This window comes from Nocardioides gilvus, from assembly GCF_003194605.1.
Lineage (GTDB): Bacteria > Actinomycetota > Actinomycetes > Propionibacteriales > Nocardioidaceae > Nocardioides > Nocardioides gilvus.
Map to the genome: position 1 here is coordinate 1 of NZ_QHKY01000003.1, position 57,362 is coordinate 57,362.

Sequence of the window (57,362 nt, forward strand, 5' to 3'; positions counted from 1 at the left end):
CACTCCGAAAAGCATGCCGACAGGGCAATTAAACTAATTCGTCGACTATGACACACTGTTGAGTTCTCAAGGATCAAACGCATAACCGTGCCAACTCTTCCGAGCCAGCTGCGGCGCCTGGTGAAACCTATCCGAAGACCAAACCGAAACCAAATCCGGTTCTTCTCTCCGTGGTGACCGCGCCAAGAACCGCGAGACCGCATGGAACTCACTTCGTTCTGAGTCCCGGCCCCGCCTTGATGGCGTGTCGACCTGACCAAAGTTACTTGGTCTCGGCCCCCTCGTCAACTTGACCGAGGGCACCTGGTGGCCGCCACGACTCTGACTCCCCCTGATCCGGACCTTCTGGCCCGGGAGGGCGTCCCTCGCGGCGACAAGAGGAACAGTAGCAGCACTGGTGGGTCGTGTGAAATCGGGGGGTCTCGCCGTGACAGCGAGAACGTTCGGAGACGAGCAGAGCCCCGGGCCCATACGGGTCCGGGGCTCTGACTGTGGTCGGGATCAGCGCTGCGAGATGGCGCTGACCGTCACGTCCAGGACGTCCTGCGGGTCGGTCGCCTTGTAGGCGCGACCGCCGGTCGCCAGGGCGATCTTCTCCAGTGCTTCATTGTCCGCGTCCTCGGAGATGCCGATGCCGATGATGCGCACCGGACGGTTCGGGTCCCTGAGCTTCTCCAGCTCGGACAACAGTTTCGACATGGAGATCGAGCCCGGGTCGTCGTTGGCGCCGTCACCGAAGATGACCACGGTGTTGTAGTAGTTGCGGTCGTACTCCTCCACCGCCTTGGCGTAGGCAGCCAGCGTGGTGTCGTACAGACCGGTTCCACCACCCACCAGGCCCACCATCACGTCGATCTGCTTCTCCATGAACTTCTTGTGGGTCATGCCCTTCGTGTTCTGGTTGAGGCGCTTCAGCGGGCCGAGCTCGACGTAGTCCTTGCCCTTGCCGCCCTGATCGATCGAGAAGGCCCAGACACCCAGGCGGGTGTTCTCGTTGAAGTTCTCGAGGGCGGTGCGTGCTGTCTCCTCGGCCAGGTCCATACGGGACTCCTTGGCGTTGACGGGGAAGTTCATGCTGCCGGAGACGTCGAACACGGCGAGCACGCTGGACGGCACGCTGAAGACGCCGAACGCGCCGAGCAGCTCGTTGAACTCCTGGCCCGGCACCTCGGTGAGGAGCTTGGCCGAGGACATGCCGCGACCTTCCAGGGCGGAACCGTCAGCGGGACGCATGCCCGTCTCCGCCAGGGCCACCCGGCCGGTCTGCGACGAGAACCAGTCGCGCAGAGCAGATGCCACCGTGTCCGTGTCCGGGGCTCCACCGTTGGCCTTCACCAGCGGGAAGTTCAGGGTGGGTGCTCCCGTGGTGGGGGTGAGGTCGGCGATGTTGTTGTTGCCGTTGCCCCGAGTCAGGAGCTCCTGCTCCGTGACGGGCACGAGGCGGCTGAAGGTGGCGCCGATCTGCTTCATGTCTGTCTTCTCGGCGTCGCCCTCGACGGCACGCTGGCCGTAGGACTGGGCGGCCGTCACGACGGATGCCTTGGCGCGGTCGGCGGGCGCCTTCGTTGTCTTGCTCTCCATGACCGGGGCGATCAGTGCCATGGCCGTGGCGCTGTCGCGCTCCGGGTCACCGAGGCTGATGGACTCGGCCTCCAGGGCATCCACCCAGGAAGCAGGCCGCTCCCCGGCCTTGCCGCCGATCAGGCCGATCGGGGTCACCGCCAGCGAGGGGGTGAGGGTCGTGGTGTTGATGCCGATCGAGGCGAGTCGGTCCACCCGGGCCGTCGTGTCGGCGACCCACAGGTCGGGACGCCCACCGTTGAAGAACGAGTCCTCGACGTCGGCCGGCGACTCCGTACGCATCTCTGCGGGGAAGCACTCGTCGTCGGCCTTCAGGTCCTCGAGGGCCTTCTCCATCGCCATCTGCATGGACGGGACCACGCTGACCATGACCTTGCGCTGTCCGTCGCAGTCGGCGCTGCCCGCACTGTCGGGGCGGAAGGCAACCCACCCGACACCTGCGACCGCAGCAACCAACGCCACCACCAGCACGGTCGATGTCAGACCACGCTTGTTCTCTTCTGTGCGGCGTCCTCGGCTCATGCCACGTCTCCCTCAAAATGGTCCAGCTTCGTTTCGGCGAGGATACGACGCCGACCCTGCGCGAAATGCGGGATTGACGAATTCCCGTTGGCACCCTAGTAGGTGAGCGCGCTCACGTCACCGGGCACCGTGAGGTGAGTCGCGGGTCGTGGGGAGGACTGGATCAGGTCCCGATGCGGGCATGAATGAGTGGCGTGTCGAGGTGATCGGCTCGCTCGCCCACGTGCCACCCCGCCGCGAGGGCCTCCATCGCGCGATCGAATCTCCACGGATCCTCGCTCAGCAGGGTGAAGAGAGGCTGCCCCTGGGTCACCCGGTCCCCCGGGCGTGCGTGCCACACCACCCCCGCACTGGACTGGACCGCTTGCCCCTGCCGTTCGCGACCGGCGCCCAGTCGCCACGCGGCCACCCCGACAGCGCGGGCGTCCAGACGCGCCAGCACCCCGGTCTCTCCTGCAGTGATGACGTACGACTCCTTCGCCGTGGGCAGGGAGGCCTCCGGGTCGCCCCCCTGCGCGCGAATCATCCGTCGCCACACGTCCATGGCGGAGCCGTCTGCCAACCTGTCGGCCGGGTCCACGCCGGTCATCCCGACCTGGGCGAGCATCTCCCGCGCCAGGGTGAGGGTCAGTTCGACCACGTCTGCGGGGCCTCCACCGGCCAGCACCTCGACCGCCTCGGCGACCTCGATCGCGTTGCCGGCCGTGAACCCCAGCGGGGTCGACATGTCCGTGATCAGTGCGACGGTCTCGACCCCTGCGTCGGTTCCGAGCTCGACCATCGTCCTGGCGAGTTCGTGGGCCTGGTCCGTCTCCCGCAGGAAGGCGCCGCTGCCCACCTTGACGTCCAGCACCAGGGCGCCGGCACCGCCAGCGATCTTCTTGCTCATGATGGAGGAGGCCAGGAGCGGTATGGCCTCCACGGTCGCGGTGACGTCGCGCAGGGCGTACAACTTCTTGTCGGCCGGGACGAGATCGTCACCGGCGGCGCACACCACGGCCCCGACCTGTTCCAGCTGACCTCGGATCTCGCGGGGTGACAGCGTGGCGCGCCATCCGGGGATCGACTCGAGCTTGTCGAGGGTGCCACCGGTGTGACCGAGCCCCCGGCCCGCCAGCTGCGGGACGGCCACCCCGCAGGCGGCCACGAGAGGCGCCAACGGGAGCGTGACCTTGTCACCCACGCCGCCGGTCGAGTGCTTGTCGGCCGTCGGACGGCCCACCCCGGAGAGGTCGAGTCGCTCCCCCGAAGCGATCATCGCGGCCGTCCAGTGAGCGATCTCGTCCCGCTCCATCCCGTTGAGCAGGATCGCCATCGTCAGGGCGGACATCTGCTCGTGCGCTACTTCTCCCCGGGTGTAGCCGTCGATGACCCAGTCGATCTGGCTCCTGGAGAGTGCATGGCCGTCACGCTTGGTGGTGATGACCTCCACCGCGTCATGACGGGTCACATCCGGCCCAGGCCATCAGGAGTGAACGCCTGCGGCAGAACGTCGGTCATGGGGAGCACACCCGTCACGGTCCACACCATCAGATCGGCCCCACCCGCCTCCCACAGGAGTTGGCGACAACGCCCACACGGCATGATCACCTCGCCGCCGGCGTCCACGCACACGAAGTGCGTCAACCGGCCCCCGCCCGTGGCATGCAGGTGGGAGACGAGTCCGCACTCCGCGCAGAGGGTCAGTCCGAAGCTGGCGTTCTCCACGTTGCACCCGACGACCGTCCGTCCGTCATCGACCAGCGCCGCTGCTCCGACGGCGTAGCCCGAGTACGGACTGTGGGCCCGTCGGGAGATGTCGACGGCGCGGGCGCGCAGGGTGGGCCACGGTTCCTCGCGGACGTCCATCTGGGGTTCCCTTTCCGTACGACGTGAGTCGGTGCCGGACCCTACCGTGCAGGTTGGTGGGCGTTCAGCGCCTCGACTGCCGCCTGGGCGAGAACCTCCGCGCCGATCCGCAACGCAGCCTCGTCGACACGGAGGTCGCCCTGGTGGAGGTCGTACGTCGGCCCGCCGGGGGTGCGGGTGCCCAGACGCCCCATGGCGCCCGGGACCTGCGCCAGGTACCAGCCGAAGTCCTCGCCGCCCAGACTCTGCTGGGTGGGGACGTGGCCCACCTGACCCACCACCGACTCGACGGCCTTGGCCAACAGGCCGGTCGATCGGTGGTCGTTGACGACCGGCGGCACGCCGCGTTGGTAGGTGATCTCGGCGACGATGCCGTACGGGTCGACGATCTGGCGCACCAACTGCCGCACCAGGACCTCCGCCTCTGCCCACGCGACGGCGTCGAGCATGCGTACGGTGCCGGTCAGGTTGCCGGTTGACGGGATGACGTTGGGTGCCGAACCGGCATGGAGCATGCCCCACACGACGCTGGCACCGGCGCGCGGGTCCAGACGACGCGAGAGGATCGCCGGCAACTCGGTGACCAGCTTGCCGAGGGCGAAGGTCAGGTCCTGGGTGAGGTGGGGTCTGGAGGTGTGGCCACCCTTGCCCAGCAGTTCGATCCGCAGGAGGTCGGCGGCCCCGGTCAGGGGACCTTCACGCAGTCCGACCTGACCGACGTCGATGCTGGGGTCGCAGTGCAACCCGAAGACGTGGCTGACGTCGTCGAGCGCCCCCAGCGAGACCAGGTCGAGCGCGCCGCCGGGCATCACTTCCTCCGCGGGCTGGAAGAGCAGGCGTACGCGGCCCGCCAGCAGGCCCGCGTCGTGGACGGCGGCCAACGCCATCCCCGCACCCAGCAGGGCCGTGGTGTGCACGTCGTGCCCGCAGGCATGACTCACACCCGGGACGGTCGAGACCCACGGATCGGTGGTGAGGTCCTGGACCGGCAGCGCATCGAGGTCTCCGCGCAGGGCAACCACCGGTCCGGAATCGCCGACCTCTGCGATCAGGCCACTGCGCGGCAACCTGCGCACGCGCATGCCGAGGGCCTCGAGACGGAGCGCCACCTGCTCGGTCGTACGCGCCTCCTGCCAGGAGAGCTCGGGGTGGGCGTGCAGGTCCCGGCGGAATGCCAGCAACTCAGCCTCTGCGAATCCGAGCACGGCAGTCACCACCGTCGTCGCATCGACAGGCGCTGGATATGAAACTGGAGAGGACATCACAGCCCAGTCTAGTGCCGGTCGATGTCTCCCTCCGCCCGAAGCGTCGGACGAGGAGTCCCAGCATGTGCACATGCCCCCGCCGACTGCGATGTTGGCGCGAGGATCGAGGGCACGTCAGGGGAATGGGGCGGCTCCTCGCCCGGGGGTGGGACCGAGAGGAAGAAAGCGCGTGCGTCGATCACTGGGACTGATGTGTGCCGCCATGGCTCTTCCGCTGGCCGCGTGCAGCGCCGGCGGCAGTACGGACGGGGGAGACGACCTGACCCAGGCCGAGGCCCGCGCCCAGGTGGAGGACGTGGTGCGCGACGTACTGGCGGCCGCTGCTCCCGACGTCGAGGACGGGCTCTCCGACACCACCGAGGTGCCGTGTGGCGGACTGGGCGGCAACGAGTGGAACAAGGTCAAGTACAGCCTGGAGTCGATCGACGGCATCGCGGTGTCCGACCACGAGGCGTCTCTGGAAGCCGCCCAGGCACTGATCGATGAGCGCGGTTGGGAGTTGACCCCCCGTGACGAGGCGTTGAGCTTCTCCACCGGGACGGTCTCGGGAACCGTCTTCGTCCGCGCGAGCGGCGTCCTGGTGAGCGTGGAGTCCGAGTGCATCGACAACGACGAGAGCTGACCGGCCGACGCCGAGGCCACCCGGGCGACGAGGTCGCGGACAGCACCTGAGCGCGTGTCTCAGCCCGCGTCGTACGCCGCAAGGATCTGGTCGGCGGCGGCCGGTGCGCTGAGCCGCCCGGTGAGCACCTCACCGGAGACCTCGTCCCGGATTGCGGCCACTGCCTCGGAACGTCGCAGCCGATCAATCAGTTGGTCTCGCACCAGCGTCCAGGTGAAGTCCAACTGCTGCTGGGCTCGCTTGGTGAGCAGGCCGTCGGCGCCCAGGTGCTCCCGGTGCGCCAAGACCTTGCTCCAGACCTCGTCCACCCCGACACCGGTGAGGCCGGAGCAGGTGACGACGGGCGGCGCCCACTCCTTCGGGCCACGCACCATGCGCATCGCACCGGCGAGCTCGCGGGCCGCGCCCCGCGCCTCGGCCGCACGGTCCACTCCCCCGGCACCCTCCGCGTCGGCCTTGTTGACCGCAATCACGTCGGCGATCTCGAGGATGCCCTTCTTGATCCCTTGCAACTGGTCGCCGGTGCGGGCCAGGGTGAGGAAGAGGAAGGTGTCGACCATGCCGGCGACGGTGATCTCGGACTGCCCGACCCCCACGGTCTCGACGAGGACGACGTCGTACCCGGCACCCTCCAGGACGCTCATCGCCTGCGATGTCGCTGCGGCGACGCCACCCAGGGTCCCGGCTGAGGGCGAAGGACGGATGAAGGCATTCGGGTCGACCGCCAGCCCGGGCATCCGGGTCTTGTCACCCAGCACCGACCCGCCCGTACGCACGCTGGAGGGGTCCACCGCCAGCACGCCGACCCGGAACCCCTGCGCAGTCAGGTGGGTGCCGAGCCCCTCGATGAAGGTCGACTTGCCGACCCCGGGCACACCGGAGATGCCGACACGGACCGCAGGATCTCCCGTGGAGGCATCGGCGAGGCGGGTCAGCAGGTCTCGGGCTGCCTCGCGGTGGTCAGCGCGCCGCGACTCCACGAGCGTGATCGCTCGGGAGACTGCGGCGCGCTGACCGGTACGAATCCCGTCGAAGAGGGCTTCGACGTCAGGCGTTGCCATGGTGGCCGCGTCTCGTCTCAGGCCGTACGGAGCTTGGCCAGGAGATCCAGCGCCGAATCGGCGATCACGGTGCCGGGCGGGAAGACAGCGGCCGCACCCATCTGCTTGAGGGTCTCGACGTCGTCGGGCGGGATGACCCCACCGATGACGATCATGATGTCGGGACGGCCCTGGTCCTCGAGCGCCTTCTTCAACGCGGGCAGCAGGGTCAGGTGACCCGCGGCCAGCGAGGAGACGCCCACGAGGTGGACATCGGCGTCGATCGCCTGCTGGGCGACCTCCTCGGGCGTCGAGAAGAGCGGACCGACGTCGACGGTGAAGCCCATGTCGGCGAAGGCCGAGACGACGACCTTCTGGCCGCGGTCGTGACCGTCCTGGCCCATCTTGGCGACCAGAATCCGCGGACGGCGCCCCTCGGCCTCCTCGAACTCCGCGGTGGCGGCGAGGACCTGGTCGAGCTTGGCGTCGCCGGCGTCGGCTGCAGTGTCGCGGTACACACCCGAGATCGTACGGATCACCGCTTGGTGACGGCCGTACACCTTCTCCAGCGCGTCCGAGATCTCGCCCACGGTGGCCTTGGCCCGGGCCGCGTCGACGGCCAGCGCGAGCAGGTTGCCCTCGAGCGAGCCGCCACCGGTGGCACCGCGCTCGGCCGACTGGGTGAGCGCGTCCAGCGCGGCGTCGACCTCGTCCTGGTTGCGCTCGGCGCGCAGCCGCTCCAGCTTGGCGATCTGGGCGCGGTAGACCTCGTCGTTGTCGACGCGCAGCACGTCGAGCTGGTCCTCGGTCGCCAGTCGGTAGGTGTTGACGCCGATGACCTGCTGCGCACCGGAGTCGATCCGTGCCTGGGTGCGCGCGGCGGCCTCCTCGATGCGCATCTTGGGGATGCCCTGCTCGATGGCCTTCGCCATGCCACCGGCCTGCTCCGCCTCCACGATGTGGGCCCAGGCCTTGGTGGCGAGGTCGTGGGTGAGCTTCTCGACGTAGTAGGAACCGGCCCACGGGTCAATGATCTCGGTGGTGCGCGACTCCTGCTGCAACAGCAGTTGGGTGTTGCGCGCGATCCGGGCGGAGAAGTCGGTCGGCAGTGCGATCGCCTCGTCGAGGGCGTTCGTGTGCAGCGACTGGGTGTGCCCCTGGGTCGCAGCCATCGCCTCGATCGCCGTACGGCCGACGTTGTTGAAGACGTCCTGGGCGGTCAGCGACCACCCAGACGTCTGCGAGTGCGTGCGCAGGCTGAGCGACTTGGGGTTCTTCGGGTTGAACTCACGCACCAGGCGGGCCCAGATGGCACGCGCGGCGCGCATCTTCGCGACCTCCATGTAGAAGTTCATGCCGATCGCCCAGAAGAAGCTGAGGCGGGGCGCGAAGTGGTCGATGTCGAGGCCGGCGTCGAGGCCCGCGCGGATGTACTCCACTCCGTCGGCCAGGGTGTACGCCAGCTCGAGGTCAGCCGTCGCTCCGGCCTCCTGCATGTGGTAGCCGGAGATGGAGATGGAGTTGAAGCGCGGCATCTTCTGGCTGGTGTAGGCGAAGATGTCGGAGATGATCCGCATCGACTGCACCGGCGGGTAGATGTAGGTGTTGCGGACCATGAACTCCTTGAGGATGTCGTTCTGGATGGTCCCGGCGAGCTGCTCGGGCTTGACGCCCTGCTCCTCGGCCGCAGCGATGTAGAGCGCGAGGATCGGCAGCACTGCGCCGTTCATCGTCATCGAGACCGACATCTCGTCGAGCGGGATGCCGTCGAAGAGGGTGCGGGTGTCGTAGATCGAGTCGATCGCGACACCGGCCATGCCGACGTCGCCGCGCACCCGCGGGTGGTCGGAGTCGTAGCCGCGGTGGGTGGCGAGGTCGAAGGCGACCGAGAGACCCTTCTGGCCGGCGGCCAGGTTGCGGCGGTAGAACGCGTTGGACTCCTCGGCGGTGGAGAAGCCCGCGTACTGACGCACGGTCCACGGCTGGGTGGTGTACATCGTCGGGTACGGCCCACGCAGGAACGGGCTCAGACCGGGCCACGTGTCGAGGGCGTCGAGGCCCTCGAGGTGCTCGGGACCGTAGACACCGAGAATGTCGATGCCCTCCGGGCTGGTCCACGGCTCACGGGCGGACGGTGCCGCGGCCGCCGCCACACCCTCGGCAGCCAGCGGGAGGCCGTTGAAGTTCTTCGGAATGCTCATGCGAGCGCCTCCCTCGTGCGGTTCAGGAACGCGAGGGCGTCGAGGCCCATCGCGCAGGAGTCGTCGACCCCCAGGTCGCCGGGCTTGCCGGCGACGATGACGTGCTGGACACCGGCGGCGCGCAGCGCCTCGACGGCGGCTGCTCCCCACTCGGCGTAGGTGGCGTCGGTGCCGGCCAGGCAGGCCACCGTCTCGCCCTTCAGCCGGGCCACGAGGTCATCGACCCCCGCTGTCGCGCCGGCCGGGTGCGTGGTGATGCCGCCGGCAGCGAAGAGGTTGGCGGCGAAGGTGGCGCGTGCGGTGTGCGCCGCGATGGGTCCCATCGTCGCGAGGAAGACCGGCGCATTGGCCGGCTCGTCGCGCAGCGCCTCGAAGGAGGCGCCGTAGCGGCGTACGGCGTCGGCACTCGGGTGGGCGACGCGCTCCGGCAGCACCTCCGCGAGGTTCGGGAACTCACTGACCCCGGTGATCGGCGTACGACGGTGGGCGATCTCGGTCTCGCGGGCAGCGACGACCTCGTCGATGCGTCCCTGCAACGAACCGTCGGCCAGGGCTGCGTCAGCCCCTCCCACCTCATCGATGCGACCGAGCTCGGCCCACCCGGCCGCAGCCAGGTCATCGGTTAGCTTCTCGACGGCGTACGAACCGCCGGCCGGGTCGGTGACCTTGCCCAGGTGGGACTCGGCGACCAGCAGGCTGGAGGTGTTGCGGGCGATGCGACGGCCCAGGGTGCTGGGCAGGCCCAGCGTCGAGTCGAACGGCAGCACGGTGACCGACTCCGCCCCACCGACGCCGGCTGCGAACGCTGCGACGGTCCCGCGCAGCATGTTGACGTAGGGGTCGTACTTGCTCATCATCGGCCGGCTGGTGACCGCGTGCTGGATCTGGGCGACGGGCTCGTCTGCCCCACTCAACTCGGCGACGCGGGCCCAGAGACGACGAGCCGCGCGCAGCTTGGCGATGGTGGGAAACTGCTCGTCGCTGGCGGCGTAACGGAACTCGACGAGGCCGAGGGCGTCACCCAGGGAGATGCCGGCACCGGTGAGGTCGCGCAGGACCTGGACACCGACCGCCATGGAGTAGCCCAACTCCTGGGCGTCCGAGCCACCGAGGTCGTGAACCTTGGAGGCGTCGACGACGACGCCGAGGATGCCCTTGGCCAGGGCGAGGCGCGCGATCGCGACGACCTCGTCGGCAGAGCTGCCACCGAGCGCCGGGGTGGCACCGAGGTTGGTGCCGGGCGCCGGGACGACGCCGTCGAGCAGGTCGATGAGCTCGCCCGCTGCTGCCAGGCGCTCGCCGGGGGCGTCGAGGATGACCGGAGCGAGGTCGGTGTAGACGCCCTTGAGGACGTCCTCGAGGTCAGCTGTGGCCAGGCCGGCACCGAGCTCGACCCACACGGAGGTGGCGCCGTTCTCGAGGTCGACCAGCAGTGCCTCGTTGGCTGCCTTCGCGTCGGGTCCGACGACATGGACACGGATGTCCCAGTCGCCCTCGCGGGTCGGACGGCCGGAGGTGGTGAGGCCTTCGAGGTCTGTCTGGCTGCCGATGGGGGCGACGGAGATGCCGTCCAGCGTGGTGCGGGCCAACTTCTCCCAGACGCCGGCGTCGGCGTCCTCCTCGCTCATACGGCGGGACTTGCGCAGCACGGCGGCCGTCGCACGCTCCCAGTCAGCAGCGGTCGCAGTGTCCTCCTCGGAGGACAGCGCGATCTGGTCGATCGGTGAGGTCATGCCTCGCAGGATAGGCGGCGCAGGAGTTCGACCCTTCCCGTGGTCGGATGCCAGACCCATTTCGGCTTCTGCGTCGGACGGGCACAGGGCCTCGACCGCTGGAGGTCCAGCACGGCCGAGGACGGGATTTCACGCTGGAATCCCCCAGAATTCACCCGAGTTAGGTCACCCTCAGGATTCTGCGACCGGCCGGTAACCGGGCATATGTCACAGTTCTGAAGGGGTGGTCCGCTGCGACAGACCCGACCCGGGGGCGATACGGTGACCTGCGTGGCAACCCAACTTTCCAACCGGACCCTTGTCAAGGGATCGCGGTCGACGCGTTCGACGATCGCCCTGAAGCTCACGATGGCAATCAGTGGCCTGGTCTTCCTCGGCTACCTGATCCTCCACATGTACGGCAACCTCAAGGTCTTCGCAGGCCATGACGCCTTCAACGAGTACGCGCACCACCTGCGCGAATTCGGCGCTCCGATGCTGCCCTACGAGGGGCTGCTGTGGATCGTGCGCGTCGTCCTGCTGGTGGCCCTGGTCGCGCACGTGTGGTCTGCCCTCGTCCTGACGGGCCGCGCCCGCAAGGCGCGCACCGCCAAGTACACCGTCAAGAAGAACATCGCCTCGTCGCTCTCCTCGCGCACCATGCGCTGGGGCGGCCTGGCCATCTTCATCTTCGTCGTGTGGCACCTGCTGCACTTCACGATCGGCAAGGTGAACCCGGACGGCGGCCCGACCAACGATCCGTACAACCTGCTCGTCGACTCGTTCGACGTGTGGTGGATGACCGTGATCTACCTGCTCGCGATGTTGGCGCTCGGCATGCACCTCCACCACGGGACGTGGAGCGCAGCGCAGACGCTGGGCCTGACCAACACCGCGAAGTCGCGTGCGACCGCGAAGCGTGTCGGCTGGGTCGTCGCGATCGTGATCGCCGGCGGCTTCGCCCTCGTCCCGCTCTCCGTGCTCTTCGGCATCGTCACCAAGTAAGGACCGCGACTCTCCATGGCTTTCCTGGACGGAACCACCCAGACCAACCAGCCGTCGGTGCAGGTCTCTGACGACGCTGCTGGCTTCTACACCCCCGGCACTCCCCTGACTGACCCGGTCGCACCGACCGGTCCGATCAAGGACCGCTGGGTCAACCGCAAGTTCGAGAACCGCCTGGTCAACCCCGCCAACCGCCGCAAGCTCGACATCATCATCGTCGGCACCGGCCTGGCCGGCGGCGCCGCAGCCGCCACCCTCGGTGAAGCCGGCTACAACGTGAAGTCCTTCTGCTACCAGGACTCCCCGCGTCGGGCCCACTCGATCGCTGCCCAGGGCGGCATCAACGCAGCGAAGAACTACAAGGAGGACGGCGACTCCACGCACCGTCTCTTCTACGACACGGTCAAGGGCGGCGACTACCGCGCCCGCGAGAACAACGTCTACCGCCTGGCCGAGGTCAGCGCCAACATCATCGACCAGTGCGTCGCGCAGGGTGTCCCCTTCGCCCGCGAGTACGGCGGTCTGCTCGACAACCGTTCCTTCGGTGGCGTCCAGGTCTCGCGTACGTTCTACGCGCGCGGCCAGACCGGTCAGCAGTTGCTGATCGGTGCCTACCAGGCCATGGAGCGCCAGGTCGCGGCCGGCACGGTGGAGCAGTTCACCCGCCACGAGATGCTCGAACTGATCGTCGCCGACGGCAAGGCGCGCGGCATCATCGCGCGCGACCTCGTCACCGGTGAGGTCTCCACCCACCTCGCCGACGTCGTCGTGCTCGCCTCCGGTGGCTACGGCAACGTCTTCTACCTGTCCACCAACGCGATGGGCTCCAACGTCACCGCTGCGTGGCGGGCGCACCGCAAGGGTGCCTACATGGCCAACCCCTGCTACACGCAGATCCACCCGACCTGCATCCCGGTCTCTGGCGACCACCAGTCGAAGTTGACCCTGATGTCGGAATCCCTGCGCAACGACGGACGGATCTGGGTCCCGAAGAACCCGGCCGACGCCGAGAAGGATCCGCGCGACATCCCCGAGGAGGACCGCGACTACTACCTCGAGCGGATCTACCCCGCCTTCGGCAACCTGGTCCCCCGCGACATCGCCTCGCGTGCTGCGAAGTACCAGTGCGACGACGGCAAGGGTGTCGGCCCCGCCGTGCGCGAGGTCGACGAGAACGGCAACGAGAAGTTCGTCCGTCGTGGTGTCTACCTGGACTTCGCCGAGGCCATCGAGCGTTTCGGCCTGGACGGCGTCCGCGAGAAGTACGACAACCTCTTCGACATGTACCAGCGGATCACGGGTGAGAACCCGTACGAGACGCCGATGCGCATCTACCCCGCGGTGCACTACGTGATGGGCGGCCTCTGGGTCGACTACCACCTGCAGTCCAACGTGGAGGGCCTCTTCGTGACCGGTGAGGCGAACTTCTCCGACCACGGGGCCAACCGCCTCGGCGCATCGGCCCTGATGCAGGGTCTGGCCGACGGCTACTTCGTCCTGCCGAACACCATCCGCGAGTACCTCGCCGACGGTCCGTTCAACAAGATCGACGAGTCTCACCCGGCGGTCGTCGCGGCCAAGGCCGAGGTCGACCAACGCATCAACCAGTTCCTCTCCATCGGCGGCACCCGTTCGGCCGACTCCTTCCACAAGGAGCTCGGCCGCATCATGTGGGAGTACTGCGGCATGGACCGCAACGCGGAGGGGCTCAAGAAGGCCATCGGTCTCATCCAGGACCTGAAGAAGGCGTTCTGGAGCGATCTGAAGGTCCTCGGCACGGCCGACACCCTCAACCAGAGCCTCGAGAAGGCCGGCCGCGTGGCCGACTTCATCGAGCTCGGTGAACTCATGTGCGTCGACGCCCTCAACCGTCGCGAGTCGTGTGGCGGTCACTTCCGCTCCGAGTCGCAGACCGAGGACGGCGAGGCTCTGCGCCACGACGAGGAGTTCGCGTACGTCGCGGCCTGGGAGTTCGGCGGCGAGGACGGTCTCCCGGTCCTCCACAAGGAAGACCTGATCTACACGGCCATCGAGATGAAGCAGCGGAGCTACAAGTGAGCATGAATCTGACCCTGAAGATCTGGCGCCAGAAGGACGCCTCGTCCGCGGGCGCCATCGAGACCTACCAGGTCCAGGACATCTCGCCGGACATGAGCTTCCTCGAGATGCTGGACACGCTCAACGAGCAGCTGAACGAAGCCGGTCAGGACCCGGTCGCGTTCGACTCCGACTGTCGTGAGGGCATCTGCGGCACCTGCGCGTTGATGATCAACGGCCAGGCGCACGGGCCGGAGGTCACCACGACCTGCCAGCTCCACATGCGCTCCTTCTCCGACGGCGACACCATCACGATCGAGCCGTGGCGTGCCGACCCCTTCCCGGTCCTCAAGGACCTGGTGGTCGACCGTTCCGCCTTCGACCGGATCATCCAGTCGGGTGGCTTCATCTCTGCCAACACCGGTTCGGCTCCCGAGGCCAACTCGGTGCCGGCTCCGCGGGACAAGGCCATGCGTGCCTTCAACGCGGCGACCTGCATCGGTTGCGGCGCCTGCGTCGCGGCCTGCCCCAACGGCTCTGCCTCGCTCTTCCTCGGCGCCAAGATCACCCACCTCGGTGAGCTGCCGCAGGGCCAGCCCGAGCGTGACAGCCGCGTCGTGGCCATGGTCGGCCAGCACGACCACGAGGGCTTCGGTGGCTGCACCAACATCGGCGAGTGCACCGCCGCCTGCCCCAAGGAGATCCCCATGGACGTGATCTCCCAGCTCAACAAGGACCTGCGTACGGCCATGAAGCACGGCCTCTGAGGCTCACGCCTTCCCAGCAGTTCCATCCGAGGCCCGGCTCCTGCACGTCAGGAGTCGGGCCTTCGGCGTGCGCGCGGCTGAATGGTCAGGCGAGGGTGAAGGTGCGACTCGGGACCCAGCCCTCGGAGTCGCTGTGCAGGTAGAGGTGGAACTCCGAGGCGATGAAGGCGCAGTCGAAGGTCGCCAGCTCCTCGTACGCCCGGTCCAGCGTCGCGTCGTCCAGGTGGTGGGCGATGGTCACGTGCGGATGGAACGGGAAGTCCAACTGCATCGTCAGGGGCCCCGTACGCACCTGGATCGCCAACTGCTCACAGCCGGCGATGCCGTCGGCGACGGCGACGAAGACGACCGGTGAGACCGGGCGAAAGGTCCCGGTCCCCCGCAGGTGGATCCGGAAGGCACTCTGCCCGGCGGCCACCCGACCCAGGTGCGCGACGACCTCGTCGAGCCCTTCCTCGGAGACCTCGGTGGGCGGGATCAGGGTGATGTGCGTCGGGATGCTGTAGGCCGTGTCGTCGCCGAGATCGACCCGGTACTCCTGGAGGTCGGTGGCCCACGGCTCGGGAAGAGCGATCGCGACGCCGATGGTCAGCACGGGTCAGGTCACCTGCCGCCGGGCAGCGCGAAGCCGACACGGTCGTACACGTCGCGCAGCGTGCGCTCAGCCACCTCGTTGGCCTTGGCAGCGCCGTCAGCGAGGATATGGTCCAGGTAGGTCCGCTCCTCCAGGAGCTCGAAGGTGCGGTCCCGGAAGGGGGTCACGAACTCGACCACCACCTCGGCGACCTCCTTCTTGAGGTCGCCGTAGCCGCGTCCTTCGAACTTCTCCACCAGCGTCTCCACGGAGACCCCCGAGACGGCCGAATGGATCGTGAGCAGGTTGCTGATGCCGGGCTTCTCGGCGGTGTCGAAACGGATGACCGCCTCGGAGTCGGTGACCGCCGAGCGGATCTTCTTCGCGCTGACCTTGGGGTCGTCGAGCATGTCGATGATGCCCGAGGGCGACGAGGACGACTTCGACATCTTCGACGTCGGGTCCGCCAAGTCGACGATCTTGGCCGTCTCCTTGAGGATGTACGGCTCAGGGAGACGGAAGGTCTTCTTGTAGCGGCTGTTGAACCGCTGGGCGAGGTCACGGGTGAGCTCAAGGTGCTGACGCTGGTCCTCACCGACCGGGACGTACTGCGGGCGGTAGAGGAGGATGTCGGCCGCCATCAGGACCGGGTAGGTGAAGAGGCCGACGCTGGCCGCCCCCTCCCCCTGCTTGGCCGACTTGTCCTTGAACTGCGTCATCCGCCGCGCCTCGCCGAAGCCGGTCAAGCACTGCAGCACCCACCCCAGCTGGGCGTGGGCCGGGACCTGGCTCTGCACGAAGATCGATGACCGCGCAGGATCGACGCCGGCGGCAACGAGCTGGGCGGCGGCCCGGCGAGTGCGCTCACGCAGCACCTTCGGGTCCTGCTCGACCGTGATCGCGTGCAGGTCAGCGATGAAGAAGAAGTTCTCGAAATCCTCCTGGAGCGCCACCCACTGCCGCACCGCACCCAGGTAGTTGCCGAAGTGGAACGAGTCGGCGGTGGGCTGGATGCCGGAGAGCACCCGGGGGCGTGCTGTGCCGGGGGTCGACGTTGTCGCCTTCACCTCGGGCTCGGTCGTGGGGGCCATGTGGGTCATTCTCTCAGGTGGGAGCGGTGCGCGCCCAACCGCGTCCCGGGGACTGGAGCGCGGACCGGGGCCGGTGCCAGGACGCCGCGGGCACCCGCGGCGCTGTCCCACCGCTCACCCGGCCAGATGGCCCCAACGGCCCTCGAGGTCACGCCACGGGCCGCTCGCGGCGACCTCGCCGTCCACCAGCACCACGACCCGGTCGGCCACGGCCAGCGCCGCGCGCTTGGAGGTGGCACCGATGACCGTCGCCCCTCGGCCGCGCAGGGCGTGCCACAACTCCACCTCGGTGGCCGCGTCCAGCGCGCTGGAGACGTCGTCGGCGAGCAGCAGCTCGGCGTCCGTGGCCAGGGCTCGCGCGAGCGCCAACCGCTGCACCTGGCCTCCGGAGAGACGGACACCGCGGTGTCCCACCAGAGCCTCCCGTCCACCGGCGTCGGCGACGTCGCTGCTCAGTCGAGCCGCCTCCACCGGCGCCTCGAAGTGACGCTGGTGGCCCAGACGTACGTTGTCGACGAAGGTGCCGGACAGCACCCGCGGCACCTGCGCCACGTGGGCGACCTGCGCGGGCCGCAGGAAGAGCTCCGCGTCGGTGACCTCGTCCCCGTTCCAGGTGATGCTGCCGCGGTGGTCCACCAGACCGGCCACCGCCGCGAGCAGGCTCGACTTGCCGGACCCCACCTGGCCGACCACCAGGACCAGCTCGCCGGCGCGCACCGCGAGCTCGACCGAGTGCACCCCGATCGTGCCGTCCTCGTGCACCGCGCTGAAGTCGGTGAGGCGTAGTTCGTGCAGCGGGGAGCGTCGCACGAGAGCAGGCGCCGGGGCACCGCCGTGCACCAGGTCGACGTCGGGGGGCAGGTCCATCAGGTCCACGCCGCCGGCCAGCCTGCTGGTGGCCTGCTGCCACGCCCGGGTGCCGGGGGCCTCGGAGACGACGAGCCCCGCCACCCGACCGAACCAGTCGAAGCCAGCGACCGCGTTGGCCACCAGGAGCGTGGTGCCCAGGCCCCAGGTCCCGTTGACGTACGCGACCCAGGCAGCGACGACGCCGCACTGCACCATGATCGTCGGCACTGCGTCGAGCACCGCCTGGACCCGGTGCTCACGCACCGCCGCCCCCACCCGGCCGGAGTCGACGGCTCGCAGGTGGGCACGGACGTCCGGGGTCGCGGCGGCCAGCTTGACCGTGCGCACCGACTCGAGCACGGAGACGACTGCTCGCCCGAAGTGGGCACGTGAGGCCGACGCGGCGGCCGCCGAACGGCCTGCCACCGGGCGACCGGCGGCAGACGCCACGGCGGAGGCCACCAGCACGCTCAACAGCACGCCACCGGCCAGCCAGGTCCCGGCCAGGAGCGCAGTCACCGCTGCGATGACCATGCCGTTGAGGAAGTCGACCCAACGGTCGGCGTAACGAACGTAGCGATCGGCGTCCATGGCTCGGGCGACCACTTCGCCGGGCGGGGTGCGAGGCAGCCTGCGCTGGGCGGTCTGGCCGACGAGGACCGACATCCGCACCCGCAGCAGCACCTCCACCCACCAACGCGGGTAGCGCCAGAAGGCGTCGGCCAACATGAACGGTGCCGCCAACAGCACCACCACCAGCGCCGCGACCAGGAGGGCCGGGCTCCGGCCGGCGTCGAGCTCCTCGACCACGTGCCCCCAGACCAGCCCGGTGACCGCCCCCTGCGCCCCCACCAGGGAGGCGCCGAGGAAGCCCAGAGCCCCGAGGAGGCCCCACACCGGGCGGACCGTGAGCACGTGCCCCACACCTCGGGTGAGCGAGGGACCGGTGCCCACCCGGCGCTGCGCCGGCGGCGTCCCCGTACGTCGCCGGGTGCCGACCGTGCCGTCCTGCGCTGCGTTCGCGCCCGTCGCCGCGGTCGGGTCCGCCTGGGCAGGGGCGGGCAGGGTTTCGTCGACCACACCGCCCGGAGCCGACAGCGCGGCCACCAGGAGGTCGCGGAACGGACCGTCCTGACGGGCGAGCACCGATCGCTCTCCCTGCTGGACCACGCGCCCGTGGTCCAGGACGGCCACCAGCGGCGCGCGTTCGATGGTGGTGAGGCGGTGGGCGATGAGGACGCCCGTACGTCCGGTGAGGAGTCGGTCGGCCGCAGCGATCACCCGGCGTTCGGTGAGGGGGTCCATCCGCGCCGTCGCCTCGTCGAGCACGACCACCTTCACGTCACGCACCAGCAGACGGGCGAAGGCGACCAGTTGCTCCTCCCCCGCCGACAGCGTGGTGCCACCGGGACCGAGCAGCGTGTCCACACCGTCACTCAGCCCCCGGACCCAGTCGTCGAGCCCCAGTTGTGTCAGGGCCCCGGCCACCGTGTCGCGGTCGACGTCGCCGAAGAGGGCAATGTTCTCCGCGAGCGTCCCGGCCAGGATCTCGGTGCGCTGGGTCACCACGCCGACGGCGGCGCGCAACTGCTGGAGGTCGAGCTCGCGCACGTCCACGCCGCCGACGAAGACTGTCCCCGGTGGCGGCTCGACGGCCCGCGAGAGCAGCGAGGCGAGGGTCGACTTGCCCGACCCCGTACGGCCGACGAGCGCCATCGTGAGACCCGACGGCACCCACAGGTCCACCCCACGCAGGGCGAAGCTGCCCTCGGTGTAGGAGAAGTCGAGGTTGCGCACCTCCACGTCGAGGGCGCCGTCGGCGCCGACCGGACGTCCGCCCACCGGCTCGGGGACCACGGCCAGCATCTGTCGCAACCGGATGACGGCCCCGAGGCCGGCCTGCAACTCCGGCAGATGGTTGGCCAGCATCGACACCTGACCCACGAAGGTCGAGGTCACCAGGAAGAGGGTCACGAGTCCACCGGTGGAGAGGTCCCCACCGACAGCCAACACCACCCCGCTGACGGCGACGGCGCTGAGCAGGGCGTACAGCAGCACTCCCGCGCGGCGAGCGAGACGGCTCTCGACACGCACCACGTCGGCGAAGCGGTCGTGCACGGTCGCGGAGAGAGCCGCCAGACGGGAGACCACATGGGCCTGCCCGTGGCTGGTGCGCAGGTCGTCGCGGGCCGCGATGCCCTCCTCGAGAGCGGCCGCGTGGTCGGTCCACGCCATCTCCTCGATCACCTTGCGGCGCGAGATCTCTCCCAGGAGACGCCGCACCGCGACCCACGTCGCGCCGGCCAGGAGGGGAAAGAGGAGCCAGGCGGGCCACCACGTGAAGCCGGCGACGAGCCACATCGGCACCACGCCGAAGACGGTGCGCGACATCATCCAGATCTGCCAGCGCAGGAGGTTGCCGACCTCGTGTGTGTCGTCGTCGACCCGGTCGAGGATCTCCCCCACCGCCTGTTCCCCCAGGGCGGCCAGCGGCTGGGACAGAGCGGCATCAAGCAGGTCCTCGCGCAGTACGCCTTCCGCCCGGTCGCAGAGTCCGACCCACACGAACTTGCCGGCGGACTCAACCAAGGACCCCCCAACGATGCACAGCACCAGGAGCCAGAGCAGGGACGACGTGCGGTGCTCCACCAACTGCCCGGCCAGGACGGTGCCGGCGGTGGTGCCGATGGCGGCCACGGCGGCAGCGCCCAGTGCCACGCCGGCTCTCGGGGTACGCATGCGGGTCCAGTCGACCCGGCGGCGCGGGTCCCGGAGGTGCTCGTCGGCCGGGGCCGTACGGTCGGTGCTCACGGTGCTGCTCATCCTTGTCGACACTACGGAGATCGGCGCCTCAGCGCCTCCCATTTCTTTCCTGTCACCACCCCCCGGCCACCACCCCCGGCCACCACCCCCGGCTGCTGTCTCCGGCTGCCGTCTCCGGACGTGCCACGGCAGCGGGGCCCGGGCGACCAGCTGGTCGCCCGGGCCCCGCAGTGAAAGGGTGCTCAGAGGCTGGCGAGGGCCTCGTTCAGCGTGGCCGAGGGGCGCATGACGGCCTCGGTCTTCTCCGGGTCGGGGCGGTAGTAGCCACCGATGTCGGCGGGCTTGCCCTGGACCGCGATCAGCTCGGAGACGATCTTCTCCTCGTCGGCGGCGAACTTCTCGGCCAACGGCTTGAAGGCAGCGGCCAGCTCGGCGTCCTGGGTCTGCGCAGCCAGCTCCTGGGCCCAGTACATGGCCAGGTAGAAGTGCGAGCCGCGGTTGTCGATGGTGCCCAGCTTGCGGCCCGGCGACCGGTCGTTGTTGAGGAACGTCTCGGTGGCCTTGTCGAGAGCCTCCGCCAGGACCTTGGCGCCGGGGGTGCCGGCCTGCTCCGCATAGAGCTCCAACGAGGGGACGAGCGCGAAGAACTCACCGAGGCTGTCCCAGCGCAGGTAGTTCTCGGTGACGAGCTGCTGCACGTGCTTCGGGGCGGACCCTCCGGCGCCGGTCTCGAAGAGGCCGCCACCGTTCATCAGCGGGACGACCGAGAGCATCTTGGCGCTGGTGCCCAGCTCCAGGATCGGGAACAGGTCGGTGTTGTAGTCACGCAGCACGTTGCCGGTCACCGAGATCGTGTCGAGGCCGCGGCGGGCACGCTCCAGCGAGAAGGTGGTTGCCTTCTCCGGGGTCATGATCTGGATGTCGAGACCGTCGGTGTCGTGCTCGGCCAGGTAGGTGTTGACCTTGGCGATCAGGTTGGCGTCGTGGGCACGCGCCTCGTCCAGCCAGAAGATGGCCGGGTTGGAGCTCGCACGGGCCCGGTTGACGGCCAGCTTGACCCAGTCCTTGATGGAGGCGTCCTTGGTCTGGCAGGCCCGCCAGATGTCTCCGGCCCCGACTGCGTGCTCGAGGAGCACGTCGCCAGCGGCGTTGAGGACGCGGACGGTGCCGGCCTCGGCGATCTCGAAGGTCTTGTCGTGCGAGCCGTACTCCTCGGCGGCCTTCGCCATCAGACCGACGTTGGAGACCGAACCCATGGTCGCCGGGTCGAGCGCGCCGTTGGTGCGGCAGTCGTCGATGGTCGCCTGGTAGACGCCGGCGTAGGAGGAGTCCGGGATCACGGCGAGGGTCTGCTGCTCTTTGCCCTCGGAGTTCCACATGATGCCGCCGGCGCGGATCATCGCCGGCATGGAGGCGTCGATGATCACGTCGGAGGGGACGTGCAGGTTGGTGATGCCCTTGTCGGAGTCGACCATCGCCAGGGCGGGACCCTCAGCGAGCGCCTTCTCGAAGGCGGCCTTGATCTCTGCGCCGTTCGACAACTGAGCGAGGCCCGGGAGGATCGTGCCGAGACCGTCGTTGGCCGACAGACCCGCGGCGGCGAGGTCGTCGCCGTACTGGGCGAAGACGTCAGCGAAGTAAGCCTTGACCACGTGGCCGAAGATGATCGGGTCGGAGACCTTCATCATCGTGGCCTTGAGGTGCGCCGAGAAGAGGATCTCCTCTTCCTTGGCGCGCGCGATCGCACTCTTCAAAAAGGACTGGAGCGGGCCGACCTCGAGCACGGAGGCATCGATGACCTCGTCGGCCAGGACCTTGAGCTCCGGCTTGAGGACGACCTCTTCGCCCGAAGCGGTGGTGAGCACGACCTTGAGGGTGTCGTCGGCGGGGATCACCACGGACTTCTCGTTGGACTTGAAGTCGTGCTCACCCATGGTGGCGACGTTGGTCTTCGAGTCACTCGGCCAGGCGCCCATCCGGTGGGGGTGGGCCTTGGCGTAGTTCTTGACCGACGCGGGGGCCCGGCGGTCCGAGTTGCCCTCACGCAGGACCGGGTTCACCGCGGAACCCTTGACCTTGTCGTACTTGGCGCGGATCTCCTGCGCCTCCGCGGTGTCGGCATTCTCCGGGTAGTCCGGGATGTCGTGGCCCTGGGACTGCAGCTCGGCGATCGCCGCCTTGAGCTGCGGGGTCGAGGCAGAGACGTTGGGGAGCTTGATGATGTTGGCCTCGGGCGTCGACGCCAGGGCGCCGAGCTCGGCGAGCGCGTCGTCGGCGAGGCCGAACTGGGCGAGGATGCGGGCAGCGACCGAGATGTCGCGGGTCTCCACCTCGACCCCGGCCTTGGCTGCGTACGCCGCGACGATGGGGAGGAAGGAGTACGTCGCGAGCAGCGGCGCCTCGTCGGTGTGGGTGTAGATGATCTTGGCCATGGTGCCAGCGACTCCTTGCGGATGGGTGCAGACGGATTGCTTGATATCAAGATACCTGACCCCGAATTGGGGCATGCCCGTCGCCCGCGACAGTGGGAAGGTGGTTTTCATGACGAGCGAAACCGGGACCGACACCATCAACGCACAGCCCACCATCGGACACAAGATCGCTGCCGAGGTCGTAGGCACCTTCGTCCTGGTCTTCTTCGGGGTCGGCGCTGCACTGATGAGCGGCGGCGACTACGTCGCCACGGGCCTGTCGTTCGGCATCTCGGTGTTGGTGATGGCGGCTGCCGTGGGCCGGATCTCGGGAGGACACTTCAACCCCGCCGTGACACTGGGTGCCTCCCTGGACGGGCGCCTGCCCTGGGCCCTCGCCCCGCTCTACATGCTGTCCCAGGTCGTCGGCGGCGTCCTGGCCGGCAGCACCCTGCTCTTCGTGATGAACGGTTTCCCGACCTTCGACGTCGCTGAAACGGGTCTCGGCCAGAACAGTTTCGGGGATCTGAGCGCCAACGACTTCGGGACCGCCCAGGCATTCTTCCTCGAGGCGCTGCTCACGATGCTCTTCATCTGGGTGATCCTCGCGGTCACGGACAAGCGCAACGGCGTCAACTCGATCCTGGCTCCGCTCGCCATCGGTCTCGCCCTGGCGATGATCCACTTCGCCTCGATGTCGGCGACCGGTACGTCGGTCAACCCGGCCCGCTCGATCGGTCCGGCCCTCTTCGCCGGGGCCGACGCGATCTCGCAGCTGTGGCTCTTCATCCTCGCGCCGCTCGTGGGTGCCGCCGTCGGCGGTCTCACCTACCGCTTCATCTTCGGTAGGGAGCCTGCGGCGGTCACTCCCGTGGAGCGCGTGAGCGGCGCCTGAGCTGCCCCACGTCACATGTCCCGGGCTTTGTTCAGTCTCCGAGGAGATGCGTCTCCAGGACCAGCTGGTTGCCCGCGCCCCAGGTCCTGAAAACCTCCCCGACGCCTGCTGCCAGACGCACCTCGGACTCCTGCGGGGACCCGTCGGGGCCGGGGACCATCTCGACCACACCCAGCAGATCCTCGAAACGTCCCGCTGGTGTGGTCGTCGCCGGCGGACGCTCACCCACCCGTACGCGCTCGCTTGGCTCGCCGTCGCGCACCTCACGCGCCCAGCCGTCGCCGCGGCGTGGTGCCGACGGCATGGCCAGACCCGCCGCTGCTCCTTCGTCGTCGATCGTCCACTCCCCTGCACGCCCCACCAGCCAGACATGACCTGCCCGGTCCTGGGCGTAGAGGCGTACGACCGGAGCCTCAGCGACCCCGTCGACCCCATCGACCACTGTCTCCGTACGCACCTGGGTGGCGGCGATCCCACCCACCTCGCGACGCTCCGCGAGCACGGTGGTTGTCTCGACCACCCGGCGACCGTCGACCTCGCCCGAGCGCACCCACCGGGCTCCGCTGCGCAGCGGCAACCACTCGTTGGTGATCTCGTCGACGAAGTCCTCCGGCGCCACCGAGGCCCGCGGGATCGTCAGTCCGTCGACCCCGCTGGGATCGACCTTGGGCGGGGACCCCACCACGACGGCCCACTGCACTCCGACGGCGAGCACCACCGCGAGCGCGATGAGCAACGAGCGGCGTACGCCCCACCGGCGTGGTGCTCGGCCATCCAGGGAGGAGCTGCTCATGGCCCCAGCATGCCAGCGCAGAGGGCGTGGTCGGAGCCCACGTCGCGGACGGATAGAGTCAGATCGAAAAGCACCCGCCTCAGACACCTCTCAGGGAGTCCACGTGTCAACCTCTGCCCCGCTCAAGGTGGCCGTGACCGGTGCCGCCGGTCAGATCGGCTACAGCCTTCTCTTCCGCCTTGCCAGTGGCGCGCTCGCCGCTGACCGCAAGATCCAGCTCCAGCTCCTCGAGATCGAGCCGGCCCTCAAGACGCTCGAGGGCGTCGTGATGGAGCTCGACGACTGCGCCTTCCCCAACCTCGCCGGCATCGAGATCGGTTCGGACCCCGAGAAGATCTTCGACGGTGTCAACCTGGCCCTGCTCGTCGGTGCCCGCCCGCGCGGTCCCGGCATGGAGCGCGGCGACCTGCTCTCCGCCAACGGCGCGATCTTCACGGCCCAGGGCAAGGCCCTGAACAAGGTGGCCGCTGACGACGTACGCATCGGCGTGACCGGCAACCCGGCGAACACCAACGCGCTCATCGCGATGACGAACGCTCCCGACATCCCGGACGAGCGCTTCTCCGCCCTGACCCGCCTGGACCACAACCGCGCGATCTCGCAGCTCGCCGCGAAGACCGGCGCCTCGGTCACCGACATCACCAACATGACGATCTGGGGCAACCACTCGGCCACCCAGTACCCCGACCTGTTCAACGCCAAGGTCGGCGGCAAGAACGCCGCCGAGCTGGTCAACGACCAGGAGTGGCTGGAGTCCACCTTCATCCCGACCGTCGCCAAGCGCGGCGCGGCCATCATCGAGGCCCGCGGTTCGTCCTCGGCTGCTTCAGCCGCCTCGGCGACCATCGACGCTGCCCGCGACTGGCTCTTCGGCTCCGCCGACAACGACTGGGTCTCCATGGCCGTGAAGTCCAACGGAGAGTACGGCGTGGCCGAGGGCATCATCTCCTCGTTCCCCGTCACCACCTCCGACGGCAACTGGAGCATCGTCGAAGGCCTCGAGGTCAACGACTTCTCCCGCGCCAAGATCGACGCCTCGGTCGCCGAGCTGGTCGACGAGCGCACCGCGGTCACCGAGCTGGGCCTCATCTGAGACCACGCCACACCGCTCCGGTCGGACCCGCCACCTCTTCACAGGTGGCGGGTTCCGCCATTTGGCCCCGTGGTGACGAAAGGCCGACGCCACGTCGGCGCTGCCCCACGTCCGCCAGGGCCGGTCGCGTCAGACGGGTTGGTCGGGGATGACGGTCGACAGCACCACCAGCGTCGTGGCGACCGTCAGGTAGAGGCCCACGTCGACCGGTCTGCTCCGGACCGCGAGCATGCCTGCATCGCGATCCTTCAGCGCGACCCGCAACCCGGCCCCGACGACGAGGGCTCCGGCGAAGATCCTGATCCCGGTGCGCCACGGGCCCAGCACCACGACCAGGAGGCCGACCGTGATCACCCCGAGCATGACGATGTAGAGCGCGCCACCGATGGTCGAGGGGTAGGTACGGTCCTCCTCGACCACCTCGACCACCTCGACGCCGTCGGCCTCGGCCTCGCGCTCCATGTCGTCACCTTCAGACATGCGTCAGGTACGACCGTTCTGCTGGGTCTGCTTCTCCGCCATCGCAACCAGGTTGGAGAGCAACATTGCGCGAGTCATCGGGCCCACACCGCCAGGGTTCGGGGAGACCCACCCAGCGGTCTCCCACACGTCGTCAGCGAGGTCGCCGGCGATCTTGCCGTCGACCCGGGAGACCCCCACGTCGAGAAGCGCGGCCCCGGGCTTGACCATGTCACCGGTGATGATGCCGGGCACACCGGCAGCCGCCACCACGATGTCGGCCTTGCGCACGTGGGCAGCCAGGTCGACGGTGCCCGTGTGGCACAGCGTGACGGTGGCGTTCTCCGAACGACGAGTCAGCAGGAGACCCAACGGCCGTCCCACCGTGACGCCGCGACCGACCACGACCACTTCGGCGCCGGCGATCTCGACGCCGTGTCGACGCAGGAGCTCGACGATGCCGAACGGGGTGCAGGGCAGGGGTGCTTCGTTGCCGAGCACCAACCATCCCAGGTTGGTGGGGTGCAGACCGTCAGCGTCCTTGGCGGGGTCGATCAGGCCGAGCACCCTGTTCTCGTCCCGACCGCGCGGCAGCGGGAGCTGCACGATGTAGCCGGTGCAGGCGGGGTCGTCGTTGAGTTGCAGGACGGCCTCCTCGATCTCGGCCTGGGAGGCGGTCTCGGGGAGATCGATGCGGATCGACTCGATGCCGATCTCGGCGCAGTCCTTGTGCTTGCCGCCGACGTACCAGCGTGAACCCGGGTCGTCCCCGACGAGGATCGTGCCGAGCCCGGGGGTGATCCCCTGCTCCCTCAGCGCAGCCACCCGGCCGCGCAGTTCTTCCTTGATCGCGGCGGCAGTGGCGGAGCCGTCGAGTTTGCGTGCAGTCATCGCGTGGTCCTTCTCGCGTCGCGGATCAGTGGAAGAAGTGGCGGGTGCCGGTGAAGTACATCGTCACACCCGCTGCCTTGCAGGCCTCGATCGTGAGCTCGTCACGCACCGAACCGCCGGGCTGGACGATCGCCTTCACGCCGGCGTCGATCAGGATCTGCGGACCGTCCTCGAAGGGGAAGAACGCGTCGGAGGCAGCCACGGAGCCGCGGGCGCGTTCGGCGCCGTCCTCGGCCAGCGAGTTGGCCCGCTCGACGGCGAGCCTGCAGGAGTCGACGCGGTTGACCTGCCCCATACCGATGCCGACCGAGCCACCGTCCTTGGCGAGCAGGATGGCGTTGGACTTCGCCGCACGCACCGCACGCCAGGCGAAGGCGAGATCGGCGAGCGTGGAATCGTCGGCAGCCTCGCCGGTGGCCAGGGTCCAGTTGGCGGGGTCATCCCCCTCGGCCTGGAAACGGTCGGTCTCCTGGACGAGCAGACCGCCGGAGACCGGACGGGTCTCGACGCCGGAGGCCGAGGGAACCTCGGAGACCAGGATGCGGATGTTCTTCTTGGCCTGGAGGATCTCCACGGCGCCGTCCTCGTAGCCGGGAGCGACAATGACCTCGGTGAAGACCTCGGCGACCTGCTTGGCCATCTCGACCGAGACCGGGCGGTTGGAGGCGATCACGCCACCGAAGGCGGAGACCGGGTCACAGGCGTGAGCGAGCGCATGGGCCTGCGCCATGTCGTCGGCGGTGGCGACACCGCACGGGTTGGCGTGCTTGATGATGGCGACCGCGGGCCCTTCGAAGTCGCTCGCGGCACGGCGAGCGGCGTCGGTGTCCACGTAGTTGTTGTAGGACATCTCCTTGCCGTGCAGCTGCTCGGCCTGCGCCAGCCCGGACGGGCCGTGCCCGTTGGTGTAGAGCGCCGCCTTCTGGTGCGGGTTCTCGCCGTAACGGAGCACGTTCTGCTTGACGTACGTGCCACCGATCCAGGCCGGGAAGCCGGTGGAGGCGCCGGCCTCGTCGACCGAGGAGTCGGTCAGCACCGACCCCATCCAGGAGGCGACGGCCACGTCGTACGAAGCCGTGTGCACGAAGGCGCGGGCCGCGAGCTGCTTGCGCTGGGCATAGGTGAAACCGCCGGCGGCGACGGCGGCGAGCACCTCGTCGTAGGAGTTGACGTCGGTGACGACCGCGACCGAGGGGTGGTTCTTGGCTGCGGCGCGGACCATCGACGGACCACCGATGTCGATCTGCTCCACGCATTCGTCCGGGCTTGCGCCCGAGGCGACCGTCTGGGTGAAGGGGTACAGGTTGACGACGACCAGGTCGAAGGGCTCCACGCCGAGCTCGGCGAGCTGGTCGACGTGGGGCTGGAGACGGCGGTCGGCGAGGATGCCGGCGTGCACGCGCGGGTGCAAGGTCTTGACCCGCCCGTCGAGGCACTCGGGGAAGCCGGTGAGCTCCTCGACCTTGGTGACCGGGAGCCCGACCTTCTCGATGAGCGCTGCGGATCCGCCGGTCGAGACCAACTCGACGCCGGCGTCGTGCAGGCCACGGACCAACGCCTCGAGGCCGGTCTTGTCGAAGACGGAGACGAGCGCCCGACGGATCGGGACCTGCTTGTCGGCGCTGAAGTCATGAGCGCTGTGGTCGTGGGCGGTGGGGACAGAAGACACTGGGGCTCCTCGGTTGAGTTCTCGTGGAGGAGAGCACCCAGGCGTTCGATGCTCATCGGTGCCCGTGCGGGCCACTCCCTGGTGGTTGCCCACCTGCGCCAGTCGTGTGGGGCCAGACTAGACGATTCAGCCGATCCGGACGCGCCTGCCCTCGACGCTCCAGCCCTCGCGTGACATGCGTCCCACCGACTCCACCAGCATCTGCCGCTCGGCGACCTTGATGCGTTCGTGCAGGGTCTCGCCGGTGTCGTCGTCGAGCACCTCCACGACCCGCTGGGCGATGATCTGGCCCGTGTCGACACCGGGATCCACGACGAAGAGCGTGCAGCCGGTGACCTTCACCCCGTAGTCGAGCGCGTCGGCAGGGCCGTGCATGCCGGGGAAGGACGGCGAGAGCGCCGGGTGGGTGTTGATCACCTGGTGCTCGAACCGGGTCAGGAAGTCGGGGCCGACCAGTTTCATGAACCCCGCCAGCACCACCAGATCCGGCTCGAACCCGGCCACCGCACGGGTCAACGCCAGGTCCCAGGCCTCCCGGGAGTCGTGCTGGCTGACCTGCTTGACGAACGTCGGGATGCCGGCACGCTCGGCGCGGGCCAGACCCTCGACGTCGTAGCGGTCAGCGCCGACCGCGACCACCCTGGCTCCGTACGCCGGGTCCTCGCAGGCGTCGAGCAGAGCCTGCAGGTTGGTGCCCGAACCGGACACGAGCACAACGAGGCGGGCGGGATTGTTCGCAGGCGTGGGCACGCGTGGATTCTAGGGGGCGGGCGCGGAGGGCTCCGTCACCGCGATGGGTTCGGAGGCCGGGACCGACGTACGTCGCTGCCACCAGGTCATCAGCAGCCCCCCGGCGAGCGCACCGAACCCGAACGCGACCAGGCCGTGGAGCAGGACCTCTGAGGTGAAGGGCGCCACCTGGCTCATCCGCCCGGGCCCGGCGGAACCACCCGACAACCTCATGAGCACGGTGAGCGCGGTCGCTGCCAGGAGCCCGCCGGCGCAGGCTCGCAGCACTCCGTGGTCCCAGCGCAGCGTCGGTCGTTCCCACTGGTGCCGCCCGGCGGCCCAGGCGGCCACGACGACCGGGACAGCGATCGTCAGCGCCCACCCGGTGGCCGGGACGCCCGGCGCAGGCAGAGCAGCGAAGAGCCCCAGGAGGGGCAGCGGCCCCAGGACGACCGCGGACGGTGAGACCACGGTGGCGGTCCCGGCCGCAAAGCCCGGCCCCAGCAGGAACGCGCCCGTGAAGAGCACCGCATTGGGCAGGAAGGCGAGGTTGAGGAGGGCGTACTGGAAGGCCTCGGACGGCGAGAGACCCAACTGGGAGACCATGAAACCGGCCTCGGAGATCCCCAGTCCCATGGCGAGGAGGAAGACCGCGGTCGAGGCCACGACGTACCAGACGAGGATCCGACGGGCGGCTGCGAAGGCGTGGCGTGCCACCGGCGGAAGCCCGGCAGCCCAGATCGCCGCACGTCCCGAGCCCACCGCCACGGCCGGCCCGCCGACGAGCAGGCTGAGCGCGAGCGCGCCGGTCAGGGCGGGCGCCAGACGGGGCTCGTAGGAAGGCCCGGAGACCAGGTTGAGGACGACGAGCAGAGTCGCGAGGTAGCCGACCACCAGACCTGCCACCGCCTGGGGCACGGTCCAGTCCCGCTCACCGTCGCCGATCCGGTGCACGTCGGGCCCGTGCGCCCAGACCGACTCACCCAGCCGTACGCCCGTGCGCCACGTCCACCAGGCCAAGGTCAGGGTCACGGCGAGCGGGAGCACGGTCACCGAGGCGCCGCCCACGGTGAAACCGGCGCCGTGACCGACCAGCCAGGCGATCGCCCCGACGCCCATGGCGTCACCGGCGGCGCCGTGTCCGCCCGCGTCGCTGAGGTACCAGCCCGCCAGCGCGAGGCCCGCGCAGGTCAGCACCGGGACCAGCGCGGACACCAGTCCGGCAGCTGCCCCGAGGAGGAGTGCAGGCCGGTGCCGAGAGGAGAAGGACGTGGTGGGGGATGCAGGTGCCATGGCCGATCCATCATCGCCCGCCGGGCGGGCCGGGCGAGGGGTGCCACGCCGCTGGCCGGGATCGAGTCGTCTTCCGGGAGACCCAGTTGCGTGGTCGAAGTGCGGTCTCATGACTGGCCGCGTACCGTGGTGGACGCCATGAGTCAGCCCGATGATTTCGACGCCCTGTACAAGGACGTCCGCGACCGTCTGTTGGTCGAGGCGTACGCACTGACCGGCGACCGTGACGTGTCGCGCAGCGCCGTACGCGACGCGATGACCGTGGCCTGGCACCACTGGCACACGGTCCAACGCCTCGACGACAAGATGGGATGGCTGCGACCCCACGTCTGGCGACGGGCACGCAACCGGCACACCGCGCGACCCTGGCACAAGGAACGCGACCTCCCCGAGAGCGCCGCAGCCACCCTGGAGGCACTCGACCACCTCTCGCTCAACGAGCGCAAGGCTCTGGTCCTGACCTACCTCTCCCCCGTGCCGCTGGGCGAGATGGCCCGTGAGATCGGCCTGCCGCTCGCGGCCACCCAGACGCTCTGCGTCTCCGCGGTGGAGACCTTCACCCAGAAGCGCGAGTGCACGCCCGGCGGGATCGGACCTCTCCTCGAGGAGCTCCGTCCGGTCACGGCCGGCAGCCGCTGGCCGCGCAGCACCATCGTGCGACGCGCCGGGACCACCCGCCGACGCTCGTACGCCCTGGCCGGGATCTTCGCCACGGTGGCCCTCGTCTTCTCCAGCGGGACCCTGGTCGCCCAGGGCACCGAGGCCGAGGCGGCGCTGAGTGAGCAGGGCTTCGATCGACGCCCTCTCAAGGTGGACACCGCGCCGGCGCTGCCCGAGCTCAGCGAGTCCGCCCTGCTCGCCGAGAGCCAGGTGCAGCGGGTCGACCGGTCACTGGACTGGAGCGCCGGTGAGACGCACGACAACACCTCCGGCGACGGACTCGTCCTGCCCTGCCAGCAGACCAGCTTTGCCGACCCCGACGGCCTGGGCGCGTACGTCCGCACCTTCGAGGGGACCCCTCGCAAGGGCAAGGACCGGAAAGCCGTCGCCACCGCGGTGGAGATGGTGGAGCTCTCCCGGACCGAGGAGGATGCGCAGCGCGCCTACGACACCGCCCTGGGCTGGTTCACGGCCTGCAACGCGGCCCGTACGCAGTTGCTCCGGGTCAACAAGGTGGCGTCCCTGGGTGACGAAGCCGCCCTGGTGACGCTCCGGACGTGGGGCGGCTCGACCCGTACGATCCAGGTCGGGCTGGCACGCACCGGACAGGTCATCACCACGACGGTGAGCGAGGTGCAGGGGCTCAGACGTGGCACTGCACCTGTGGCCACGATGCTCGGGGCGGCCGTGAACGGCCTGTGCGGCACTCCCGGCTCCGGGAGCTGCGCGAGCGCCACGACCCCCAAGCCGGTTGCCGTCCCGGTCGCCGGGCAGGTTCCCGGCATGCTCAGTGAGGTCGACCTGCCCCCGGTTGCAGGGGCCAGGGGCCGCTGGGGTGGCACCACCCCCGCCAAGGACAGCCAGAGCCGCGCGGCCACCCACTGTGACAAGACGAAATTCTCCTCCAAGAGTTTCACCGACAACCTCTCGCGCACCTTCGTCTTCCCCGACGTCAAGAAGGAGCGGGTCTTCGGTGTCACCGAGACGGTGGGCACGGCGAGAAGCGCCAGGCAGGCCAAGGCCTTCGTCCAGCAGGTGCGCAAGGAGCTCGGCGACTGCGCTGATCCGCCGGCAGGCCCCAAGGTCGCTCGGCTGCTCAACCAGCGAGGCAAGAAGAGCGAGATCACTGCCTGGTACGTGGACGTGCCGCTCGACGACGACCGGTCGCTCGAATACCTGATGGCCATCGTGCGCCACGGCAACACCGTTGCCCAGGTGGGTGTCACCACCGACGGTCGACTCGACATGAAGCGCTCTGACTTCCTGGCGCTCTCCCGACGCGCCAAGGAACGGTTGCCTCACCTGAAGTTGGAGGGCAGGGGCTGAACGCCGCCTGACCCGGCCTCCCCGCGGCCGGCAAGCCGTAGGGGCCATGGAAATGACGAACGCCCCGACCATCGGCCGGGGCGTTCGTCGTTGACTCTGAACAGGTCAGAGGGACTTCATGATCTCGCGCATCAGGTCAGCGGTCTCGGACGGCGTCTTGCCGACCTTGACCCCGGCGGCCTCGAGGGCCTCCTTCTTGGCCTGGGCGGTGCCCGAGGAGCCCGAGACGATGGCGCCGGCGTGGCCCATGGTCTTGCCCTCCGGAGCGGTGAAGCCGGCCACGTAACCGACGACCGGCTTGGTGACGTGCTCGGCGATGTAGGCCGCTGCACGCTCCTCGGCGTCGCCACCGATCTCACCGATCATCACGATTGCCTTGGTCTCCGGGTCGTTCTCGAAGGCCTCGAGCGCGTCGATGTGCGTGGTGCCGATGATCGGGTCTCCACCGATGCCGATGGCAGTGGTGAAGCCGTAGTCACGCAGCTCGTACATCATCTGGTAGGTCAAGGTGCCCGACTTGGAGACCAGGCCGATGGGACCCTTGCCCGCGATGGTGTGCGGGGTGATGCCGGCCAGCGACTCTCCGGGGGAGATGATGCCGGGGCAGTTCGGGCCGATCATCCGGGTCTTCTTGCCGTCGAGGTAGGCGAACAGCTCGGCGGTGTCCTGGACCGGGACGCCCTCGGTGATGACCACCAGGAGCGGGATCTCGGCGTCGATGGCCTCGATGCAGGCGTCCTTGGTGAAGGCCGGCGGGACGAAGGCGACGGACACGTTGGCGTCGGTCTCCTTCATGGCCTCTTCGACGGTGCCGAAGACCGGCAGCTCCTTGCCGTTCAGCTCGATCGTGGTGCCGGCCTTGCGGGCGTTGACACCACCGACGATGTTCGCGTCGGCCTGGAGCATCAGGTCGGTGTGCTTGGAGCCCATGCCACCGGTGATGCCCTGGACGATGATCTTGGAGTCCTTGTTGAGGTAAATCGTCATTTCAAGTCTCCCGTTCTCAGGCGTTCGCCAGCTCGGCGGCCTTGTCGGCCGCGCCATCCATCGTGTCGACGAGCGTCACCAGGGGGTGCTTCGCCTCGTTGAGGATGCGACGACCCTCCTCGACGTTGTTGCCGTCCAGACGGACGACCAGCGGCTTGGAGGCCTCGTCACCGAGGATCTCCAGCGCGCCGACGATGCCGTTGGCGACCTCGTCACAGGCCGTGATGCCACCGAAGACGTTGACGAAGACGCTCTTGACCTGCGGGTCGTGCAGGATCACGTCCAGGCCGTCAGCCATCACCTTGGCGTTCGCGCCGCCACCGATGTCGAGGAAGTTGGCGGGCTTGACGCCGCCGTGTGCCTCGCCGGCGTACGCGACGACGTCCAGGGTCGACATGACCAGACCGGCACCGTTGCCGATGATTCCGACCTGTCCGTCGAGCTTGACGTAGTTGAGGCCCTTGTCCTTGGCCTTCGCCTCGAGCGGGTCGGCCTCTTCACGGATCTCGAAGTCGGCGTGGTGGGGGTGGCGGAACTCGGAGGCGTTCTCGTCCAGCGAGACCTTGCCGTCGAGCGCCTCGAGCTTGTCGCCCTCCAGGCGGGCCAAGGGGTTGACCTCCACCAGGGTGGCGTCCTCCTCGACGTAGACCTTCCACAGCGCCTGGACCATCTCGATGGCCTGGTCGCGCAACTCCGCCGGGAACTTGGCGTCGTCGACGATCTCGGCAGCCTTCTCCGCGGTCACGCCCTCGAGGGCGTTGATCGGGATCTGGCGCACGGCCTCGGGGTTGGTCTTGGCGACCTCCTCGATCTCCACGCCGCCCTCGACCGATGCGATGCACAGGTGCGAGCGGTTGGCACGGTCGAGCAGGAAGGAGAAGTAGTACTCCTCCACCGGCGGGGTGGCAGGGGTGACCAGGACGCGGTTGACCCGCAGACCCTTGATCTCCATGCCGATGATCGCGTCGGCGTACTCGTACGCCTCGTCCGCGGTCTTTGCGATCTTGACGCCGCCAGCCTTGCCTCGACCACCGGCCTTGACCTGCGCCTTGATGACGGTCACGCCGCCCAGCTTCTCGGCAGCAGCCTTGGCCGCTTCAGCCGTTTCGACAACCACACCGAGGGTGGTAGTCACACCATGCTTGGCGAAGAGTTCCTTCGCCTGGTATTCCATCAGGTCCACGATCCACCCAATCCTTTAGGTTCGCGAGCGCGCGGGCAGCCCCGAACGTGGGTCCAGGGGAGCGCGTTCCAACCCTCGAACACTAAACCGCCACACCGGACCACGACGATTCTGGGTCCCTCGTGGACAGGTCATGTGACCGGTTTCACCCATGGGTCAGGCGTTTTTTCCACGTTCTCCTGCGCCCCTCCAAAGCTTGACGCAGGATCTGTGGACAGGGGATTACCCCCGACTTGGCCGATCCACTACAGTCGTCCGGGTTGCTCCACCGCAGTACTGCCCCATCGTCAAACCACCTGAGGTCTTCTTCATGGGAAACCATCGAGCTGAACGCGGCGATCGCCGCACAGCATCGGCGGACCGCGCCCGCACGACCGCTTCGACCCGGAACGCCCCGACCGCTGGAGCCCGTAGGGCCACCACGTCCGAGCTCCGGGTCTCTCACATTTCTCAGCCCGTCGCAGATGTCGACATGGCACTTCCTACCCGGCTCCCGGCCGCAGCAAACCAAGTTTCTGAAAAAGTCGTTCCGGTCATCGAGGCGGCGGCCTACCCGGCCACCCTCGCGCCGGTGGGCGGCAAGCGCCGCGCCACCAAGCACAGCGGGCCCAAGGGGCCACTCTTCCGCGGTCTCCCCTCCCTTCCGGTGATCGCCGGGGCAGCCGCCCTGGCCGTCTCCATCGGAGGAGCCGTGGCCGGTCCCGGCATGGCTGACGACCCCGTCGTCGCCGCCGAGGTCGCGCAGAGCAATGCCGTGAGCAGTGCCGCAGCAGTTGTCGCGGACCGCGACGAGGTCGTAAGTCGTGACTCGCGCCGGGTCGCAGTCGCCCAGGCCTCTGACGCCGAGTTGGTGGCGCAGGCCGAGGCCGCCGCCGCCGCGCGCAGCAAGACGCTGGCAGGTCTCCAGGCCCGGGCCAACAAGCAGGCCGCCAAGATCGAGGCCAACCAGTGGGTCATGCCGGTGCAGGGCTACCGGCTCTCCGCGACCTTCGGCCTCACCAGCTACCTGTGGTCGACGGTGCACACCGGTCTCGACTTCGCTGCTCCCTCGGGCACCCCGCTGGTCGCGGTGGCCAACGGCACGATCACCGAGGTCGGCTACGACGGCTCGTACGGGAACAAGACCGTACTGACCCTCGAGGACGGCACGGAGATCTGGTACTGCCACCAGTCGACGATGGACGTGACCGTCGGTCAGACCGTCACCGGTGGCGACGTGATCGGGCGGGTCGGCAGCACCGGCAACTCGACCGGCGCCCACCTGCACCTGGAGGTCCGCCCCGGTGGAGCCGACCCCGTCGATCCCTACAGCACCCTGATGACCCACGGTCTGCGTCCCTGACCGGACCGCCGACACGCGTGAGCCCCAGCCGGATCGGCTGGGGCTCCTCGCATTTCAGGTGCCGACGCCTCAGAGCTTCTCGACCGGCGCGTACCTCAACAGCAGGCGCTTGACCCCCTGGGATCCGAAGTCGACCGAGGCGACCGACTTGTCGCCCACGCCCTCCAGGGCCACCACGGTCCCCATGCCGAACGAGTCGTGGACCACCCGGTCCCCGGGCGCCAGGGACGGTACCTCGCGGGCGCTCTTGGCCTTCGAGCTGGCATCCATGCGCATGGCCGCGGAGGTGAAGTTGCGGCGCCCCGCGTCCGTGGGCGCACCCATCCGGGAGAAGGAGTTGGCGTCCGGGTCGGAGCGGCTCCATCGGGGAGCCGCGTCGGCCGTACGTTTCCAGTCGACGAGGTCGATCGGCAGCTCGTCGATGAATCGCGAGGCGGGGTTGTGCGACGGAGCACCCCAGGCTGAACGGACGACGGCTCGCGAGACGTACAGCTTCTCCCGGGCCCGGGTGATGCCGACATAGGCGAGGCGTCGTTCCTCCTCGAGCTCGGTGGGATCGCCCAGCGACCGCTGGTGCGGGAAGACGCCGTCCTCGAGCCCGGTCAGGAAGACGATCGGGAACTCCAGGCCCTTGGCGGTGTGGAGCGTCATCAGGGTGACCACGCCGACGTCCTCGCCGTCGGGGTTGTCGGGGATCTGGTCGCTGTCGGCCACCAGGGCCACGCGCTCCAGGAAGTCGGTGAGGCCGGGGGTCACGGTGCCCGCCTCGACGTCGGTCGGATCGGCGGAGGGTCCGGCGACCGGGTCCTCGGAGAACTCCCGCGCCACCGCGACCAACTCGGCCAGGTTCTCCACACGGGTGCCGTCCTGCGGGTCGTCGGAGACCTCCAGCTCGGCCAGGTAGCCCGAGCGGTCGAGCACGGTCTCCAGGATCACGTCGGGGCGCTCACCGGCCTCCACCATCTGCTGGAGCTCGACGATGATGTCCACGAAACCCTTGATCGCCTTGGCTGATCGAGTGGCGATGCCGGGAGCTCGGTCAGCCATGGTCAGCGCCTCGAAGAAGGTGACCCGCTCCTGTTCGGCGAGGAAGTTGACGCACGCCTCGGCGCGGTCACCGATCCCCCGCTTCGGGGTGTTGAGGACGCGGCGCAGCGAGATCTCGTCGGCCGGGTTCACCAGCACCCGCAGGTAGGCCAACGCATCGCGGACCTCCTTGCGCTCGTAGAAGCGCACTCCCCCGACCACCTTGTAGGGCTGCCCCGTGCGCATGAAGATCTCTTCGAAGACCCGCGACTGGGCGTTGGTCCGGTAGAAGACCGCCACGTCCCCGGCTCGGGCCCCGGCGTCGACGAGACGGTCGATCTCGTCGGAGACGAACCTCGCCTCGGCGTGCTCGTCGTCGGCGACCCACCCCACGATCCGGTCTCCGTCACCGGCGTCGGTCCACAACCGCTTGGGCTTGCGGCTGGCGTTGTTGCCGATCACCGCGTTGGCGGTGGCCAGGATGGTCTGGGTGGAGCGGTAGTTCTGCTCGAGCAGGATCGACGTCGCGTCTGCGAAGTCCTTCTCGAAGTCCAGGATGTTGCGGATGTTCGCCCCACGGAAGGCGTAGATCGACTGGTCGGCGTCGCCGACCACCATCAACTCAGCCGGCGCAACCCGCTCGGAACCGGCGTCTTCGGGGTGCTCGGCGCACAACTGGTGGATCAGCGCGTACTGCGCGTGGTTGGTGTCCTGGTACTCGTCGACCAGGACGTGCCGGAAGCGACGCCGATAGGTCTCGCGGACCTCGGGGAAGGCCATGAGGAGGTGGACCGTCGTCATGATCAGGTCGTCGAAGTCCATCGCGTTGGCCTCGCGCAACCGCCGCTGGTACGTCTTGTACGCCGCGGCGTACGCAGCCTCGAAGGCGTTCTTCGTGTCCTTGGCTGCGTCCTCGGCGTCGACGAGCTCGTTCTTGCGGTCCGAGATCCAGTTGAGCACCGCGTTGGGCTGGTACTTCTTCGGGTCGAGCTCCAACTCCTTCAGCACCAGCCCCATCAGGCGCTTGGAGTCGGCCGAGTCATAGATGGAGAAACTCGACTTGAAACCGAGCTTGTCGACCTCCTTGCGCAGGATGCGTACGCAGGCGGAGTGGAAGGTGGAGACCCACATCAGACGGGCTCGCTTGCCGACGAGCTCCTCGACCCGCTCCTTCATCTCGGCCGCGGCCTTGTTGGTGAAGGTGATGGCCAGGATCGAGCCGGGGTGGGCGCCACGCTCGGCCACCAGCCAGGCGATCCGACGGGTCAACACCCTGGTCTTGCCAGAGCCCGCACCGGCCACCACGAGCAGCGGGGCCCCGGCGTGCACGACCGCCTCGGCCTGGGGCTCGTTGAGTCCTTCCAGCAGTTGTTCACGCGTGGGGCCGCGGCGGCTCGGAGCGCGCGCGGGGGCGGGCTCGGAAGGCTGCCCAGCAGGGGGCTGGATGTGTTCGAGACCAGGGATGGTGAAGGGGCTGCTCATGTTGCCCCCAACCTTACGGCGCGCCCCAGACACCTTCAGCCGCTCACCCACAGCTCCCGCTAGGTTGTGCACGTGACAGCCGATCCTGAACCAGTGATCACCACCGCAGGCCTCACCATGGACTTCGGTCGGGTGGTGGCGCTCTCCGACCTCACGCTCCAGGTCGGGCCGGGCGTCACCGGACTCGTGGGAGCCAACGGTGCGGGCAAGTCGACCCTGATCAAGATCCTGTTGGGTCTCCAGGCCCCGACCAGCGGCAGGGCGACCGTCCTGGGGCACGACGTGGCGCAGGATTCAGCCCTGGTGCGCCGGGTGGTCGGCTACATGCCCGAGCACGACTGCCTCCCTCCCGACGTGAGCGCCAGCGACTTCGTCGTGCACCTGGCCCGGATGTCGGGTCTACCCGTCGCCGTCGCCCGCGAGCGCGCCGCCGACATCCTGCGCATCGTCGGTCTGGACGAGGAGCGCTACCGCCTCCTGGGCACGTACTCCACCGGCATGAAGCAGCGGGCCAAGCTCGCGCAGGCGTTGGTGCACGACCCTGAGCTGGTCTTCCTCGACGAGCCCACCAACGGACTCGACCCGGCCTCCCGGATGGACATGCTGCGGCTGGTCCGCCGGATCGGCACCGACTTCAAGATCCCGGTCCTGGTCACCTCCCACCTGCTCGGGGAGCTCGAGAAGGTCAGCGACCACGTGGTCATCCTGGACGCCGGCACCCTGCTGCGCTCCTCGGCCACCAGCCAGTTCCTGGACGTCTCGGGCGCCCTCCTGGTCGAGGTCCTGGGTGGCGTGGCCGAGCGGGACCTGCTGGGCCAGGAGCTGGCCGCCGCGGGTCTCCCCTGCCGACCGCACCACCGGACGGTGCGCGTCGACCCGCCGCCGAAGGGCGTGGACGTGCACCGAGTGGTGCGCGACGTCGTCGCCGACCACGGGCTCGGTCTGGTCCGCATCGAGCCGGACCACGGCCACCTCGAGGACGTCTTCACCGAGGGAGTGCCGCATGTCTGAGCCATCGCCGACCCAGCACCCGACGGCCCAGCACCCGACGGCCCAGCAGCCGGTCACCGGGGTCATCCACGACATCGGTTACCGCCGCTACACCGGCCCGCGCGACGGCGACGCGCGCATCGCGTTCTCCCTCTACGTCACGGCCCTCAAGCACGCGTACGGGCTGGGCCGCTCCGGGCGCTCCAAGGTGCTGCCCTTCCTGCTGCTCGGCCTGACCCTGCTGCCCGCCGTGATCATGGTGGGAGTGGTGGCGATGTTCGGTTTCGACGAGCAGGTCAGGACGTACGCGGCCTACACCAACACCGTGCAGGTCCTGGTCAGCATCTTTGCCGCCTCCCAGGCCCCGACGATCTTCTCCCGGGACCTGCGTTCCCGCTCGATCGTCCTGTACCTGGCGCGACCACTGAGCGCCCGGACCTCGGCCCTGGTGCGCTGGGCCGCGTTGGCCACGGCCTGTCTGATCTTCATCCTGGCGCCGCAACTCGTGCTGTACGTCGGCGGCTTGCTGAGCCGCCTCGACGCCGGCGACGAGACGCTCTCGTTCCTCAAGGCCCTCCCCCTGGACCTGCTGCTGGCAGCCATGCTCGCCTCGATCACCGGACTGATCGCCAGCATGGCCCTGCGCCGTGGCTTCGCCGTGGTCGGCTCGATCCTTGCGGTCCTGGTGGTCAGCACCGCGCTCTCTGCGGTCCAGGCGATCGCTGCGGAGTTCGACTCGCCGCGGACAGGCGAGATCTCGGGTCTCTTCTCGCCGTGGGCGTTGGTCAACGGGCTGGCCTCCGTGATGGACGCCGGGGTCGAGGTGATCACCCCGCCCCAGGGCGCAGTGATGGTGAGCGCCTACGTCCTCGCGGCACTGCTCATGGCTGCTCTCCCCGTGCTCGCGCTGGTCGCTCGCTTCAGGAAGGCTGGTCGCTGATGGCTGAGATCGTGCTGGAGAAGGTCTCGCGGTGGTTCGGCAACGTGGTCGCTGTCAACGACGTCTCGATGCGGATCGGCCCCGGGGTCACCGGGCTCCTGGGTCCCAACGGCGCCGGGAAGACGACGCTGATGGCAATGATGTCGGGCTTCCTCGCGCCGTCGGCGGGTGAGGTGCTCCTCGACGGGGCGCCGGTGTGGCGCAACACCGAGGCATATCGCCAACTGGGCCTCGTACCCGAACGCGAGATCAGTTTCGGTTACCTCACCGGACGTCAGTTCGTCCGGGCCAACGCCGAACTGCAGGGCCTGAGTGATCCGGGCGCGGCCACCGAGAAGGCCCTGGAGCGCGTCGAGCTGGTCGAACCCTCCGGGCGACGCATCGACACCTATTCCAAGGGCATGCGCCAGCGCGTCAAGATCGCTGCCGCACTCGTGCACGAACCCGGCGTGATGCTGCTGGACGAGCCCTTCAACGGCGTCGACCCCCGTCAACGGATGCAGTTGATGGCCCTGCTGCACGACATGGGCGAGACCGGCCACACCATCCTGTTCAGCTCACACATCCTCGAGGAGGTCGAGCGCCTGGCCCGCCACATCGAGGTCGTCGTGTCTGGCCGCCATGCCGCCTCGGGTGACTTCGGCGCCATCCGACGGCTGATGACCGACCGCCCGGTGCAGTACTTCCTGCGCTCCGACGACGATCGTGCGTTGGCCGTCGCCCTGGTCGCCGAGCCGTCGGTGCGCGCCGTGCGCTTCGTCGACAGTGGCGGTCTCGACGTCGAGGTCGCCGACCTGGGGACCTTCGTCCACGGTCTCCCGGTCTGGGCCCGTGCCGGTGACATCTCCCTCATCGAGGTCTCGCCGAGTGACGAGTCCCTCGAGAGCGTCTTCTCCTACCTGGTGGCCCGATGAACACGACGATCGCACGGCTTGCCCTCGCGGCCCTCCTGGGGCGCAAGCGTTTCATCCTGCTCCTGCTCTTCCCGGTCGCGCTGATCGGCCTGAGCGTGCTGGTACGGGTGCTCACCTCCGACGCGGAGGTCGCCCTGGGAATCCTCTTCGGGCTCGGTCTCCTGGTGATCCTGCCGCTGCTGGCCCTGGTCTCCGCGACGGCGGTGATGGGCCCGGAGGTCGACGACGGGTCCTTGGTCTACCTGCTCGCCAAACCGGTGAGCCGTCACTCGGTGGCCTTCAGCAAGTACGTCGTCGCGCTCGCCGCGGTGCTGCTGCTCGGTCCACTGCCCATGCTGGTCACCGGGTTCGCGATCGGCTCCGGGGACCAGGACCTCGTCCTGGCCGGAAGTGTCAGCGCGACGCTGGGCGCGATCGCCTACACCTCGCTCTTCCTGGCACTGAGCACGGTGTGGAAGCACGCTGTCGTGGTCGGCCTGCTCTTCGTGCTGTTGTGGGAGGGCACCCTGGCCGCCATCTTCTCGGGCGTGGCCTGGCTCAGCATCGGTCAGTGGGCAGCACGGATCGGCGCCACGATCGATGCGGACTGGGCTGATGATGCGGTGCCCCTGTGGTGGGCCGTGGGAGCCCTGTTCGTCGTGGGGATCGGCGGGGTCTGGTTCTCCGGAGACCGCCTGCGGTCCTTCTCCCTCAAGGGGGACGACTGACCACTCGGCACGGGATCGCCGAGAAGCACAGCGACCGCAGCCCTCGAGAGGACTGCGGTCGCTGGATGACGTCGGATCAGTAGGTGTGTCCACCGCTCCAGAAGAGCGCGAGGACGACGTTCAGCACGGTCAGCCCGGTGAGCGCCCAGAAGAGGCCGTTGGGGATCGAGGGCTTGCGCATGTTGGCCATCACCAGGACGAGCACGACCAGGTTGACGAGGAACTTGACACCGATCTTCAGGTGGTTGACGTCGCCGTCACCCGCCTCGAGCAGCCCGACGAGCACGATACCGGCGACGAAGGCGGTGCCGACGCCGTCGCGGATGACCGGAGTGATCCGCTTCTCGGAGTCACGCGCTTGGGCGAGAAGGCCACCCAGCAGGGCCGCGATGCCGAGAAGGTGCAGGAGCAGGACGATGAGACCCAAGGTGTTCATGGGCGCAAGGTTATCGAATCCGACAGGGTGTCGATAAACCACGGACCTCTCAGAGCAGGCGGCGGTCCGAGGCCCACTTGGTGAGCTCGTGGCGCGAGGAGAGTTGCAGCTTGCGCAGCACCGACGACATGTGGGTCTCCACGGTCTTGATCGAGATGAACAGCTCCTTGGCGACCTCCTTGTAGGCGTAGCCGCGGGCGATCAGTCGCATCACCTCACGCTCGCGCTCAGTGAGGCGGTCGAGGTCCTCGTCGACGGCCGCGACCTGGATGGACCCGGCGAAGGCGTCCAGCACGAAGCCGGCCAGCCGGGGAGAGAAGACTGCGTCCCCTTCGGAGACCCGCTGGATCGCAGCCACCAGCTCGGGACCGGTGATCGTCTTCGTGACGTAGCCCCGGGCCCCGCCCCGGATGGTCCCGATGACGTCCTCCGCGGCATCGCTCACGCTCAGCGCCAGAAACTTGGGCGCTCCGTCGCGGTCGCGGGCCCGCACCCTGCGCATCACTTCCGCGCCTCCCCCGCCGGGCAGGTGGACGTCGAGCAGCACCACGTCGACCTCATGGACCGCGAGCGCCTTCACCGCCTCGTCCACGTCAGCAGCCTCGGCCACCACGTCGACGACGTCAGCGCCCACACCCGCCAGCTCGGCCCGTACGCCGGCACGGAACATTGCGTGGTCGTCGACGACCAACACCTTCACCGGCACGCTCATTCGTCCTCCTCGACCGGCATCGCCAGCCTCACCTCGGTGCCCTCGCCGGGAGCCGAGCGTACGTCCGCGGTCCCCCCGTGCCTGACCATTCTGTCGATGATGCTGTGCCGCACGCCCATCCGGTCCTCAGCCACCGACTCCGGATCGAAGCCGGCCCCACGGTCGCGGACGAAGACTTCGACGAGGGTGGCCGAGCTCTCCGAGAAGACGTCCACCCGTCCGGTGCCGGCGTGCTTGGCAGCGTTGACCATCGCTTCGCGGGCGGCGTGCACCAGAGGGCGCAGGTGTTCCGACATCTCGATGTCACCGACACTCACCACATCGACGACGACGGCGTGCTCGTCCTCGACCCGGGCAGCCACCTCGCGCAGGGCCCCGGCCACGGTGGCCGCGTCGGGCTCCTGGCCGGTGTAGAGCCAGGAGCGCAGGTCTCGCTCCTGGCTCCGGGCCAACTTGGTGACCGTCGTCGGGTCGGAGGCATTGCGTTGGATCAGGGCGAGGGTCTGCAGCACCGAGTCGTGCAGGTGCGCAGCCATGTCGGCGCGTTCCTGCGTACGGATCCGCTCGGCGCGCTCTGCTCCGAGGTCGGAAGCCAGACGCACCACCCACGGTCCGACCACCACCGCCAGACCCGCGATCCCCAGCAGGCTCGCCAACCAGAGCTCGCGCGCGACCTCGAGCCGCCCCGAGGTCAGGCTGAAGAGGACGAGCGCCACGGCGACCAGGCCCACCCCGGCCGCGAGCCGGACGTACGACGCCGTGTTCCCGGCCCCGAAGACGGCCCGGAAGGGGTCCACCCGTCCGCTCGGGTCGAACCAGCGTTCCCGCTGCGCCTCGTCCGCCTGGCGCCACAGCAGCGCGATCCCGAGTCCGGCGATCAGCAGCGGGATCAGGATCGCCCCACGACCGAAGACGGCCTGGAACCCGAGGACCAGTCCGATGCCCAGGACACCCAGCGCCACGGCAGGTCCGACGTCACTCATCCGCCACGTACGACCGGGACGACGGCCGGTGCGCGACGCACTCTCCAGGCCGGGAGCGTCCTGCTCGAACCTGGCGTCGGTCGGCAGGAACATCCACCAGCCGGCATACAGCGCGATGCCCAGGCCACTCAGTGCGGTGCTCACCACGAACGCGGCCCGCAGCCACAGGACCGGCACGCCGAAGTGCTCGGCCAGGCCCGACGCCACTCCACCGAGCAGCGGGTCAGTGGAGTTGCGAGTGGCCCGGCGCCACGCCAACGGGGCCGTCGGCTCGGGCGCCGGGGGACGCGGGGGCTCTGGCGGATTCATGGTGCCTCCATGGTGTCAGGCGAAGCGGTGCGCGACCATGAGGGCTGACCCCGAGAGGACCCTGAGCCCCGGGCTCCCACCCCGCCAGGAGATCAGGGTTGTCACCGATGGTGGAACGGGCGCGACGAGGCGAGGCTGGAGACATGGACGAGACGACCCACTCCACCAGCGGCCCCGCGGGCGAACCCGGCGCCCCTTCACCCGGCCCCGGCCCGGATCCCCAGAGCGGTGCTCGCACCGACTGGGACCAGGTCAAGGACATCGGCGGACTCCAACGCCCCGCCGACCGAAAGGTCGCGGGTGTGGCCGCAGGGTTGGCCCGCCACCTCAACATCGACCCACTCGTGCTGCGCGTCGCCTTCGTGGTGCTCTCGTTCTTCGGCGGCGCCGGCATCATCGTCTACGGCGCCCTGTGGCTGCTGCTGCCCGAGGACGGCCAGCCTCAGGCACCCGTCCCGCTGGACGTGCGCAGCCGCACCGTTGCGGTGGTGGGCGTGGTCGCCCTCGCGGCACTCGCGCTGGTCGGCGACACCTGGGGGTGGTACCGGTTCCCATGGGCACTGGTGGTGATCGGCTTGGTCCTATGGCTCCTCTGGTCCCGGCGCGACGCCTCCACCGCCAGCCCCGCCGCGGCTCCCACTGCGCCGTACGCACCGGCGTACGACCCCGCGGCGCCGACTGCCCCGTACGCCCCGTACGCCCCGGAGTACGCCCCGGCGTACGCCCCGGCGTACGACCCGGCTGGGCCCACTGCTCCGTACACCCAGCCCCACTGGACGCAGCAGGGCGCCGTCCAGGCTCCCCTGGCCCAGACGCCACTGGCCCAGACTCCACCGGTCCAGCCTCCACTGGCCCGACCCCGGGATCCGCGCCGGCGTGGACCTGTCCTCTTCTGGTTCACCCTGGCCCTCATCGCCCTCGCGCTGGGTGTGCTCGGCACGCTCGACCTGGCCGGCGTGGCCGTGGCCGACAGCGCCTATCCCGCGCTCGCCATGACGATCGCGGCAGCTGTGCTGGTGCTGGGGGCCTTCTGGGGACGGGCCGGGGGTGTCATCCTCATCGCGCTCGTCGCGGCGGTCACCACCGTCGGCGCGATGGCTGCCGAGCACTCGAATGAGGTCGAACTGTTCTTCACGCCCGGGTCGGCGAGCGAGGTCCGCGACAGCTACGAGATCCACCGCGGCGAACTGGTCCTGGACCTCACCGAGGTCAGCGACCCAGCCGCCCTCGACGACCGCGAGATCCGGGTCGACGGTGGAGCCGGACGCGTCGAGATCCGCCTGCCCGAAGGACTGGGATACGACATCGAGGCCGCGATCGGGGTCGGCTCGATCCGCTTGCCGGACCAGGACGAGAACGGTGGACTGGGCATCAGCGCCAGCGCCGGCTCCGAGCCTTCCGAGAGCGCCCCCCGCATCGACATCGTCACTGACATGGGCGTCGGCGAGATCGTGGTGACCCAGCCATGAGCAGCTACCACCAGCCCGCACCCGCCCAACCTGTCTGGAGCCACGACATGGACCCGCAGAACAGCAACCCCACCCACGTCCCGGGCCCCGAGTCCGGTCGCCACCCGGTCAACCTGACCCACCTGATCATGGGCATCGCCTTCCTCGGCTTCGCCGGGATCTGGACGGCGATCACCGGCGACCTGGTGCCCGACGACAACCTCGAGTGGCTCCTGCCGGTGCCGTGGCTCCTGGCTGGTTCAGCCGGCCTGCTGGCGCTCACCGTCAGCCACGTGCGCCGCACGGGCCGCCACGGCCAGGTCGGGATGGTCAGTGATGATCCCGTCGACACCGGCATCCAGGAAGGCCCTGACCTCTCCAGCCAGGTCTCCGATCGCTGAGGGGTCGTCCCCGATCCGGTGAGGCGCGGGCAGGAAGAGGTTCTCCGCGCGCAGGGTCCACACGTGCACAGTGAGACCCAGGCGGTGGGCGTCGCGGACCACGTGGCTCGCGGCGCCCTCCTCGGATCCACTCGCGGGACATCCCCCGGGCGGCAGCACCAGGTCCTTGTGAGCGCCGATGCCGTCGGCGTACTGGTCGATCCACTCGAGCCCTGCAGGCGTGGCGAGATCGGCGTACGTGCGTGGGTCACCGACGCACGCGAGGTCCCAGGGGCGTTCGTGGGCCCGACCCAGCAGCTGGACCGTCGCCAGCCCGGACCTCGAGGCCAGCTCCTGGAGCACCGCGGTCTCGAAGGCCATTAGCGTGACCGGGGAGTGGGGCCCGTCAAGCCGGTGACGGCGCAACGTCGCCAACAACGGAGCGACCATGTCCAGCCCGCGAGCCGCGAAGTGACTGGGATGCTTGAGCTCCAGCATCACCCCGACCGGACGACCCCGCCGGATGGATTCGGCCGCGACCATGGCCAGCACCTCGTCAAGGGTCGGCACGCCCTCGAGGCCGTCGTACGCGGTGTTGCCCGGCCTCAGGCGCGGTCGTCGCTCGCAGGCCGTCAGTTGCTTGACCTCTGCCAGGGTGAAGTCCTCGGTGAACCAGCCCGCGGCGGGCACCCCGTCGACGGAGCGGGTGGCGCAGCGTCGCGCGAACCGGGGGTGGTGCGCGACGTCGGTGCTGCGGGACAACTCGTTCTCGTGGCGTACGAGCAGCACCCGGTCGCTGGTGATGACCAGGTCCAGCTCGATCTCGTCGGCGCCCATGCGGATCGCCGTACGGAACGCGTCGAGGGTGTGCTCGGGGCGGTGGCCGCTGGCGCCGCGGTGTGCCACCACGGTGGGAAGGGTGACGAGGCTGGTGGCGGCGGCCTGTGTCCTGCTCGCGATGGTCCTGACCGGTCGAACCGGGCTGAGGGTCTGTGCCATGACCCCGACCCTGCTGGCCTTCACGGGCGTCCGGGCGGCTGCCAACCGTCCGACAGGTGTCGACGTGATGAACGCTCCACGCGCCAGTCATGAAACAAGTTGCATAGCGCGCCCGGAACCCTTGCGATCGTGACAGTACCTCTGTAAGAGTCACCCCATGAAGCTCTCCACCATGCTGAGGTACGAAGGCAATCCCCGCGACGCCGCCGACACCGTTGCCAAGTTCGAGAAGGCCGGCCTCGATGCCGTCTGGGTCGCGGAGGCCTACGGTTACGACTCCCCCACCCTGATGGGCTACCTGGCCGCGAAGACCGAGACGATCCAGATCGGTGCGGCGATCCTCAACATCTACTCGCGCACCCCCGGCGCCCTGCTCCAGACCGCCGCCGGCCTCGACAACGTCTCGGGCGGCCGCGCGATCATCGGGCTCGGCGCCAGCGGCCCCCAGGTCATCGAAGGCTTCCACGGCGTCCCCTACCGCAAGCCGCTGGCTCGCACCGCCGAGATCATCGACCTGATCCGGCGCGGTCTCAAGCGTGAGCCGCTGACCAACGACGGCGAGTTCAAGTTGCCCCTGATGAAGGAGGACGGCGCGGTCACCGGGCTCGGCAAGCCGCTCAAGCTGCTGACCCACCCCGAGCGCGACACCATCCCGCTCTACATCGCTGCGCTGGGTGAGAAGAGCGTCGAGCAGACCGGTGAGATCGCGGACGGCTGGATCCCACACCTCTTCCACCCCGAGCGCGCCCATCTGGTCTGGGGCGACGCCCTGGCCAAGGGCAAGGCCAAGCGCCAGGAGGGCCTGGCCCCCCTCGAGGTCCTCGCCGGCGGCATGGTCGCGATCGGGGAAGGCCCCGAGACCAAGGCGCTGCTCGACTTCGCCCGCCCCACCTTCGCCCTCTACGTCGGAGGCATGGGCGCGCGCGGCAAGAACTTCTACAACGACGTGGCCGTCGCGTACGGCTACGAGGACGCCGCCAAGGAGATCCAGGACCTCTACCTCTCCGGCAAGAAGGAGGAGGCCGCTGCCGCCGTCCCGCTCGAGTGGCTGGAGGCAGCCAACTTCGTCGGCCCCGAGTCGTACGTGAAGGAGCGCATCGCAGCCTTCGCCGAGGCCGGCGTCACGAACCTCAACATCACCCCGGTGGGCGAGGACCCGGCCGCGATCGTCGCGAAGATGAAGGAACTCACCGCCTGAGGTAAATCCTGAGCCAGCACGGGCGCGATCTGACCTTCCCCGGTCGGATCGCGCCCGTCGTGCGTCATCCACCCTCCGGCCCCGTTCCCCCCCACCCCCTTCCCCAGACCGGGCGCCCCACGGACCGATCCGTGCAACGCGCCCAGTGCGCCCCCTCGTGCTTGATGGGAAAATCAGTGAGACTCAGGTCACACTCTCGTCAGCAGGAGGACTCAGCGCATGACCGACGTACTCACCGAACGGGCCCGCATCCAGACACTGGTCGAGGGACACACCCTGCTCGACCGGCTCGACGCCACTGCGGCCGACTGGGCAGACGAGCCCGCCTACTCCGACCGTCACGACGTCGCCGAGGGATGGCGCACCCTGACCTGGGCACAGACCCACGATGCGGCGTGCGACGTCGCCGCCGGGCTGATCGCCCTCGGGGTGGAACCCGGCGACACCGTCGCGATCATGGCGACCAACCGGATCGAGCACGTCCTGGCCGACATGGGAGTGGTGCGCGCCGCCGGGATCCCGATGTCGATCTACAACACATTGGCGCCTGATCAGGTGTCCTTCATCGCCGAACACTCCGGCACCCGCCACGTGATCCTCGAGAACTCCGACCATCTGGCCCGCTGGGAGTCCGCGCTGGCAGCCGCCCCGGAGACCGTCGTGGTGATGATCGACGAGAGCGCCATGCCCGAAGGCCCTGAGGGCGAGAACTTCTTGACCTGGCGCCAGTTCGTCGCTGCCGGCGTCGCCCTGCGCCGCGACCGCCCGAGCGCCCTCGCCGAGCGCGCCGAGGCCGTCACCGGGCACACCCCGGCCACGATCCTCTACACGTCGGGCACCACCGGCAACCCGAAGGGCGTGGTCCTGACCCACTTCAACGTGCTCTACGAGGCGCAGAGCACGTTGGAGGCGGCCGGCCTGACCGGTGAGCGCCAGATCCAGGTCAGTTACCTGCCGCTGGCCCACATCGCCGAACGCATCCTGGGGATCTACGGCCCGACCATGCAGGGCAGTCACCAGTACTGCATCGGCGACCCGACCCAACTGCTCGCCACCCTCGGTGAGGTGCACCCGACCGCCTTCTTCGGCGTCCCGCGGGTCTGGGAGAAGATCCAGACGGGTCTCTCGGCCAAGCTGGCCGCTGATCCGAACCCGGACAACGTGGCGTTGGTGGAGCGGTCGATGGCTGCTGGTCTGGCCTGGGTCCAGGCCCAGGAGACCGGCGGGGAGATGACCCCTGAGATCGAGCAGGCGTACGCGGAGGCCGACGCCGCGATCCTCGGTTTCCTCAAGCTGCTGCTCGGGCTCGACCGGGTGCGGTGGTGCGCCTCGGCGTCCGCGCCCATGCCGGTGGAGACGACCAGGTTCATGGCCGGTCTGGGGCTCAAGGTCTACGACGTCTACGGGATGACCGAGACCTGTGGCGCGGTGACCGTCAACGGCCCCGGTCACTTCCGGATGGGCACCGTCGGTCGTCCCACACCCGGCATGGAGGTCAAGTTGGCCGACGACGGCGAGGTGCTCGTACGGGGGCCGGTCAACACGCCGGGCTACCACCGGCAGGACGACGCCACCCGCGCCCTCATCGACCCCGACGGTTGGGTGCACACCGGCGACATCGGCACCCTGGACGAGGAGGGCTTCTTCTCGATCGTCGACCGCAAGAAGGAACTGATCATCACCTCGGCGGGCAAGAACATCGCTCCCTCCAACATCGAGAACCACCTCAAGGAGTCCCCCTTGATCGGCCACGCCATGGCGATCGGCGACAACCGTCCCTACATCGTGGCCGTGCTCACCCTGGACGGCGAGGTGGCGCCTGTCGTGGCCCAACGCATGGGTGTGGAGTTCACCGACCTGGCCGACCTCACCACCAAGCCCGAGATCCGGGCACTGGTCCAGGAGGCGGTCGACAAGGCCAACGAACGCCTCTCCCGCCCCGAACAGGTGAAGGCCTTCGAGTTGCTCGGCCACGAGTGGACGGCTGAATCCGAGGAGCTCACGCCGTCACTCAAGTTGAAGCGCCGCGTCGTACGCCGCAAGTACGCCGACCAGGTGGACGCTCTCTACGGGTGAGGCGTCCGGAGCGCGCCTCCCGGTGAGGTCCGGAGGCAGGCCGGGTCAGCGCAGGGCGAGTGACTCGCAGGCCTGCTGCAGCGTGGGCGTGCAGATGTCGTTCAGCGAGTAGACCCGCTCGCGCACCACGATCTGGGCGATCGAACCACGGGTCACCGCGATCGGCTCCACCAGGATGGCCGGCACCTCCTGGTAGGTGGTCGCGTCGTCGGGAGCGGTGTCCAACATCAGGTCGATCGCCAGGTCGGCGGCCCGCTGGGCCATCGTCCGGATGTCCTTGTAGACCGTCATCCCCTGGTCGCCGGAGACCAGGCGGCGTACGGCGTCGAGTTCGGCGTCCTGGCCTGTCACGAAGGGCCGGGCTCCGCCTGAGCGTCCCAACTGCTCGTAGGCCTCTGCCACACCGGCAGCCTGGGTGTCGTTGCTCGCGAAGACTGCGTCGACCCGGTCCAGTTCGGCGCCGTGCTCGACGACGAAGTCGCGCGCCGCCGCCGTGCTCCACGACCTCGGGACGAGCTCGTGCAGCACCTTCACCTTGTGACGTGCGAAGACCCCGCGGGCCGCCTCGCGGATCGCGACCCCGTTGGGGTCGCGCGCGGCTCCGTTGATCATCAACACCTGCGCCCCCGCCCCGACCGCGTCCACCAGGCTCTGGGCCATCAGCCTGCCGATGACTGCCGGGTCGGCGGCGACGTAGAAGTCTGCACCGGTCAGGAACCGGTCGTAGGCGATGACCGGGATCTCTCCGGCCTCGCGGACGAGGCTGGCGCCGCTCTCGCCGTCGACGGCATTGAGGACGATGACGTCCGCGCCCTCGTCGATCGCCTCCTCGAACTGCTCGGCCTGCCGATCAGCGTCCTGCTCGGCGATGAAGGTGAGGACGTCGCAGCCGCGGCACGACTCGTCGACATGGGCCTCGAAGGAGGGCCGGTCGAGCGTCTTCCACCGATCTGCCTCGGACGAGGCGAGCAGGAAGGCGATCACCGCCTTGTCCGGCTTCACACAGGCGGCGAGACCCAGCGATGCCACCACGACGACCAGGGCGAGCAGCACCCGGGGCGTACGCAACGTGCGTTGGGTGGAGAGGGGCGACATGGTCGGCCATCTTGCCAGAGTCTTCGTCCGCACACTCGCAACCGCTCTCCTGCCCGGACCGAGCGAGGTCGGCGCTACGGTGATCAGGATGCTCGACGCGGAGAGGAGAGGCGATGTGGTTCGACACATGGGCTGACCTGGGCCGGATCCTGGCCGTGGGCAGCGCGGCCTACGTGACCCTGGTGGTGGTGTTGCGGTTCTCGGGCAAGCGCACGCTGGCCAAACTCAACGCCTTCGACCTGGTGGTGACCGTGGCCCTGGGATCGACGCTGGCCACGATTCTGCTCAACCGTCAGATCGCCTGGGCCGACGGGGCGACTGCCCTGGCGCTGCTGGCGGCGCTCCAGCTCGTGGTGGCCTTCACAGGCTCTCGTGTCCCTCGACTGCGGACCGCCGTCACGGCCCAGCCCACGTGGCTCCTGCGCGACGGAGTCGTGGACCGGTCGGCGTTGCGGCAGCAGCGGCTCACCATGTCCGAACTGCGTCAGGCCGTGCGGTCGAGCGGGCGTGGCAGCCTGGAGGACGTGGCAGCGGTGGTGCTCGAATCCGATGGCACCCTCAGCGTCATCGGCGCGGACCAGTTCGGCAACGGGTCCGCCCTGGACGACTTGTCCGACTCCTGACCGGCGCGGGACGTCCAACCTGCGTGACCGCGGACCGATGAGGTGCCAACATCAGGGGATGCGTACCGAACCCGCTCGACTCCTGGAGACCACCGAGGACCTGCAACTCCCGCCGATCACGTGGGAGAACATTGCCCTCGGCGTGGTGGTGCTCCTCGTGGGCTGGCTGGCCAGTCGCGTGCTGGGGTGGCTCACCCGCCGGATCCTGCTGTGGCGAGGACGCTCTCCCAGTGCGAGCACCATGTTTGCGGCGTTGACGCGCTGGCTGGTGCTGCTGCTCTCCTTCGCGGCGGCCATCACGGTGATCTTCCCGAGCGTGCGCCCGGTGAACGCCCTCGGCGGGATCGGGGTGCTCTCCATCGCAGCCGGTATCGCCTTCCAGACGGTGCTGGGCAACATGTTCGCCGGGATCGTGATCCTGGCTCGGGACAAGTTCCGCGTCAACGACCAGATCGCGGTCCGCGACGTGGCAGGCACCGTCACGGGCATCTCCCTGACCAGCACCGCGGTGCGGACCTACGACGGCCGACTGGTGCTCATCCCCAACTCGGTCGTGCATTCGGAGATCGTCACCGTCCAGACCGGCTACGAGCAGGTCCGTTCGACGATCCGTCTCGACATCGACGACAGTGCCGACCTGGACCTGGCGCTCCGAGCGGCCCACGACGCCATGCAGGCGCTCCCCGCGGTCGCCGCCGAACCCCCACCCCAGGCTCTCCTGCAGGAGGTCGGCACGGCCACGGTCCGGATGGACCTGAGGTTCTGGTCGGGCGCACGGCAGATGGAGACCAAGTTGGCCCAGCACGAGGTGATCGGGGCAGTCCTGCGGGGTCTGTCGGACGCAGGGGTCAAGACCGGGTCGGACGTCGTGGTGGTGGAGGGTGGCCCCCAACTCCTGGCCGCTGTCGGAGGCGGTGAGTCGTCATGAGCAAGAATTGGCCGGACTCGCCACGGCTGAGTCGTTGGGACGCGCTGTGGCGCCGATTCTGGGCGCTGCCGGTGACCATCGCAAGCATCTCCCTGGCTCTCGGTCTGCTGGTGCCGCTCATCGATGCCTCGCTCGAGGAGACCCCGGTCTGGGTCTTCCAGGGCGGGGTGGACGGCGCTCGTAGCGTGCTGAGCAGCATCGCCGGCGCGATGATCTCGGTCACCGGCCTCGTCTTCTCGATCACCATCGTCGTGCTGCAACTGGCCAGCAGCCAGTTCTCCCCGCGCATTCTCGGCTCGTTCCTGGAGAGCCGAGTGGTCCAGCTGACCCTTGGCTTCTTCACCGGGTCGTTCCTGTACGCGCTCACCGTGCTGCGGGCCGTGCGGGGCGGGGACGACGGCCGGGTGCCGCAACTCGCGGTCACGGTCTCCTACGTCTACGTCATCGTCGCGGTGGCCATGTTCCTGGCCTTCATCCACCACATCACCACCTCGGTCCAGGTCTCCGAGGTGATGGCCGACGTACGCCGCCGCACGCTGGCCGCCGCCCGTCGACTGGCCCGCGAGGAGTCGACCGCGACGTGGTCGCCCCGTCCGGGTGCCCAGAGCGTCGAGGTGCGCAACGACGATCGTTGCGGTTACCTCACGTCACTGAGCCGGTCGCGACTGCTCAAGATCGGCGAGAAGGTGGACGGTGTGGTCGAGCTGGACCTGACCCCCGGCGACCATCTCGTCGCAGGCCAGGTGATCGGTCGGGTCTGGGCCGCCGAAGTCTCCGATGCCGTGCGGGAGCAGGTGAGTTCAGCGGTGGTGATCTCGCACGAGCGGGACATCGGCGCCGACCCGGCTTTCGGGTTGCGCCAGTTGCTCGACATCGCGGAGCGGGCTCTCTCCACCGGCGTCAACGACCCCACGACGGCGATCCAGGCGGTCAACGAGATCCACGTCGTGCTGCGGGCCGCCGTGCAGTTGCGCGACCCGTCGCCCTATCTCGAGTCCGACGGTGAGGTGGTCGCGCTGTACCGCCCTCAGCGCACCGGGGTCCTGCTGGAGGAGACCGTCGCCGAACTGCTCCACCACGGGGGTGACTCACCCCGAGTGGTGCGGCGGCTGCGCGCGGTGTTCGAGGACCTCGTGGAGATCGCGCGGCCGGAGCACCGGTCCGTCGCCGAACGCGCACTCGAGCACGTGCAGGTGGCCCAGGCCGAGCAGCAGGAGGACCCCACGGGGTGAGTGAGGGTGAGTCAGTCCGGCGCGCGGAGCACGCAGAACTCATTGCCCTCCGGGTCCGCGAAGACGATCCACCCGGTGCCGGGACCGTACTGGCCACGCTGGTCGGCGACCTGTCGGGCGCCGAGAGCGAGCACTCGCTCGTTCTCGTCGGCCTGACTCCCCGTCCGCGGTCGCAGGTCGAAGTGGATTCGGTTCTTCACCGACTTGGGCTCGGGGACCTCGAGGAAGAGGATCACGTGCCCGGTCTCCGGGTCCTGGATCGCACACTCCTCGTCTCCCGGGGCACAGGGCTCGTCCTCGATGTCGACGTAACCCAACAGTTGCTGCCACCACCTGGAGAGCTCGTAGGCGTTGGTGCAGTCGACCGTGGTGTGGGAGACGAAGGAGGTCATGGCCCGCAGGTTGCCAACGTCCGGCGCGCAGGTCAATGCCCTGGAGCCACACCCAGCCCGGTACGCACCACTCCGACCGCGTCGCCCAACACCCGACGGACCACCTTGAGCTCGGCCGGGGTCCAGCGCAGGGCGTACTCGGTGAGCCCGAAGGCGTACGGCACGGTCGCCTTCGTCAGCTTCTCGTGGCACAGGTCAGCCACCCGTCCACCGTCGTGGAACTGCAACCCGAGAGTGTGGGCGACATCGGTGGCGAAGTTCCACAGATCCAGCGCTGACTGTGGGTTCAGGGGCTCGGGATCTCCGCTCAGTCGCCGCTGCGCCGAGGTGAAGTCCTGGAGCGTGGACTGGTCGTTGCTGATCCCAGCGTCCCAGTCCACTCCCCACCCGGCCTCACTTGCGTGGGCGACACACTCCTCCACCGAGCCCCAGGTGAGCAGGCGGCCACCCTCGGCGGCCAGCACCTCACGCCCCTCAGGACCGGAGCCCCACCACACGACGGTGTCAGCGCCGTCGAAGCGGATGACGATCGCCTGGCCGACCTCAGGGGTGACGCTCATGCCCAAGTGCGTCACTCCCACTCGATCTTCGCGGTCGTGGGAGCTGAACTCCGCTCGTCCCTCACTGCGTCACTCCCACTCGATCTTCACGGTCGTGGGAGCTGAACTCCGCTCGTCCCTCACTGCGTCACTCCCACTCGATCTTCACGGTCGTGGGAGCTGCACTCCGCTCGTCCCTCACTGCGTCACTCCCACTCGATGGTGCCCGGGGGCTTGGACGTGATGTCGATCGTCACCCGGTTGATCTCCGCGACCTCGTTGGTGATCCGCGTGGAGATCTTCTCCATGACCTCGTAGGGCAGGCGTGCCCAGTCGGCGGTCATCGCGTCCTCCGACGTCACCGGCCGCAGCACGACGGGGTGACCGTACGTACGCCCGTCACCCTGGACTCCGACCGAGCGGACGTCGGCGAGCAGCACGACCGGCATCTGCCAGATCTCGCGGTCGAGACCCGACTTGGTCAACTCCTCACGGGCGATGGCGTCGGCCTGACGCAGGATGTCGAGACGTTCGCGGTCGACGGCGCCGATGATCCGGATGCCCAGACCAGGGCCCGGGAACGGCTGGCGCCACACCATGCGCTCGGGCAGACCCAACTGCTCGCCGACCGCGCGGACCTCGTCCTTGAAGAGCGCACGCAGCGGCTCCACCAGCTCGAAGGTCATGTCCTCCGGCAGGCCACCCACGTTGTGGTGCGACTTGATCACCGACGTGCCGGCACCGCCACCCGACTCGACGACGTCGGGGTAGAGCGTGCCCTGCACGAGGAACGCCGTCACTCCAGGCTCCGCCTCGCCGAAGACCCGGACCTGGGCCTCCTCGAAGGTGCGAATGAACTCGGTGCCGATGATCTTGCGCTTGGTCTCCGGGTCCGTGACGCCGGCCAGGGCGTCCAGGAACTGCTTCTCCGCGTCCACCACGTCCAGGCTCGCGTAGACCTCGGTGAAGTCGGTCTTGACCTGCTCGGTCTCTCCCAGGCGCATCATGCCGTGGTCGACGTAGACACAGGTGAGACGGTCGCCGATCGCCCGCTGCACCAGAGCAGCAGCGACCGCGGAGTCGACGCCACCGGAGAGCGCACAGATCGCGCGGCCGTCACCGACCTGCTTACGGATCAGCTCGACCTGGTCCTCGACCACGTTGAGCATGGTCCAGGTCTGGCGGCAGCCCGCAACGTCGTGGAGGAAGTTCTCGAGGACCTGCTGGCCGTGCTCGGAGTGCAGCACCTCGGGGTGCCACTGCACGCCCGCCATCCGGCGTTCGAGGTGCTCGAAGGCCGCCACCGGAGTCACCTCGGTGGAGGCCAGGACCCGGAAGCCCGAAGGTGCGGCAACGACGGCGTCGCCGTGCGACATCCACACCTTGTGCCCCACCGGCATGGTGTCGAGCAGGGTGCCGCCGTCGGAGACCGACAGCGTCGTACGTCCGTACTCGCGGCCGCCGGTGGAGGCGACCTCGCCGCCGAGGGCCTGGGCCATCAGCTGGAAGCCGTAGCACATGCCGAAGACCGGCACCCCGGCCTGGAAGAGGGCCGGGTCGATGCCGGGGGCGCCATCGGCGTAGACGCTCGAAGGACCACCCGAGAGGATGATCGCGGAGGGGTTGCGCGCCAACATGTCAGCCACCGGCACGGTGTGCGGGACGATCTCGGAGTAGACGCGGGCCTCGCGGACGCGTCGGGCGATCAACTGGGCGTACTGGGCGCCGAAGTCGACCACCAGGACAAGATCGTGCTCAAGGTGCGCAGACATGCGCTGAATCCTACCGGGAAATGCACCAGGGCCCGACCGGGAGGGAGGGTGGTCGGGCCCTGGTCGTCCACGCGCTCTCAAGGAGAAACCTGGACGGAGGTCTGCGTGCCGAGGGAGGGAGAGGCACCACAGACCTGCAACACCATCATCATGCCCTATTTTGGGTCTGAAAGGGCCGCCGAATCGGCACGATTTCGCCCAACAGCAGGAATTGTCGACGAACGGTTCAGCTGACCCCGACGATGGGCAACCGCAGGGCCGCGGGCGCCGACGCGGGAACCGCTGGCGAACGCGGCGGAATCGGTGCCACCGGGCGGTACGCAGCCCCCAGAGGAGGCCGACGATCGGCCTCACCCTTGTTGGGCCACATCGCCATGGCACGCTCAGCCTGGGCGGTGATGGTCAGCGACGGATTGACGCCGAGGTTGGCCGAGATGGTCGACCCGTCGACCACGTGCAGCCCCGGGTGGCCGAAGGTCCGCTGGTAGGCGTCGACCACCCCTGAGTCGGCATCCTCCCCGATGCAGCAGCCACCGATGAAGTGCGCGGTCATCGGTCGGTTGAACGGCTCCC

Annotated in this window: 47 protein-coding genes and 1 riboswitch (1 of these 48 running past the window's edge); of the genes, 18 read left to right on the forward strand and 29 right to left on the reverse strand. The window is 68.9% G+C overall.

What is annotated here, in order from left to right; translation table 11 throughout:
• Positions 1-501 precede the first annotated feature (501 nt).
• From DNK52_RS08910 to DNK52_RS08925, 4 genes are all read right to left on the reverse strand, one after another.
• A complete protein-coding gene (locus DNK52_RS08910; protein WP_110240670.1) occupies positions 502-2,103 on the reverse strand; it encodes a vWA domain-containing protein in 1,602 nt (533 codons plus the stop codon).
• Between the two features lie 163 nt (positions 2,104-2,266).
• Complete coding sequence (locus tag DNK52_RS08915; protein WP_110240671.1) at positions 2,267-3,553, reverse strand: thymidine phosphorylase; 1,287 nt, start codon at positions 3,551-3,553, stop codon at positions 2,267-2,269.
• Entirely contained in the window at positions 3,550-3,951 is a 402-nt protein-coding gene (locus tag DNK52_RS08920) for a cytidine deaminase (RefSeq protein ID WP_110240672.1), read from the reverse strand. Before DNK52_RS08920 ends, DNK52_RS08915 begins: the two co-directional genes overlap by 4 nt.
• A 41-nt stretch (positions 3,952-3,992) precedes the next feature.
• Positions 3,993-5,213: an amidohydrolase gene (locus DNK52_RS08925; protein ID WP_110240673.1), complete on the reverse strand. Its 1,221-nt coding sequence runs from the start codon at positions 5,211-5,213 to the stop codon at positions 3,993-3,995.
• Between the two features lie 172 nt (positions 5,214-5,385).
• On the opposite strand from DNK52_RS08925, the gene DNK52_RS08930 reads away from it, so the two are divergent.
• The gene (locus DNK52_RS08930; protein ID WP_162598703.1) at positions 5,386-5,838 is read left to right on the forward strand and encodes a hypothetical protein; all 453 of its coding nucleotides are present in this window, start codon (positions 5,386-5,388) and stop codon (positions 5,836-5,838) included.
• A gap of 59 nt (positions 5,839-5,897) precedes the next feature.
• On the opposite strand, the gene meaB is transcribed toward DNK52_RS08930, so the two are convergent.
• Genes meaB through DNK52_RS08945 form a run of 3 tightly spaced genes read right to left on the reverse strand, consistent with a single transcriptional unit; the run spans position 5,898 to position 10,812 of the window.
• Positions 5,898-6,899: a methylmalonyl Co-A mutase-associated GTPase MeaB gene (gene meaB / locus DNK52_RS08935; protein WP_110240675.1), complete on the reverse strand. Its 1,002-nt coding sequence runs from the start codon at positions 6,897-6,899 to the stop codon at positions 5,898-5,900.
• 17 nt (positions 6,900-6,916) lie between these two features.
• The gene (scpA, locus tag DNK52_RS08940; protein ID WP_110240676.1) at positions 6,917-9,079 is read right to left on the reverse strand and encodes a methylmalonyl-CoA mutase; all 2,163 of its coding nucleotides are present in this window, start codon (positions 9,077-9,079) and stop codon (positions 6,917-6,919) included.
• Positions 9,076-10,812, reverse strand: a complete 1,737-nt coding sequence (locus DNK52_RS08945; RefSeq protein WP_110240677.1) for a methylmalonyl-CoA mutase family protein — start codon at positions 10,810-10,812, stop codon at positions 9,076-9,078. Before DNK52_RS08945 ends, scpA begins: the two co-directional genes overlap by 4 nt.
• A gap of 270 nt (positions 10,813-11,082) precedes the next feature.
• On the opposite strand from DNK52_RS08945, the gene DNK52_RS08950 reads away from it, so the two are divergent.
• From DNK52_RS08950 to DNK52_RS08960, 3 genes are read left to right on the forward strand one after another with little or no spacing between them, the layout of a single operon-like run.
• Positions 11,083-11,796 (forward strand): succinate dehydrogenase cytochrome b subunit, encoded by a 714-nt coding sequence (locus DNK52_RS08950; RefSeq protein ID WP_239455474.1) that lies wholly within the window; start codon positions 11,083-11,085, stop codon positions 11,794-11,796.
• 15 nt (positions 11,797-11,811) lie between these two features.
• On the forward strand, positions 11,812-13,854 hold the full coding sequence (locus tag DNK52_RS08955) for a fumarate reductase/succinate dehydrogenase flavoprotein subunit (protein ID WP_110240678.1): 2,043 nt from the start codon (positions 11,812-11,814) through the stop codon (positions 13,852-13,854).
• A 2-nt stretch (positions 13,855-13,856) separates the two neighbouring features.
• Complete coding sequence (locus DNK52_RS08960; protein WP_110240679.1) at positions 13,857-14,600, forward strand: succinate dehydrogenase/fumarate reductase iron-sulfur subunit; 744 nt, start codon at positions 13,857-13,859, stop codon at positions 14,598-14,600.
• Positions 14,601-14,685: 85 nt separating this feature from the next.
• Here DNK52_RS08960 and DNK52_RS08965 read toward each other — a convergent pair whose 3' ends face one another.
• The 4 genes from DNK52_RS08965 to DNK52_RS08980 form a co-directional block, all read right to left on the reverse strand.
• Positions 14,686-15,195, reverse strand: a complete 510-nt coding sequence (locus DNK52_RS08965; protein WP_110240680.1) for a 2'-5' RNA ligase family protein — start codon at positions 15,193-15,195, stop codon at positions 14,686-14,688.
• Between the two features lie 8 nt (positions 15,196-15,203).
• A complete protein-coding gene (trpS, locus tag DNK52_RS08970) occupies positions 15,204-16,265 on the reverse strand; it encodes a tryptophan--tRNA ligase (protein WP_110240681.1) in 1,062 nt (353 codons plus the stop codon).
• A gap of 114 nt (positions 16,266-16,379) precedes the next feature.
• A complete protein-coding gene (locus DNK52_RS08975; RefSeq protein WP_110240682.1) occupies positions 16,380-19,937 on the reverse strand; it encodes an ATP-binding cassette domain-containing protein in 3,558 nt (1,185 codons plus the stop codon).
• A 182-nt stretch (positions 19,938-20,119) separates the two neighbouring features.
• Entirely contained in the window at positions 20,120-22,309 is a 2,190-nt protein-coding gene (locus DNK52_RS08980) for an NADP-dependent isocitrate dehydrogenase (RefSeq protein ID WP_110240683.1), read from the reverse strand.
• Between the two features lie 109 nt (positions 22,310-22,418).
• Between DNK52_RS08980 and DNK52_RS08985 the strand changes: the two genes are divergently transcribed.
• Positions 22,419-23,183 carry an MIP family channel protein gene (locus DNK52_RS08985; RefSeq protein ID WP_110241168.1) on the forward strand — a complete coding sequence of 255 codons (765 nt, stop codon included), beginning with the start codon at positions 22,419-22,421 and terminating at the stop codon, positions 23,181-23,183.
• A 31-nt stretch (positions 23,184-23,214) separates the two neighbouring features.
• Here DNK52_RS08985 and DNK52_RS08990 read toward each other — a convergent pair whose 3' ends face one another.
• Positions 23,215-23,976 carry a hypothetical protein gene (locus tag DNK52_RS08990; RefSeq protein ID WP_162598704.1) on the reverse strand — a complete coding sequence of 254 codons (762 nt, stop codon included), beginning with the start codon at positions 23,974-23,976 and terminating at the stop codon, positions 23,215-23,217.
• A 103-nt stretch (positions 23,977-24,079) separates the two neighbouring features.
• Here DNK52_RS08990 and DNK52_RS08995 point away from each other — a divergent pair, with 103 nt between their 5' ends.
• Positions 24,080-25,069, forward strand: a complete 990-nt coding sequence (locus tag DNK52_RS08995) for a malate dehydrogenase (protein ID WP_162598705.1) — start codon at positions 24,080-24,082, stop codon at positions 25,067-25,069.
• Between the two features lie 129 nt (positions 25,070-25,198).
• On the opposite strand, the gene DNK52_RS09000 is transcribed toward DNK52_RS08995, so the two are convergent.
• From DNK52_RS09000 to DNK52_RS09020, 5 genes are all read right to left on the reverse strand, one after another.
• Positions 25,199-25,549, reverse strand: coding sequence for a DUF3017 domain-containing protein (locus DNK52_RS09000; protein ID WP_110240686.1), 351 nt, complete (start codon positions 25,547-25,549; stop codon positions 25,199-25,201).
• A gap of 3 nt (positions 25,550-25,552) precedes the next feature.
• Positions 25,553-26,419 (reverse strand): bifunctional methylenetetrahydrofolate dehydrogenase/methenyltetrahydrofolate cyclohydrolase, encoded by an 867-nt coding sequence (locus tag DNK52_RS09005; RefSeq protein WP_110240687.1) that lies wholly within the window; start codon positions 26,417-26,419, stop codon positions 25,553-25,555.
• Between the two features lie 25 nt (positions 26,420-26,444).
• A complete protein-coding gene (purH, locus tag DNK52_RS09010; RefSeq protein WP_110240688.1) occupies positions 26,445-28,088 on the reverse strand; it encodes a bifunctional phosphoribosylaminoimidazolecarboxamide formyltransferase/IMP cyclohydrolase in 1,644 nt (547 codons plus the stop codon).
• A gap of 28 nt (positions 28,089-28,116) precedes the next feature.
• Positions 28,117-28,204, reverse strand: a riboswitch (ZMP/ZTP riboswitch).
• A gap of 10 nt (positions 28,205-28,214) precedes the next feature.
• Positions 28,215-28,838 (reverse strand): phosphoribosylglycinamide formyltransferase, encoded by a 624-nt coding sequence (gene purN / locus DNK52_RS09015; protein WP_110240689.1) that lies wholly within the window; start codon positions 28,836-28,838, stop codon positions 28,215-28,217.
• Between the two features lie 9 nt (positions 28,839-28,847).
• Positions 28,848-30,110 (reverse strand): cell division protein PerM, encoded by a 1,263-nt coding sequence (locus DNK52_RS09020; RefSeq protein WP_110240690.1) that lies wholly within the window; start codon positions 30,108-30,110, stop codon positions 28,848-28,850.
• A 138-nt stretch (positions 30,111-30,248) separates the two neighbouring features.
• On the opposite strand from DNK52_RS09020, the gene DNK52_RS09025 reads away from it, so the two are divergent.
• The gene (locus DNK52_RS09025; RefSeq protein WP_162598706.1) at positions 30,249-32,096 is read left to right on the forward strand and encodes an RNA polymerase sigma factor; all 1,848 of its coding nucleotides are present in this window, start codon (positions 30,249-30,251) and stop codon (positions 32,094-32,096) included.
• Positions 32,097-32,201: 105 nt separating this feature from the next.
• On the opposite strand, the gene sucD is transcribed toward DNK52_RS09025, so the two are convergent.
• Positions 32,202-33,083: a succinate--CoA ligase subunit alpha gene (sucD, locus tag DNK52_RS09030; protein WP_110240692.1), complete on the reverse strand. Its 882-nt coding sequence runs from the start codon at positions 33,081-33,083 to the stop codon at positions 32,202-32,204.
• A gap of 16 nt (positions 33,084-33,099) precedes the next feature.
• Entirely contained in the window at positions 33,100-34,266 is a 1,167-nt protein-coding gene (gene sucC, locus DNK52_RS09035; protein WP_110240693.1) for an ADP-forming succinate--CoA ligase subunit beta, read from the reverse strand.
• A 472-nt stretch (positions 34,267-34,738) separates the two neighbouring features.
• Here sucC and DNK52_RS16155 point away from each other — a divergent pair, with 472 nt between their 5' ends.
• Positions 34,739-35,608 (forward strand): M23 family metallopeptidase, encoded by an 870-nt coding sequence (locus DNK52_RS16155; protein WP_204163471.1) that lies wholly within the window; start codon positions 34,739-34,741, stop codon positions 35,606-35,608.
• Positions 35,609-35,677: 69 nt separating this feature from the next.
• Here DNK52_RS16155 and pcrA read toward each other — a convergent pair whose 3' ends face one another.
• A complete protein-coding gene (gene pcrA / locus DNK52_RS09045; RefSeq protein WP_110240694.1) occupies positions 35,678-38,116 on the reverse strand; it encodes a DNA helicase PcrA in 2,439 nt (812 codons plus the stop codon).
• A gap of 72 nt (positions 38,117-38,188) precedes the next feature.
• On the opposite strand from pcrA, the gene DNK52_RS09050 reads away from it, so the two are divergent.
• Genes DNK52_RS09050 through DNK52_RS09065 form a run of 4 tightly spaced genes read left to right on the forward strand, consistent with a single transcriptional unit; the run spans position 38,189 to position 41,667 of the window.
• Complete coding sequence (locus DNK52_RS09050) at positions 38,189-39,127, forward strand: ABC transporter ATP-binding protein (RefSeq protein WP_239455475.1); 939 nt, start codon at positions 38,189-38,191, stop codon at positions 39,125-39,127.
• Positions 39,120-40,046, forward strand: coding sequence for an ABC transporter permease (locus DNK52_RS09055; protein ID WP_110240695.1), 927 nt, complete (start codon positions 39,120-39,122; stop codon positions 40,044-40,046). Before DNK52_RS09050 ends, DNK52_RS09055 begins: the two co-directional genes overlap by 8 nt.
• Positions 40,046-40,960, forward strand: coding sequence for an ABC transporter ATP-binding protein (locus DNK52_RS09060; protein WP_110240696.1), 915 nt, complete (start codon positions 40,046-40,048; stop codon positions 40,958-40,960). The genes DNK52_RS09055 and DNK52_RS09060 overlap by 1 nt, the downstream gene beginning before the upstream one ends.
• On the forward strand, positions 40,957-41,667 hold the full coding sequence (locus DNK52_RS09065) for an ABC transporter permease (protein ID WP_110240697.1): 711 nt from the start codon (positions 40,957-40,959) through the stop codon (positions 41,665-41,667). The genes DNK52_RS09060 and DNK52_RS09065 overlap by 4 nt, the downstream gene beginning before the upstream one ends.
• 76 nt (positions 41,668-41,743) lie before the next feature.
• Here DNK52_RS09065 and DNK52_RS09070 read toward each other — a convergent pair whose 3' ends face one another.
• Genes DNK52_RS09070 through DNK52_RS09080 form a run of 3 tightly spaced genes read right to left on the reverse strand, consistent with a single transcriptional unit; the run spans position 41,744 to position 44,107 of the window.
• Entirely contained in the window at positions 41,744-42,103 is a 360-nt protein-coding gene (locus DNK52_RS09070) for a hypothetical protein (protein WP_110240698.1), read from the reverse strand.
• 49 nt (positions 42,104-42,152) lie between these two features.
• A complete protein-coding gene (locus tag DNK52_RS09075; protein WP_110240699.1) occupies positions 42,153-42,815 on the reverse strand; it encodes a response regulator in 663 nt (220 codons plus the stop codon).
• The gene (locus DNK52_RS09080; RefSeq protein ID WP_110240700.1) at positions 42,812-44,107 is read right to left on the reverse strand and encodes an ATP-binding protein; all 1,296 of its coding nucleotides are present in this window, start codon (positions 44,105-44,107) and stop codon (positions 42,812-42,814) included. Before DNK52_RS09080 ends, DNK52_RS09075 begins: the two co-directional genes overlap by 4 nt.
• Positions 44,108-44,250: 143 nt before the next feature.
• On the opposite strand from DNK52_RS09080, the gene DNK52_RS09085 reads away from it, so the two are divergent.
• Positions 44,251-45,576, forward strand: a complete 1,326-nt coding sequence (locus DNK52_RS09085) for a PspC domain-containing protein (RefSeq protein WP_162598707.1) — start codon at positions 44,251-44,253, stop codon at positions 45,574-45,576.
• A 239-nt stretch (positions 45,577-45,815) separates the two neighbouring features.
• On the opposite strand, the gene DNK52_RS09090 is transcribed toward DNK52_RS09085, so the two are convergent.
• Positions 45,816-46,934, reverse strand: coding sequence for a glycerophosphodiester phosphodiesterase family protein (locus DNK52_RS09090; RefSeq protein WP_162598708.1), 1,119 nt, complete (start codon positions 46,932-46,934; stop codon positions 45,816-45,818).
• A gap of 157 nt (positions 46,935-47,091) precedes the next feature.
• Between DNK52_RS09090 and DNK52_RS09095 the strand changes: the two genes are divergently transcribed.
• Both DNK52_RS09095 and DNK52_RS09100 read left to right on the forward strand, forming a co-directional pair.
• Positions 47,092-48,132, forward strand: a complete 1,041-nt coding sequence (locus DNK52_RS09095; RefSeq protein ID WP_110240703.1) for an LLM class F420-dependent oxidoreductase — start codon at positions 47,092-47,094, stop codon at positions 48,130-48,132.
• Between the two features lie 219 nt (positions 48,133-48,351).
• Entirely contained in the window at positions 48,352-50,208 is a 1,857-nt protein-coding gene (locus tag DNK52_RS09100) for an AMP-dependent synthetase/ligase (protein ID WP_110240704.1), read from the forward strand.
• A gap of 45 nt (positions 50,209-50,253) precedes the next feature.
• Here DNK52_RS09100 and DNK52_RS09105 read toward each other — a convergent pair whose 3' ends face one another.
• Positions 50,254-51,303, reverse strand: coding sequence for a substrate-binding domain-containing protein (locus DNK52_RS09105; protein WP_162598709.1), 1,050 nt, complete (start codon positions 51,301-51,303; stop codon positions 50,254-50,256).
• Between the two features lie 113 nt (positions 51,304-51,416).
• Between DNK52_RS09105 and DNK52_RS09110 the strand changes: the two genes are divergently transcribed.
• From DNK52_RS09110 to DNK52_RS09120, 3 genes are read left to right on the forward strand one after another with little or no spacing between them, the layout of a single operon-like run.
• Positions 51,417-51,926 carry a DUF421 domain-containing protein gene (locus DNK52_RS09110; protein ID WP_110241171.1) on the forward strand — a complete coding sequence of 170 codons (510 nt, stop codon included), beginning with the start codon at positions 51,417-51,419 and terminating at the stop codon, positions 51,924-51,926.
• Positions 51,927-51,984: 58 nt separating this feature from the next.
• Positions 51,985-52,854 carry a mechanosensitive ion channel family protein gene (locus DNK52_RS09115; protein WP_204163472.1) on the forward strand — a complete coding sequence of 290 codons (870 nt, stop codon included), beginning with the start codon at positions 51,985-51,987 and terminating at the stop codon, positions 52,852-52,854.
• Positions 52,851-54,086 carry a DUF2254 domain-containing protein gene (locus DNK52_RS09120; RefSeq protein ID WP_110240707.1) on the forward strand — a complete coding sequence of 412 codons (1,236 nt, stop codon included), beginning with the start codon at positions 52,851-52,853 and terminating at the stop codon, positions 54,084-54,086. The genes DNK52_RS09115 and DNK52_RS09120 overlap by 4 nt, the downstream gene beginning before the upstream one ends.
• 11 nt (positions 54,087-54,097) lie before the next feature.
• Here DNK52_RS09120 and DNK52_RS09125 read toward each other — a convergent pair whose 3' ends face one another.
• The 4 genes from DNK52_RS09125 to DNK52_RS09140 all read right to left on the reverse strand — a co-directional run.
• Positions 54,098-54,478, reverse strand: coding sequence for a VOC family protein (locus DNK52_RS09125; protein ID WP_110240708.1), 381 nt, complete (start codon positions 54,476-54,478; stop codon positions 54,098-54,100).
• A gap of 32 nt (positions 54,479-54,510) precedes the next feature.
• Positions 54,511-55,038 (reverse strand): hypothetical protein, encoded by a 528-nt coding sequence (locus DNK52_RS09130; protein ID WP_110240709.1) that lies wholly within the window; start codon positions 55,036-55,038, stop codon positions 54,511-54,513.
• Positions 55,039-55,223: 185 nt separating this feature from the next.
• A complete protein-coding gene (guaA, locus tag DNK52_RS09135; protein WP_110240710.1) occupies positions 55,224-56,789 on the reverse strand; it encodes a glutamine-hydrolyzing GMP synthase in 1,566 nt (521 codons plus the stop codon).
• Positions 56,790-57,015: 226 nt separating this feature from the next.
• Positions 57,016-57,362: the end of a GMC oxidoreductase gene (locus tag DNK52_RS09140; protein ID WP_110241172.1), read on the reverse strand. Its footprint extends 1,372 nt past the window's final position; 347 of the gene's 1,719 nt are visible here — the last part of the coding sequence; the start codon falls outside the window, past its right edge — the gene reads right to left on this strand; its stop codon occupies positions 57,016-57,018.

Coding starts and splice junctions, on each gene's coding strand:
- DNK52_RS09110 (WP_110241171.1), top strand. CDS start 51,417: ATGTGGTTCGACACATGGGCTGACCTGGGCCGGATCCTGGCCGTGGGC.
- DNK52_RS09085 (WP_162598707.1), top strand. CDS start 44,251: ATGGACGAGACGACCCACTCCACCAGCGGCCCCGCGGGCGAACCCGGC.
- DNK52_RS09020 (WP_110240690.1), bottom strand. CDS start 30,110: ATGGCACCTGCATCCCCCACCACGTCCTTCTCCTCTCGGCACCGGCCT.
- DNK52_RS09005 (WP_110240687.1), bottom strand. CDS start 26,419: ATGACTGCACGCAAACTCGACGGCTCCGCCACTGCCGCCGCGATCAAG.
- DNK52_RS09060 (WP_110240696.1), top strand. CDS start 40,046: ATGGCTGAGATCGTGCTGGAGAAGGTCTCGCGGTGGTTCGGCAACGTG.
- DNK52_RS09000 (WP_110240686.1), bottom strand. CDS start 25,549: ATGTCTGAAGGTGACGACATGGAGCGCGAGGCCGAGGCCGACGGCGTC.
- DNK52_RS09115 (WP_204163472.1), top strand. CDS start 51,985: ATGCGTACCGAACCCGCTCGACTCCTGGAGACCACCGAGGACCTGCAA.
- DNK52_RS08980 (WP_110240683.1), bottom strand. CDS start 22,309: ATGGCCAAGATCATCTACACCCACACCGACGAGGCGCCGCTGCTCGCG.
- DNK52_RS09075 (WP_110240699.1), bottom strand. CDS start 42,815: ATGAGCGTGCCGGTGAAGGTGTTGGTCGTCGACGACCACGCAATGTTC.
- DNK52_RS09065 (WP_110240697.1), top strand. CDS start 40,957: ATGAACACGACGATCGCACGGCTTGCCCTCGCGGCCCTCCTGGGGCGC.
- DNK52_RS09105 (WP_162598709.1), bottom strand. CDS start 51,303: ATGTCGCCCCTCTCCACCCAACGCACGTTGCGTACGCCCCGGGTGCTG.
- DNK52_RS08990 (WP_162598704.1), bottom strand. CDS start 23,976: ATGAGCAGCTCCTCCCTGGATGGCCGAGCACCACGCCGGTGGGGCGTA.
- DNK52_RS09100 (WP_110240704.1), top strand. CDS start 48,352: ATGACCGACGTACTCACCGAACGGGCCCGCATCCAGACACTGGTCGAG.
- DNK52_RS09120 (WP_110240707.1), top strand. CDS start 52,851: ATGAGCAAGAATTGGCCGGACTCGCCACGGCTGAGTCGTTGGGACGCG.
- DNK52_RS08955 (WP_110240678.1), top strand. CDS start 11,812: ATGGCTTTCCTGGACGGAACCACCCAGACCAACCAGCCGTCGGTGCAG.
- sucD (WP_110240692.1), bottom strand. CDS start 33,083: ATGACGATTTACCTCAACAAGGACTCCAAGATCATCGTCCAGGGCATC.
- DNK52_RS09090 (WP_162598708.1), bottom strand. CDS start 46,934: ATGGCACAGACCCTCAGCCCGGTTCGACCGGTCAGGACCATCGCGAGC.
- DNK52_RS09055 (WP_110240695.1), top strand. CDS start 39,120: ATGTCTGAGCCATCGCCGACCCAGCACCCGACGGCCCAGCACCCGACG.
- DNK52_RS09125 (WP_110240708.1), bottom strand. CDS start 54,478: ATGACCTCCTTCGTCTCCCACACCACGGTCGACTGCACCAACGCCTAC.
- DNK52_RS08975 (WP_110240682.1), bottom strand. CDS start 19,937: ATGAGCAGCACCGTGAGCACCGACCGTACGGCCCCGGCCGACGAGCAC.
- meaB (WP_110240675.1), bottom strand. CDS start 6,899: ATGGCAACGCCTGACGTCGAAGCCCTCTTCGACGGGATTCGTACCGGT.
- DNK52_RS08920 (WP_110240672.1), bottom strand. CDS start 3,951: ATGGACGTCCGCGAGGAACCGTGGCCCACCCTGCGCGCCCGCGCCGTC.
- DNK52_RS16155 (WP_204163471.1), top strand. CDS start 34,739: ATGGCACTTCCTACCCGGCTCCCGGCCGCAGCAAACCAAGTTTCTGAA.
- DNK52_RS08925 (WP_110240673.1), bottom strand. CDS start 5,213: ATGTCCTCTCCAGTTTCATATCCAGCGCCTGTCGATGCGACGACGGTG.
- DNK52_RS09130 (WP_110240709.1), bottom strand. CDS start 55,038: ATGAGCGTCACCCCTGAGGTCGGCCAGGCGATCGTCATCCGCTTCGAC.
- DNK52_RS09095 (WP_110240703.1), top strand. CDS start 47,092: ATGAAGCTCTCCACCATGCTGAGGTACGAAGGCAATCCCCGCGACGCC.
- pcrA (WP_110240694.1), bottom strand. CDS start 38,116: ATGAGCAGCCCCTTCACCATCCCTGGTCTCGAACACATCCAGCCCCCT.
- DNK52_RS09025 (WP_162598706.1), top strand. CDS start 30,249: ATGAGTCAGCCCGATGATTTCGACGCCCTGTACAAGGACGTCCGCGAC.
- DNK52_RS09080 (WP_110240700.1), bottom strand. CDS start 44,107: ATGAATCCGCCAGAGCCCCCGCGTCCCCCGGCGCCCGAGCCGACGGCC.
- scpA (WP_110240676.1), bottom strand. CDS start 9,079: ATGAGCATTCCGAAGAACTTCAACGGCCTCCCGCTGGCTGCCGAGGGT.
- DNK52_RS09070 (WP_110240698.1), bottom strand. CDS start 42,103: ATGAACACCTTGGGTCTCATCGTCCTGCTCCTGCACCTTCTCGGCATC.
- guaA (WP_110240710.1), bottom strand. CDS start 56,789: ATGTCTGCGCACCTTGAGCACGATCTTGTCCTGGTGGTCGACTTCGGC.
- DNK52_RS08945 (WP_110240677.1), bottom strand. CDS start 10,812: ATGACCTCACCGATCGACCAGATCGCGCTGTCCTCCGAGGAGGACACT.
- DNK52_RS08985 (WP_110241168.1), top strand. CDS start 22,419: ATGACGAGCGAAACCGGGACCGACACCATCAACGCACAGCCCACCATC.
- trpS (WP_110240681.1), bottom strand. CDS start 16,265: ATGGCCCCCACGACCGAGCCCGAGGTGAAGGCGACAACGTCGACCCCC.
- DNK52_RS08960 (WP_110240679.1), top strand. CDS start 13,857: ATGAATCTGACCCTGAAGATCTGGCGCCAGAAGGACGCCTCGTCCGCG.
- DNK52_RS08910 (WP_110240670.1), bottom strand. CDS start 2,103: ATGAGCCGAGGACGCCGCACAGAAGAGAACAAGCGTGGTCTGACATCG.